The 57,671-nt window shown below is 43.9% G+C and carries 54 protein-coding genes and 1 pseudogene (2 of these 55 only partly in view); 10 read left to right on the top strand and 45 right to left on the bottom strand.

Annotated features, from left to right (window positions below):
* The 15 genes from sufB to IGJ26_RS02365 all read right to left on the bottom strand — a co-directional run.
* On the bottom strand, nucleotides 1–1,139 hold the 5' portion of the coding sequence (sufB, locus tag IGJ26_RS02435; protein WP_005232103.1) for a Fe-S cluster assembly protein SufB. The gene continues 253 nt to the left of window position 1, outside the view; only the first 1,139 of its 1,392 coding nucleotides appear in the window; it begins with the start codon at nucleotides 1,137–1,139; its stop codon lies beyond the left edge, outside the window.
* Nucleotides 1,140–1,168: 29 nt separating this feature from the next.
* Nucleotides 1,169–1,663, bottom strand: a complete 495-nt coding sequence (sufU, locus tag IGJ26_RS02430; protein WP_005232105.1) for a Fe-S cluster assembly sulfur transfer protein SufU — start codon at nucleotides 1,661–1,663, stop codon at nucleotides 1,169–1,171.
* A complete protein-coding gene (locus tag IGJ26_RS02425) occupies nucleotides 1,641–2,885 on the bottom strand; it encodes a cysteine desulfurase (RefSeq protein ID WP_413153819.1) in 1,245 nt (414 codons plus the stop codon). The genes sufU and IGJ26_RS02425 overlap by 23 nt, the downstream gene beginning before the upstream one ends.
* Nucleotides 2,882–4,222: a Fe-S cluster assembly protein SufD gene (gene sufD / locus IGJ26_RS02420; protein ID WP_015508910.1), complete on the bottom strand. Its 1,341-nt coding sequence runs from the start codon at nucleotides 4,220–4,222 to the stop codon at nucleotides 2,882–2,884. The genes IGJ26_RS02425 and sufD overlap by 4 nt, the downstream gene beginning before the upstream one ends.
* Nucleotides 4,223–4,235: 13 nt before the next feature.
* Nucleotides 4,236–5,009 carry a Fe-S cluster assembly ATPase SufC gene (gene sufC, locus IGJ26_RS02415; protein ID WP_005232112.1) on the bottom strand — a complete coding sequence of 258 codons (774 nt, stop codon included), beginning with the start codon at nucleotides 5,007–5,009 and terminating at the stop codon, nucleotides 4,236–4,238.
* A gap of 305 nt (nucleotides 5,010–5,314) precedes the next feature.
* Complete coding sequence (locus tag IGJ26_RS02410) at nucleotides 5,315–5,665, bottom strand: type II toxin-antitoxin system PemK/MazF family toxin (protein ID WP_081117112.1); 351 nt, start codon at nucleotides 5,663–5,665, stop codon at nucleotides 5,315–5,317.
* The gene (gene mazE, locus IGJ26_RS02405) at nucleotides 5,658–5,882 is read right to left on the bottom strand and encodes a type II toxin-antitoxin system PemI/MazE family antitoxin (protein ID WP_371860490.1); all 225 of its coding nucleotides are present in this window, start codon (nucleotides 5,880–5,882) and stop codon (nucleotides 5,658–5,660) included. Before mazE ends, IGJ26_RS02410 begins: the two co-directional genes overlap by 8 nt.
* 187 nt (nucleotides 5,883–6,069) lie before the next feature.
* Nucleotides 6,070–6,612, bottom strand: coding sequence for a GNAT family N-acetyltransferase (locus IGJ26_RS02400; RefSeq protein ID WP_010748768.1), 543 nt, complete (start codon nucleotides 6,610–6,612; stop codon nucleotides 6,070–6,072).
* A gap of 60 nt (nucleotides 6,613–6,672) precedes the next feature.
* The gene (locus IGJ26_RS02395) at nucleotides 6,673–7,329 is read right to left on the bottom strand and encodes a hypothetical protein (protein ID WP_010748767.1); all 657 of its coding nucleotides are present in this window, start codon (nucleotides 7,327–7,329) and stop codon (nucleotides 6,673–6,675) included.
* 11 nt (nucleotides 7,330–7,340) lie between these two features.
* On the bottom strand, nucleotides 7,341–8,213 hold the full coding sequence (locus IGJ26_RS02390; RefSeq protein WP_005232123.1) for a carbohydrate ABC transporter permease: 873 nt from the start codon (nucleotides 8,211–8,213) through the stop codon (nucleotides 7,341–7,343).
* A 13-nt stretch (nucleotides 8,214–8,226) separates the two neighbouring features.
* The gene (locus IGJ26_RS02385; RefSeq protein WP_430599828.1) at nucleotides 8,227–9,129 is read right to left on the bottom strand and encodes a carbohydrate ABC transporter permease; all 903 of its coding nucleotides are present in this window, start codon (nucleotides 9,127–9,129) and stop codon (nucleotides 8,227–8,229) included.
* An 86-nt stretch (nucleotides 9,130–9,215) separates the two neighbouring features.
* Nucleotides 9,216–10,487 carry an ABC transporter substrate-binding protein gene (locus IGJ26_RS02380; RefSeq protein WP_034857867.1) on the bottom strand — a complete coding sequence of 424 codons (1,272 nt, stop codon included), beginning with the start codon at nucleotides 10,485–10,487 and terminating at the stop codon, nucleotides 9,216–9,218.
* 46 nt (nucleotides 10,488–10,533) lie between these two features.
* Nucleotides 10,534–11,685, bottom strand: a complete 1,152-nt coding sequence (locus IGJ26_RS02375) for a glycoside hydrolase family 88 protein (protein ID WP_016609652.1) — start codon at nucleotides 11,683–11,685, stop codon at nucleotides 10,534–10,536.
* Nucleotides 11,669–13,510: a DUF2264 domain-containing protein gene (locus IGJ26_RS02370; protein WP_430599827.1), complete on the bottom strand. Its 1,842-nt coding sequence runs from the start codon at nucleotides 13,508–13,510 to the stop codon at nucleotides 11,669–11,671. Before IGJ26_RS02370 ends, IGJ26_RS02375 begins: the two co-directional genes overlap by 17 nt.
* Nucleotides 13,473–13,895 (bottom strand): hypothetical protein, encoded by a 423-nt coding sequence (locus IGJ26_RS02365; RefSeq protein ID WP_074535302.1) that lies wholly within the window; start codon nucleotides 13,893–13,895, stop codon nucleotides 13,473–13,475. Before IGJ26_RS02365 ends, IGJ26_RS02370 begins: the two co-directional genes overlap by 38 nt.
* 177 nt (nucleotides 13,896–14,072) lie before the next feature.
* On the opposite strand from IGJ26_RS02365, the gene IGJ26_RS02360 reads away from it, so the two are divergent.
* Entirely contained in the window at nucleotides 14,073–15,116 is a 1,044-nt protein-coding gene (locus IGJ26_RS02360; protein ID WP_005232137.1) for a LacI family DNA-binding transcriptional regulator, read from the top strand.
* Between the two features lie 59 nt (nucleotides 15,117–15,175).
* Here IGJ26_RS02360 and IGJ26_RS02355 read toward each other — a convergent pair whose 3' ends face one another.
* Together IGJ26_RS02355 and IGJ26_RS02350 are read right to left on the bottom strand one after the other, a co-directional pair.
* Nucleotides 15,176–16,843 carry a hypothetical protein gene (locus IGJ26_RS02355; protein WP_430599826.1) on the bottom strand — a complete coding sequence of 556 codons (1,668 nt, stop codon included), beginning with the start codon at nucleotides 16,841–16,843 and terminating at the stop codon, nucleotides 15,176–15,178.
* Nucleotides 16,840–17,688, bottom strand: a complete 849-nt coding sequence (locus IGJ26_RS02350; protein WP_430599825.1) for a hypothetical protein — start codon at nucleotides 17,686–17,688, stop codon at nucleotides 16,840–16,842. The genes IGJ26_RS02355 and IGJ26_RS02350 overlap by 4 nt, the downstream gene beginning before the upstream one ends.
* A gap of 169 nt (nucleotides 17,689–17,857) precedes the next feature.
* Here IGJ26_RS02350 and IGJ26_RS02345 point away from each other — a divergent pair, with 169 nt between their 5' ends.
* Nucleotides 17,858–19,693, top strand: coding sequence for a DUF2264 domain-containing protein (locus IGJ26_RS02345; RefSeq protein WP_430599824.1), 1,836 nt, complete (start codon nucleotides 17,858–17,860; stop codon nucleotides 19,691–19,693).
* A 244-nt stretch (nucleotides 19,694–19,937) separates the two neighbouring features.
* On the opposite strand, the gene IGJ26_RS02340 is transcribed toward IGJ26_RS02345, so the two are convergent.
* Nucleotides 19,938–20,423, bottom strand: a complete 486-nt coding sequence (locus tag IGJ26_RS02340; RefSeq protein WP_194187902.1) for a hypothetical protein — start codon at nucleotides 20,421–20,423, stop codon at nucleotides 19,938–19,940.
* Nucleotides 20,424–20,514: 91 nt separating this feature from the next.
* Complete coding sequence (locus tag IGJ26_RS02335; protein ID WP_430599823.1) at nucleotides 20,515–21,282, bottom strand: helix-turn-helix domain-containing protein; 768 nt, start codon at nucleotides 21,280–21,282, stop codon at nucleotides 20,515–20,517.
* 101 nt (nucleotides 21,283–21,383) lie between these two features.
* Between IGJ26_RS02335 and IGJ26_RS02330 the strand changes: the two genes are divergently transcribed.
* Nucleotides 21,384–22,916, top strand: coding sequence for an alpha-N-arabinofuranosidase (locus IGJ26_RS02330; RefSeq protein WP_421758060.1), 1,533 nt, complete (start codon nucleotides 21,384–21,386; stop codon nucleotides 22,914–22,916).
* Between the two features lie 245 nt (nucleotides 22,917–23,161).
* On the opposite strand, the gene adhE is transcribed toward IGJ26_RS02330, so the two are convergent.
* The 9 genes from adhE to IGJ26_RS02285 all read right to left on the bottom strand — a co-directional run bounded on the left by adhE (nucleotide 23,162) and on the right by IGJ26_RS02285 (nucleotide 33,022).
* On the bottom strand, nucleotides 23,162–25,753 hold the full coding sequence (adhE, locus tag IGJ26_RS02325) for a bifunctional acetaldehyde-CoA/alcohol dehydrogenase (RefSeq protein ID WP_008376050.1): 2,592 nt from the start codon (nucleotides 25,751–25,753) through the stop codon (nucleotides 23,162–23,164).
* Nucleotides 25,754–26,061: 308 nt separating this feature from the next.
* Entirely contained in the window at nucleotides 26,062–26,553 is a 492-nt protein-coding gene (locus tag IGJ26_RS02320; RefSeq protein ID WP_005232154.1) for an NUDIX hydrolase, read from the bottom strand.
* Between the two features lie 139 nt (nucleotides 26,554–26,692).
* On the bottom strand, nucleotides 26,693–27,211 hold the full coding sequence (locus IGJ26_RS02315) for a GrdB-related putative oxidoreductase (RefSeq protein ID WP_005232156.1): 519 nt from the start codon (nucleotides 27,209–27,211) through the stop codon (nucleotides 26,693–26,695).
* A 17-nt stretch (nucleotides 27,212–27,228) separates the two neighbouring features.
* Nucleotides 27,229–28,584, bottom strand: coding sequence for a PTS cellobiose transporter subunit IIC (gene celB / locus IGJ26_RS02310; protein WP_034872054.1), 1,356 nt, complete (start codon nucleotides 28,582–28,584; stop codon nucleotides 27,229–27,231).
* Between the two features lie 68 nt (nucleotides 28,585–28,652).
* A complete protein-coding gene (locus IGJ26_RS02305; protein ID WP_005227348.1) occupies nucleotides 28,653–28,985 on the bottom strand; it encodes a PTS sugar transporter subunit IIB in 333 nt (110 codons plus the stop codon).
* 40 nt (nucleotides 28,986–29,025) lie between these two features.
* On the bottom strand, nucleotides 29,026–29,973 hold the full coding sequence (locus tag IGJ26_RS02300; RefSeq protein WP_429974883.1) for a N(4)-(beta-N-acetylglucosaminyl)-L-asparaginase: 948 nt from the start codon (nucleotides 29,971–29,973) through the stop codon (nucleotides 29,026–29,028).
* Nucleotides 29,974–30,097: 124 nt separating this feature from the next.
* The gene (locus tag IGJ26_RS02295) at nucleotides 30,098–31,399 is read right to left on the bottom strand and encodes a Sapep family Mn(2+)-dependent dipeptidase (protein ID WP_429974884.1); all 1,302 of its coding nucleotides are present in this window, start codon (nucleotides 31,397–31,399) and stop codon (nucleotides 30,098–30,100) included.
* 25 nt (nucleotides 31,400–31,424) lie between these two features.
* Entirely contained in the window at nucleotides 31,425–32,153 is a 729-nt protein-coding gene (locus tag IGJ26_RS02290; RefSeq protein ID WP_087664848.1) for a GntR family transcriptional regulator, LSA1692 subfamily, read from the bottom strand.
* Nucleotides 32,154–32,179: 26 nt separating this feature from the next.
* Nucleotides 32,180–33,022, bottom strand: a complete 843-nt coding sequence (locus IGJ26_RS02285) for a YitT family protein (protein ID WP_142437208.1) — start codon at nucleotides 33,020–33,022, stop codon at nucleotides 32,180–32,182.
* Between the two features lie 247 nt (nucleotides 33,023–33,269).
* On the opposite strand from IGJ26_RS02285, the gene IGJ26_RS02280 reads away from it, so the two are divergent.
* Complete coding sequence (locus IGJ26_RS02280) at nucleotides 33,270–33,701, top strand: Hsp20/alpha crystallin family protein (protein WP_008376072.1); 432 nt, start codon at nucleotides 33,270–33,272, stop codon at nucleotides 33,699–33,701.
* A gap of 131 nt (nucleotides 33,702–33,832) precedes the next feature.
* Here the strand turns inward: IGJ26_RS02280 and yajC are convergent, their stop codons facing one another.
* Entirely contained in the window at nucleotides 33,833–34,174 is a 342-nt protein-coding gene (gene yajC / locus IGJ26_RS02275) for a preprotein translocase subunit YajC (RefSeq protein WP_005232170.1), read from the bottom strand.
* An 83-nt stretch (nucleotides 34,175–34,257) separates the two neighbouring features.
* Nucleotides 34,258–35,403 carry a tRNA guanosine(34) transglycosylase Tgt gene (gene tgt / locus IGJ26_RS02270; RefSeq protein ID WP_005227333.1) on the bottom strand — a complete coding sequence of 382 codons (1,146 nt, stop codon included), beginning with the start codon at nucleotides 35,401–35,403 and terminating at the stop codon, nucleotides 34,258–34,260.
* Between the two features lie 198 nt (nucleotides 35,404–35,601).
* Here tgt and IGJ26_RS02265 point away from each other — a divergent pair, with 198 nt between their 5' ends.
* Nucleotides 35,602–36,312, top strand: a complete 711-nt coding sequence (locus IGJ26_RS02265; RefSeq protein WP_008376075.1) for a DUF975 family protein — start codon at nucleotides 35,602–35,604, stop codon at nucleotides 36,310–36,312.
* A gap of 451 nt (nucleotides 36,313–36,763) precedes the next feature.
* Here the strand turns inward: IGJ26_RS02265 and queA are convergent, their stop codons facing one another.
* Nucleotides 36,764–37,795 carry a tRNA preQ1(34) S-adenosylmethionine ribosyltransferase-isomerase QueA gene (gene queA / locus IGJ26_RS02260; protein ID WP_016611381.1) on the bottom strand — a complete coding sequence of 344 codons (1,032 nt, stop codon included), beginning with the start codon at nucleotides 37,793–37,795 and terminating at the stop codon, nucleotides 36,764–36,766.
* A 352-nt stretch (nucleotides 37,796–38,147) separates the two neighbouring features.
* On the opposite strand from queA, the gene IGJ26_RS02255 reads away from it, so the two are divergent.
* Genes IGJ26_RS02255 through IGJ26_RS02240 form a run of 4 tightly spaced genes read left to right on the top strand, consistent with a single transcriptional unit; the run spans nucleotide 38,148 to nucleotide 41,549 of the window.
* A complete protein-coding gene (locus tag IGJ26_RS02255; RefSeq protein WP_008376079.1) occupies nucleotides 38,148–39,323 on the top strand; it encodes a betaine/proline/choline family ABC transporter ATP-binding protein in 1,176 nt (391 codons plus the stop codon).
* A 3-nt stretch (nucleotides 39,324–39,326) separates the two neighbouring features.
* On the top strand, nucleotides 39,327–39,962 hold the full coding sequence (locus IGJ26_RS02250; protein ID WP_005227319.1) for an ABC transporter permease: 636 nt from the start codon (nucleotides 39,327–39,329) through the stop codon (nucleotides 39,960–39,962).
* Nucleotides 39,962–40,882, top strand: coding sequence for an osmoprotectant ABC transporter substrate-binding protein (locus tag IGJ26_RS02245; RefSeq protein WP_016611382.1), 921 nt, complete (start codon nucleotides 39,962–39,964; stop codon nucleotides 40,880–40,882). The genes IGJ26_RS02250 and IGJ26_RS02245 overlap by 1 nt, the downstream gene beginning before the upstream one ends.
* 4 nt (nucleotides 40,883–40,886) lie before the next feature.
* Entirely contained in the window at nucleotides 40,887–41,549 is a 663-nt protein-coding gene (locus IGJ26_RS02240; protein WP_005227316.1) for an ABC transporter permease, read from the top strand.
* Between the two features lie 130 nt (nucleotides 41,550–41,679).
* Here IGJ26_RS02240 and IGJ26_RS02235 read toward each other — a convergent pair whose 3' ends face one another.
* From IGJ26_RS02235 to IGJ26_RS02215, 5 genes and pseudogenes are all read right to left on the bottom strand, one after another.
* Nucleotides 41,680–44,511 (bottom strand): endo-beta-N-acetylglucosaminidase, encoded by a 2,832-nt coding sequence (locus IGJ26_RS02235; protein WP_016611384.1) that lies wholly within the window; start codon nucleotides 44,509–44,511, stop codon nucleotides 41,680–41,682.
* Nucleotides 44,512–44,703: 192 nt separating this feature from the next.
* Nucleotides 44,704–44,971 (bottom strand): annotated as a pseudogene (locus IGJ26_RS02230) (Txe/YoeB family addiction module toxin).
* A gap of 11 nt (nucleotides 44,972–44,982) precedes the next feature.
* A complete protein-coding gene (locus tag IGJ26_RS02225; protein WP_034872056.1) occupies nucleotides 44,983–45,234 on the bottom strand; it encodes a type II toxin-antitoxin system Phd/YefM family antitoxin in 252 nt (83 codons plus the stop codon).
* A gap of 154 nt (nucleotides 45,235–45,388) precedes the next feature.
* Nucleotides 45,389–47,329 (bottom strand): glycoside hydrolase family 127 protein, encoded by a 1,941-nt coding sequence (locus IGJ26_RS02220; protein WP_034872057.1) that lies wholly within the window; start codon nucleotides 47,327–47,329, stop codon nucleotides 45,389–45,391.
* Between the two features lie 50 nt (nucleotides 47,330–47,379).
* Nucleotides 47,380–48,279 (bottom strand): helix-turn-helix domain-containing protein, encoded by a 900-nt coding sequence (locus tag IGJ26_RS02215; protein ID WP_061053701.1) that lies wholly within the window; start codon nucleotides 48,277–48,279, stop codon nucleotides 47,380–47,382.
* Between the two features lie 120 nt (nucleotides 48,280–48,399).
* Here IGJ26_RS02215 and IGJ26_RS02210 point away from each other — a divergent pair, with 120 nt between their 5' ends.
* Nucleotides 48,400–49,662, top strand: a complete 1,263-nt coding sequence (locus IGJ26_RS02210) for a glycoside hydrolase family 27 protein (RefSeq protein WP_016611390.1) — start codon at nucleotides 48,400–48,402, stop codon at nucleotides 49,660–49,662.
* Between the two features lie 66 nt (nucleotides 49,663–49,728).
* Here IGJ26_RS02210 and IGJ26_RS02205 read toward each other — a convergent pair whose 3' ends face one another.
* The 9 genes in view from IGJ26_RS02205 to IGJ26_RS02165 are tightly spaced (at most 56 nt apart) and all read right to left on the bottom strand, a layout consistent with a single transcriptional unit that may run on beyond the window.
* Complete coding sequence (locus IGJ26_RS02205; protein WP_034872059.1) at nucleotides 49,729–50,919, bottom strand: arabinan endo-1,5-alpha-L-arabinosidase; 1,191 nt, start codon at nucleotides 50,917–50,919, stop codon at nucleotides 49,729–49,731.
* 51 nt (nucleotides 50,920–50,970) lie between these two features.
* The gene (locus IGJ26_RS02200; protein WP_005232191.1) at nucleotides 50,971–51,237 is read right to left on the bottom strand and encodes a DUF6171 family protein; all 267 of its coding nucleotides are present in this window, start codon (nucleotides 51,235–51,237) and stop codon (nucleotides 50,971–50,973) included.
* Between the two features lie 4 nt (nucleotides 51,238–51,241).
* A complete protein-coding gene (locus tag IGJ26_RS02195; RefSeq protein WP_430599822.1) occupies nucleotides 51,242–52,687 on the bottom strand; it encodes an alpha-N-arabinofuranosidase in 1,446 nt (481 codons plus the stop codon).
* On the bottom strand, nucleotides 52,688–53,671 hold the full coding sequence (locus IGJ26_RS02190; protein ID WP_016619669.1) for a glycoside hydrolase family 43 protein: 984 nt from the start codon (nucleotides 53,669–53,671) through the stop codon (nucleotides 52,688–52,690).
* Nucleotides 53,672–53,674: 3 nt separating this feature from the next.
* Entirely contained in the window at nucleotides 53,675–55,102 is a 1,428-nt protein-coding gene (locus tag IGJ26_RS02185) for a glycoside hydrolase family 43 protein (protein ID WP_430599821.1), read from the bottom strand.
* Nucleotides 55,099–55,707, bottom strand: coding sequence for a DUF624 domain-containing protein (locus IGJ26_RS02180; RefSeq protein ID WP_005232198.1), 609 nt, complete (start codon nucleotides 55,705–55,707; stop codon nucleotides 55,099–55,101). Before IGJ26_RS02180 ends, IGJ26_RS02185 begins: the two co-directional genes overlap by 4 nt.
* A gap of 4 nt (nucleotides 55,708–55,711) precedes the next feature.
* Nucleotides 55,712–56,545, bottom strand: coding sequence for a carbohydrate ABC transporter permease (locus tag IGJ26_RS02175; protein WP_005232200.1), 834 nt, complete (start codon nucleotides 56,543–56,545; stop codon nucleotides 55,712–55,714).
* A gap of 11 nt (nucleotides 56,546–56,556) precedes the next feature.
* On the bottom strand, nucleotides 56,557–57,471 hold the full coding sequence (locus tag IGJ26_RS02170) for a carbohydrate ABC transporter permease (protein WP_034872060.1): 915 nt from the start codon (nucleotides 57,469–57,471) through the stop codon (nucleotides 56,557–56,559).
* Nucleotides 57,472–57,527: 56 nt separating this feature from the next.
* Nucleotides 57,528–57,671: the 3' portion of an ABC transporter substrate-binding protein gene (locus IGJ26_RS02165; RefSeq protein ID WP_015508887.1), read on the bottom strand. The gene runs 1,197 nt beyond the window's last position; the window shows 144 of its 1,341 coding nt (coding positions 1,198–1,341); its start codon lies beyond the right edge, outside the window; its stop codon occupies nucleotides 57,528–57,530.

Raw genomic sequence — 57,671 nt, 5'->3', positions numbered from 1 at the left:
TCATCCATGATGATGGTGTCACACTCGATATGGGAGATAGAGCCTGCGCTCTTCTTGCCGAAGGTGACTTGTCCACGGTAGTTTACTGCACCGCCGTCTTTAGAAATTGATTTTGAGACGATGGAGCTGGAGGTATTTGGTGCGTTATGGATCATTTTTGCACCAGTATCTTGGATTTGGTTGGCACCTGCAAAGGCAATGGAAAGCATCGTGCCCCGTGCGCCTTTGCCATCAAGATACACACTTGGGTATTTCATGGTTGTTTTTGCACCTAAGTTGCCATCGATCCATTCAACGGTAGCACCTTCTAAGGCTTTTGCCCGTTTGGTTACTAGGTTGTAGACGTTGTCTGACCAGTTTTGAATGGTGGTGTAGCGGCAGTAAGCGTCTTTTAGGGTAAAAATTTCAACGATGGCTGCGTGCAAACTATTGCTTGAATAGGTTGGGGCGGTACAACCTTCGACGTAATGGACGCTGGCGCCTTCGTCAACGATGATCAATGTGCGTTCGAACTGACCGGTATTTTCGGCATTGATTCGGAAATAGGTTTGTAATGGCACATCGACACGAACGCCTTTTGGTACATAGATAAAGGTACCACCTGACCAAACGGCTGAGTTTAAAGCAGCAAGCTTGTTATCGGTTGGTGGGACTAATTTTGAAAAGTATTGTTTGAACAGCTCAGGGTATTCCTTCAAGGCTGAATCGGTATCGGTAAAGACGATGCCAAGTTTTTCAAACTCTTCTTTCATGTTGTGGTAAACGACTTCTGATTCGTATTGGGCAGAAGCGCCGGCCAGGTATGCCCGCTCGGCTTCTGGAATACCAATGCGCTCAAAGGTCTCTTTGATTTTTTCTGGTACGTCATCCCAATCACGGGCAGGACGATCACTTGGTTTTTGGTAATATTTGATGGCATCAAAATCGATGTCAGACAGGTCTGGGCCCCAGTTTTGCATGGGCATCTTGTTGAAGGCTTCAAGAGACTTCAAGCGGAACTCAAGCATCCATTCTGGCTCTTGCTTGACCCGTGAGATTTCACGGACGATGTCTTCGGTCAATCCTTCGCCGGTACTAAAAACAGGCTGCACGTCATCGTGGAAGCCAAATTTATATTCTTCTAATTCGGGTACACCCATGGTTCTCACTCCTTTTGTAGTGCGGTTGTCTATTCGCTGGTTTCTTCAGTGTCAGATTCATTGGCGTGGCTGTGACTGACAGATGCTTGTGTACTGTCGGCAGCAATGGCTTTTTCTAATGCTTTCCAAGCTAAAGTCGCACACTTGATGCGTGCAGGAAACTTCGCCACACCTCCAAGCATGGAAGCATCGCCTAAGCGATCGCTTTGAGGAATGTCATTTCCTTGGACGAGTTCAGAAAACAAGCCTGATAGCTCACCAGCTTCTGCTAGTGTCTTACCGATAATCGCATCCCCCATCATGGATGCACTGGCGGTACTGATGGAACAGCCTTCGCCAGTAAACGCGATGTCTTTGATGGTGTCTCCTTCGACAGCGAGCTCCAAGTGGATCACGTCGCCACAGGTAGGGTTATTCAATTCGACTTTGTACGTTGAATCATCCAAGGTGCCCCGATGATGTGGGTGGCTGGAATGATCCAGAATGACTTGTCGATACAAATTATCTAATTTCGTTAGTGCCATGTTGGAAAAACTCCTTCGTCAGCTTGATGGCGTCAACCAGTCGATCGGCGTCCTCTCTTGTATTATACAGGTAAAAGCTGGCCCGTGCAGTCGCTGGGACTTGCAAATAGCTCAAGAGGGGTTGGGCACAATGATGACCTGCCCGTACCGCGATGCCTTCCATGTCTAAAGCGGTGGCAACATCATGAGGATGGATGCCAGCTAGATTAAATGCGATCACTCCCGTGCGTTTTGCTGCTTCTTGGGGGCCATAGATGGTCAAGCCTTCAATGGCTTGCAGTTTTGGCAAAACGTAAGCAGCTAAGTCTGCTTCATGGGCGTGGATGTTTTCTAAGCCGATTTCTGTTAAGTAATCCACCGCTGCACCTAAACCGATCGCACCGGCAATATTTGGTGTACCAGCTTCAAATTTCCACGGCAGTTCTTTCCACGTGCTTTCTTGCAGATGGACAAAATCGATCATTTCCCCGCCAAATTCGACGGGCTCCATCTGATCCAGCCATTGCCGCTTGCCGTATAAGACACCGATGCCAGTTGGTCCGCACATTTTATGGCCAGAAAAGGCATAGAAATCACAATCCAGTGCTTGGACATCAACTGTCATATGTGGAACAGCCTGAGCACCATCCACCACCATGACGGCTTGGTGCTGATGCGCCAATTTGGTTAGCTCCGCAATCGGATTGATCACGCCTAAAACATTGGAAACATGAGCGATCGAAACGATAGCGGTTTTTTCAGTGATCTGTTTCTTGGCATCTTCCATGTCCAAGGTGCCTTCTGGCGTCAGCTGGATATATTTCAAGGTAGCTTTTTTTCGGGCTGCTAATTGTTGCCAAGGGATGATATTGGAATGATGTTCCATATAGGAAATCACGATTTCATCGCCTTCATTGACAAAACGGTCGCCGTAGCTGCGGGAGACCCAATTTAAACCAGTGGTCGTCCCTCGAGTAAACAGCACTTCCGCCGTTTCATTCGCATGGATAAAGCTGCGCACTTTTTCCCGTGCGCCTTCATAGGAATGGGTCGCCCGTTCTGCGAGGGTATGGACCCCACGATGAACGTTGGCATTGTCTTGATGGTAATAATCGGCGATCGCCTGCAGCACCGCCTCTGGCTTTTGCGTAGTGGCGGCATTGTCGAGGTAGATCAATGGTTCGTCATTTACGAGCTGATCCAAGATGGGAAACGCTTGTTTCACTTTTTGGGCATCGATCATGCGAGCAACTTCCCTTCGATAACGGCAACCAATTCTTGTTGCACTTCTTTGACTGGAATCGCGGTCAAGACGGAGCCTAAGAAACCACGAATCACCAAACGTTCCGCTTCTGCTTTGCGCAGCCCACGACTCATCAAGTAGTACATTTCTTCTGGATCGACCCGTCCCACACTGGCTGCGTGTCCGGCGGTTACTTCGTGCTCGTCGATCAAAAGGATTGGGTTGGCATCCCCACGGGCTTGGTCAGAAAGCATCAAGACCCGACTTTCTTGTTGCGCGTCCGCCCCTTTGGCTCCTTTTAAAATGTGTCCGATACCGTTAAAGGTTAAGACGCCGCGTTCTCTAATGACGCCGTGTTGCAGGATATGGCCAATGGAATGCGGTGCTTTGTTGGTGACGCGAGTGTCGATTCCTTGTGTTTGACGCCCAGCACTGATGGCGACCGCTTTGACTTCCGAATGCGCGCCTTCGCCTACAAGATCAGAATCAAAGTCCGCCACGACGTCGCCGTCATTCATGACTCCAATTGCCCAATCTACCATCGCATCTCGTAATACGTAGCCGCGACGATTCATGTACGTAGTGATGTTGACACCTAACTGATCAATCGCAGAGAATTTGACCTTCGCACCTGCTTTGGCGATCACTTCCACTACGATATTGCCAGACAGTTTTTTCGCTTGGTCGCCTTTGGTTTGGAAACGTTCCAAGTAGCTGAACTCACTGTGCTCATCAGCAACGATCAAAATGTGTTTGAAGAAATGCGCTTGACTATTGCCATTGTGATAGAAAATCGCTTCAAGGGGTTCTTCGATCACCACGTTTTTTGGTACATACAAGAACATGCCGCTATTCATAAACGCCGCATGTGCTGCGGTCATTTTGTCTTCATCCATTGGTACTGCTTTGGTCATGTAGTATTGATTGACCAACTCTGGTACTTCTTTCATTGCTGTAAACAAGTCGGTGAAGATCACGCCTTTGTCAATCAGCTCTTGCGGTAATTGCTCAAAGATGGTGGTGTCATCAAACTGAACGAGAGTCGGATGGTTATCCATCGCGTCAAAGGCGGGAACCAAGCCAGCACCTGTCTCCTTAGATTCACTTGCAGGTAAGGTTGGATCGATGAAGCCTGCAAATTCTTTTTCACCAGCAAGTGCTTGTTCGTCGATATTGAACAATGGCCAACGCTCGTAACGCACCCGCTCGATTTTTGGAAACGCAAGTTCATCCACTTTCGCAAGGGCTGCTTGGCGTAATTCCAACATCCATTCAGGCTCTTCTTTTAACGCTGAAAAAACGTTGACTTGTTCAAGATAATCCTGTAATTTTGCCATTTACCTTGCCTCCTTACGCTTCTTCTTCTTTGTAGTCGATCCCTAACTCTTTACTGATCCCAGCATAGCCTTCTGCTTCTAGGCGTTTGGCTAAATCTGCCGAACCGGTCATCACGACACGGCCTTCCATCATGATATGAACCACGTCTGGTGTGATGTAGTTTAACAGACGTTGGTAATGGGTGATGATCAAAGCGCCAAAGCCTTCGCCGCGCATTTCATTGACGCCTTTTGCTACGACTTTCAAGGCATCAATATCTAGACCAGAGTCGATCTCATCCAAAATCGCAAAGGTTGGATCTAGCATCAACAATTGTAAGATTTCATTTCGTTTCTTTTCTCCACCAGAGAAGCCTTCATTCAAATAGCGTTCCGCCATTTCTTCTGGCATATTCAATAAATCCATTTTTTCATCTAATTTTTTCAAGAAATCCATGACAGAGATTTTGTCGTCTTCGTCACGTTTGGCATTGATCGCTGCCCGCATGAATTCCGCATTGGTGATGCCTGGAATTTCACTTGGGTATTGCATCGCCAAGAACAGACCTAAACGAGCTCGCTCATCCACTTCCATTTCCAAGACGTTTTCGCCGTCGAACAAAATTTCCCCTTCTGTCACTTCATAATTCGGGTTACCCATGATGGCAGCGGACAAGGTTGATTTCCCTGTACCGTTTGGTCCCATGATGGCATGGATCTCTCCAGTTTTTAACACTAAGTCAACGCCTTTTAAGATCTTTTTATCTTCGATTTGGACGTGTAGATTTTTGATTTCTAAAACTGACATTTCTTTCCCTCCAGTATCTTTTCTTTCTCACTATTTTAGACTAATTGAGAATGAACTTCAAACGCTATTCCCGACTTTTTTAAAATATTTCTAATCTGTACATTGGAATTATTATAAAGTATTACATAGAGATAGTACATGGTTATTGTTCAGAAAGTCGACTATTTTTGAAATTTTACTTTTATCTTTCCACTATCTTCTTTTCTCTATTGTTGAAACCTTGTATTCTTAGGAAAACAAAGTGAAGGACCCTCACTCGTTTTTTGTGAGGGTCCTTCACTTTTTCCATCCTGCTGTTTTTTTAACTATAATGGAAAATTAAAGTTCATCATAAAATGCTGTGCAACATTAATCAGTTCTTTTTTTGATAGTTTCCCTAATATTTCAATCTTTCTACCGTCACGCTCGGAATAATCTAGCGTATAAACTTGCTTTGTATTTACTTTACTCCCAGGTTTCAATTTATCGTGTTGAATATCGACAAAGTAAGGACGCTTCCTATCTGTACTCGTTATTGGACAAACAATGATCAAATTTGAGGTGTAACTGTACTCATCCCTGCTGATGACTAAAGCAGGCCTGCGCTTTTTGATTTCACTCCTTTTCGAGGGATCAAAATCAATAAATACAAGAGTCCCTTGTTCGAGCCTATTCATCAAGCTGCCTGCCTTCAACAATAAAATCAGCAGCTAGCATATCTTCTTCATCAACAAATTCTTTCTCTTTCGCAGCTAAAAAATAATCATCGATCTTAGGAATCAAGGAAATCGTACCATCGTTTTCTTTGCTGATAAAGTAGGTCTTACCAGCAGGAATCTCAAACTTACTTGCTAGCGTGACCATTACCGCATTTCCTTGCTTTCTTGTTTTCACTGTATCCAAAACAATCACCTTTCCTTCATAAAATATATAGTCTATTTCACCACGTAATTACTGTAATTACAAAATACAGCTAGGAGATCAGCCCCCTTTTTTACTAGGTACTTTACTATACGCAAAATGCATCTGATAAATCATCAACAACAAAAGAGGACACGAAAAAATCTCGCATCCCCTACCTTCACTTCTGCTGTGCCCATTCTTCTCGCAAGATGCCATACTTGATGGAATCATAATAGGTGCCTTCCCAGAAACGGACTTTGCGGATCTGGGCTTCTTTGGTCATCCCTAGCTTTTCTCCTAGTTTCATCATGCGGTGATTGCCCGACCACGTGGTATAACCGACACGCTGGATATGAGGCTGTGATTCAAACAACTCATTGATCCACTGGCGAATTGCTTGGCTGCCAATGCCTTGATTCCAAAGGGAAGCATCATAGATGGCTATCCCGAATTCCAACCACTGCTGCAAGGTATTGTCTTCCCAGTAAGCGGTCGCGATCCCCACGATTCTTCCTTGATAGCTGATCGCTTTACGTAACGGGTTGTCGATGCAGCTAGCACCAAACCCCGTTCGAAATTCTTCCCACGTCAACACGGGGTCTTGGAAATACGGTCCGTCCCATTTTTTCCATTCTAAATCTGCCTTAGGCCCATAGCTGATCGACCAAAGTTCAGCAATCATTTCTTCCGTAATCGGTTGAAGTGTGACTGTTTCTGCCATCTTCAAGCCCCCCTTTCTCCTAAAAAAAGTCGTCTCCTTTATTCGTAGACGACTTTCTTTCTATTTTATCTGAAATTTCCGTAAGTTTAAATAAAGGAGTCCGAAAAAAAGGACTGGAAAAAGAGTAAAGCCAAATTGCGGCTTCAAAATCAAGGCGACAAAAACGGCAACAAACAAAAAGGTTGCTAACAAACTAACAGGCCATTTTTTCAAAGTGAAGAAAAGTGCGGTACGCAGGACATCTTTCTTAGCGGCTTTTGGATTACGCACTTGGAAGTACCAAGCGTTGATACTTAGAGCTATGGAAAGCATCCCTAACAAAAGAAAGAAAGGAACGAGCCATTTGCCACTTTCAAATTGAACCGCAAACAGAATATCCACGATCGCAATGACACTTCCCAGCCAGCCGATGAGCCAATAGAGAAAACCGCGCACGGCAAAGGTTCGTAAAAAGTAGCAGAAATCTTTTACTGGATCGATGTCTTTGTGTTCTGCAAAGCGATCGATCGCAGCCAGGAGGCTGATCATGCTTGGACCAATCAGCAAGAGTGCCAATGCAAACCAAAGGAGGTTTCTAGGATCGACTGCCAAGAACATTGCCGTGAGGGTGTAGGGTGTATTCACGACCCAAAAACTGATATTCAGGGCAAAGCCAATATATAGCCAGCGGAAAATCCGCATGTAAAGATTGTTTTCAAAGGTAGGTTTGGTAAACATGATTGATCACCTCAATTTTTCATTCCCGAAGTAGCGATTCCTTCTACGAAGTATTTTTGCATTGCTAAAAAGACGATCGCTACTGGCAAAATGGAGACCACAGATGCTGCCATGATCAGGGCGTACTCGGCATCATATAAGCCGACAAACATTTTCAACCCTAACTGAATGGTTTTGTTTTCGGTTGAGGAGAGGTAGATAAATGGTCCCATATAATCGTTCCATGTATTGACGAAGGTGATGATGGTCAGACTCGCTAAAGCGGGCTTCGTCAGTGGTAGAATGATTTTTCGATAGATCCCCCACTCACTCAGGCCGTCGATCCGCGCACTTTCACACAATGAGTCAGGAATACTACTATAGTATTGTTTCAACAAAAAGACGCCAAAGGCACTGAAGGCTTGTAAGAGGACCAAAGACCAAAGCGTGTCTGTCAGCCCGAACTGGCGCATCATGATGAACTGAGGAATCATATAGGATTGCCAAGGAATCGCAATCGTACCGATGTATGTCAGAAACAACAGGTCGCGTCCTTTGAAATGCATCTTCGAAAACCCATAAGCCGCAAAGCTAGAGGTAAACAGTTGAATCAAGGTAATGATGACGCTCAAAAATGCTGTGTTCTTGAAAAAAGTCAGCAAAGGAATGCGATCCCAGATCACCGTATAGTTTTCTGGGTGCCAACTTTTTGGAATCCATTGGATCGGTACGCTAAAAACATCGTTATTGGTCTTAAAAGAAGCAGAAATCATCCAGAGAAACGGGATCAGTGTCACTAACGCGAGAAATGTTAATAAAAGAATCAAGGAGACACTGCCGACCGACAGCTTGGCTTTTTGTTTTGGTTTGGCTTGAACATTCTTTTTACTCAGTGTATTTTCCATCTGTACTCCCTCCTTACACCCGTTCTTGTCTTTGGTTCCACTTAAACTGGATCACCGTGATGCCCAAAACGATCACAAACAAGACCATGGCGATCGCAGATGCGTAACCAAAATTAAATTTCACAAACGCTTCGTTGTAAATTTGATACACCAAGACATTGGTGGCTCGACCGGGTCCGCCGGCAGTCATGACTTGGACCAAATCGAAGATCTTGAAACAGTTGATGACCAGCATGATCGAAACAAAGAAGGTCGTTGGTCGTAAGGACGGCAACGTCACGTTGCGAAACTGCTGCCACTTGTTGGCGCCATCGATCGAAGCCGCTTCATACAATTCCTTTGGCACACTTTGTAACCCTGCCAAGTATAAGATCATGTAATACCCCATGCCACGCCAGACGCTGACTATGATGATCGCCGTCAAAGCCCAATCAGAGCTGGAGGTCCAACCAGGAGGATTTTCAATAAAAAATTTCAAAAACTGATTGATTGGTCCCATCGTTGGGTGAAACAACATGTTCCACACGACAGCGATCGCAACTAACGAGGTGACATAAGGAAAGAAGAAGGCAGTACGGAAAAACTTCATTCCACGTACTTTTTTATTCAATAAAATCGCTAAGCCTAAGGAACATACTAACGTCAATGGAACGACGCCAATCGTATAGAGAAAGGTGTTCTTTAACGAGATCCAAAAGGTGTCGTCCTCTAGCATTTTGCTGAAATTTTTCATTCCCACAAATTCAGGCGAACTAAAGGAATCCCATTCCATGAAAGCCAGAATCAATGAGAACACAACGGGCACTAAGGTAAATAAGAAAAAGCCGATAAAGTTTGGTGCAATAAAAGACAGCGCGGTTAGCGTATTTTTGCGTTTCAACTTATTGGCTGCTTTTGATTTTGAGGTTATTTCCATATTTGTCTCCTGCTGCTTGCCAGCAGGCCCCCTTTCATTAATAAAGAGAAGGAACTTTTTTGCCCAAGTCCCTTCTCTCGTTAGGACTATTCTGTTTCAGATTTCACCCTTTTTTCCATATTCGCAATGCCTTCTTTTGGTGTTTCGTCCCCTACAAGAATCAAGTCATGTTCTTCTTGCAAGATTTTGTCGATCGCTGGTCCATTTTCATCGACAGGAAACTCGATCGCGACGGTTTCTGGATTGAAGGCTTTTTTCGATACTTCATCGGCGGGCATGCCTTCACGGGAGAAGTAAAGTTCATCAATGGCGTCAGTCTTATACGAAGGAACGACACCGACTTCTGCTAATACTTTGGCGCCTTCTTCACCAGAACAAAAGTCTAAGAATTTTTGTGCAGCTTCTTGATGTTTTGAATTTTTATTGATGGCAAAAGCAGTTGGAGAACCAAATGTCGTTACTTCCCCTTTTTCATTTTGCGGCATTTCCGCAATGCCCCACTCAACATCTGTCTTGCCATCGTCGATATTGGTCATCAACGCTCCCATATACCAAGTTCCCATGTACATCATGGCTGCTTTTTCATTTTCAAATTGTGATTGATACGTAACTTTCGTTGATTTTGCTGTCCCAAAGTCCATTTGCGCTTTTTCGTCTTGCATCCGCAATGCACGATCATAGTACGCTTCCAAGTAGTCGTATTGAGGATCGATCAAGTTGGCGCCATTTTGGGCAGCTGCAATCGCTTGGGTAGTGGAACGCCACGTGTGTTGATACGCACCATAAATTTGTTCGTCTGGTTTTGTTAGCTGCTTGGCAAGCTCCTCATATTCGTCCCAGGTGATGTTTGATGGGTAGTCTAAGCCTGCCTCATCGAACATTTTTTTGTTATAATACAAGACCCAAAAATCCGTCCGATACGGTTGTGCATAGGTTTTGCCTTCTACGTCATACATGTCATAGCTTTCTTGCGCTGGGGCAATATCCAATGATCCGATATGGTCGGTGAGATCCACCAATTGGTCCCGCAACGCATAATTAGAGTAAGAAAGTAAATTTTTCATGGTCAAAATATCTGTCGTATCTCCTGAAGAGAGCATCGTCGTTAGCTTGGTATCATAATCATCTGAAGCAATATCGACAGGTTCAACGGTAATGCCTGGATTCGCTTCTTCAAAGGCACGGAATAGTTTTTCGAATTCAGGTGTCGTATCGTAATTCCAAGTGGTTACGGTCAATTTGATGTCGCCATCTTCAGAAGCAGCGGAATCATCTGTCGCTCCGCCTCCACACGCTGCCAAGGCTGCGATCGTCCCAAACATCGTTGCTGCTAATAAACCTTTTTTCAAAAAGTGCATGTTCATTCCTCCATTAAACATTTTTTTAAAGGGTCGCCCCTAAAAACTACCAATAGGAATACCAACTTTGTGACACCCGCATCAGCGCTTCCATATAATAATAATCGCCCCAGATCATGCATTCATCGACCCCTTTGAGGGAATTCTTGTCATAAACCCCATGCATCAAAAGTCCGTTTGATTCGGGATGGTCGATCGTTGTATAGTTTTGGGCTAACGACGCCAAGATCGCCAAGGCGTTTTCCTGATAGGCGGCTTGGTTTGGCTGCGTGATCGGTAAATGTTTCGCCAGTTCTAGCAAGCCACAGACTGCGATGGCGGCGGCCGAACTATCCCTTTCTTCCTGACTACCATCGTTAAACACTAAATCCCAATAACTGACCTTGTCCGCCGGTAATTCCGCAATAAAGTAATCCGCAAGGTCTTGAGCAGTCTTCAAGAAACTGGTATCACCGGTGTAAAGGTAACTCAGCGTAAATCCGTAGATTCCCCACGCTTGCCCTCTCGCCCAGCAGGAATCATCGGCATAGCCTTGTTGGGTATTGCCGCCGATCGCCGCTCCAGTTTCAACGTCGAAGTAATAGGTGTGATACGTCGTGGCGTTGTCTCGCACGATGTATTTCTGGGTCTGCTTGGCATGAGCATAGGCTGCTTGTTTGTAGGATTCATCCCCCGTCATTTGGGAAGCAAAATACAATAGCGGCAAATTCATCAAGCAATCAATAATGATGCGCCCCCGTTGTTGCGGATCATCGAGATTGCCCCACGCTTGAATGATCTGGGCTTTGGGTGAGTAACGGGCCATCAATAGATCGGCGGCGGCAATCGCGAGTTTTTTCGAAGATTCCCGTCCGTTCACTCGATAGTCGGCAATCGCAGTCAAACTATACAAAAACCCGATATCATGGGTTTCTAGTCCAATTCTTTGGTCCAATCGTTCTTGGAAAGAGTGCAGTTGTTTTTCGATGGTTTCATCAAATTCTGTTGATCCCGTCAGTTCTTTACTCAAAAACAACATGCCAGTCCAAAAACTCGCCGTCCAATCATGGTTGGCTTCTGGTCGATAGACAAGCTGTTCACTTGCTGCAGGTGGGACCAACGTGTCAAAGGTCTTAGTATTCTTTCTTACTTGATTAACGGTGAAGTCGATTTGCTCGGCTACCCATTGTGATAGCTGTACGTCATAGCTGGTTTCCATTTTTTCCTCCTATTCGCTCAACCTGGATCATATGTCCGGATTGATTGATCGTAATGTTGTTTGTTGTCACTTCGACGGTCACTGCTTGTTCTTGTTCTTGTGGAAGCAAGCCGGTGACGAGGGAAACGAACAGGTGCTTTCCTGCTTGTCGTTGAGCAGTTAGATACGGCAGCCACGTTGCAGGATACAAGAGGTTCGTATTTGGCTCCGTTCGTAAGACATCGCTCGTTTCATAGCCAGCGATTGCCTCGATTTTCGAATAGCCGATCGATGTTCGTACCGCAGCGCTGCTTGCGGTTTTTTCAGTGATGGCAGTTGCCTCTTTCGGTGATGAAAACCCACCCTCATAGAAAGAAAGGGCGCGCTGAGAATTGATCTCGTGAATGCGAAGGTGACTGCCTATCAGTGGAATGATTGTTGTTTTTATCTGGACGTCTTCCCATGGATTCCATTCATGAATGATCCGATCAGGTAAAAGCTGATACTGGCGATCCAATCCTTTGGTGCGAAAGTAATGGTCATCTTCTGACAAAGCCAATGTGTTGTCATAATTTCCTTCATAAAACCAATAATTGCTCTTGGGCACGCTATTGCCAAACGTCGTTGAGTAGACAAATTTGCTATACTTGCTGCTGGCATGACTTTGATAGTTGATACATTGTCCTGCAGGAAACATCAAGGCATGCATCAAGTCTTGATTGTGTTGATAAAAGTTCTTACTGATGGGATGAGCCAGTGTTCTTTCAGTGATCACTAATGGCGTCGGGGTGGCTTGCCAATAGGGATGCTCCTTTGGTACCGCTAACAAAAGAAAGGTTTTTAACGCCCAATAAGGTGAACCTGGTGCATTGTAGCCTTCGGCAAAGATCAGATTCTGGTACGAATAGCCGACCGTCAGTATCCCTTCGGAAGTAAAAATGTCTTGCTGCATCCACTGATGCAGGTGACGACTGATCAACCCTTTGATCTCTCCCCATGGCAATGCTTCAACATCCGCAAAAACCAATGCGCTGAAGAAAGAAACTTGCGCAAAGCGATACGTCAAACTTCGACCAAAAGGAACGGCAGCTCCACCTGCTGCAAACCAATGCTTGAAGGTTTGAGCAAACTCGGTGGCTCGTTGTTTGAACTTCCTTCCCCTTTCAAGATCCTCAGGGACAAATCGACAGTACAGAAGACTATAGTAGTGGATCGCAAAAGATACATAGTAATCGATTTGAGTGGCTACTCCGTCACAGTACCATCCTTCCCCTAAATAAAAGGTCTCGATCAATGCCAAGTCAGCATCGATCTTTTCTTGGGAAAAGCTGCTGCCACAACGCTTCATGGCTACATTGACGAGAACCCGAAAGAAATGCCAATTGTTTGCGGGAATTTCTCGTTGATTGACTTGGATCAACCACGCATGGAGATTATCTTTTTGGCGTTGGGATAAAACATCCCACGTTTTTTCCTTGTTTAATAGTAAAAAGGTACTTAGCGAAGCCATTTCCACGATTCGTTGGTCGAAGTCTTCCACAACACCCCAATAATCGGGACTCTCTGGATCTGTACCCGCAATAATTCCTGAGAGATAGGTTTCCATGAATGAATCTTCTTGCTGGGTTAGATAAGGCGCGAGTCCCCAAAGCGGTCGCAAGAACGCTTCAAGTTCCTGTACCTCTTTCTCATAGACAGTCCCATGGCTGCCTAAAGCCAAATGACCAGGACGACTGCTTGCAAAAGCGGGTTTGAGTTGATCCATGATCGTTTTGAAGCCGGCTGCTACATCTTCATAACTTTCAAATTTATTCTTTTTCAATTGCTGCAGCTTCTGTGATTGCATCCGCATCCTTCCTTTCAATCAATGTCGCTTTAATAAAACCATAATATTCTCCGTAGACCGTCACCACATCTTGCAGTTTCAGTTGTTGACTTTGTTCATTGAATACTTGGTACTGTCCAGCCGCTGTTTCTAGAATAAATCGATCCCCTTTCTCAATGTCTGCTGTTTTCGCATCACTCTTTACGATGGTGCCAGATAGCTTCACGAATTCATGCAACGGGACGACACCTTGCGAAAAATCTTCGTCAGAATAACAAAGCGCTCGTTCTTTTAATTGCTTTTCGCTGCTTTGGGAAAATGCTTGCGTCTGCGTTGCTTCATTTGGAGAACAAGCAGTCAACCCCATAAGTAGACCCAGGATAAATAACGAATTAATCCACTTCATTCATGCCACCCTCATTTTTAAAACGCTTTCTTCATTTCAAATCATACTTTTTTTTAGGAAAATAATCAATAGTTTTTCCTAAAAAAAGTAAAATTTTTACTTGAGGGCAATTTCTCTCTTGGTTTTTTTACTAAAAAGAAATATACTGAAGAGGAGAAGCATTGGAGGAGGGATTCTATGGCTACGATTACCGACATAGCGACCATAGCTGAGGTATCAATATCAACCGTATCACGGGTTCTGAACTACGATCCTAGTCTTTCAGTGACCGAAGAAACCAAACGAAAGATTTTCGAGGCAGCTGAAAAACTAAATTATACGAAATACAAAAACAAGCAAAAGCAGCGTGAACTACCAGTGGATGTACCAAAAAAACACAACAAATCGATCGGGATCGTTCAGTGGCGGATGGATGATGAAGAATTGGAAGACATTTACTATATGTCGATTCGTTTGGGTGTGGAAAAACGCGCCGCCGAACTGGGTTGTGATCTGTTAAAAATCTCCAACCTTGACGAGTCAGTGATCCAGTCCGTCGACGGCTTACTGGCAATCGGCAAGTTTACAGAAGAGCGGGTCAAGAAACTCCATGAGCTACACCCCAACCTCTGTGTGATTGGCAGTAACTTTCCCCTGGATGACTACGATTCTGTCAATACCGATTTTACGCAAGCAACCGAGTTGGCTCTTTCTCACTTGATGGGACTTGGTCATCAAAAAATCGCCTTTATCGGCGCCGAGGAAAGTCAAAATATGTATGGGTATCGGCGGTACAAAACGCCAACGGTCAACACCTATGTCGATATGATGCAGCATTATCAGCTGTTTGATGAGGATTATTTCATCGTGAAAGAAAATAGTCGGTTGGATGTCCAAACGGGGGAAGAATTAACGGAGCAGGCTTTGGCTTTGTGGCAAGACCGCTTGCCGACTGCGATTTTGGCAGCCAATGATGCCTTTGCGATCGGGGTCATTCATACGCTAACGGCTCATGGAATCAAGATTCCTGAAGATATCAGTGTTATGGGCATCAACGATATTTCGGTGTCCCGCTATGTCTCCCCACCCCTTTCTTCAGTCCAAGCATTTACTGAAGAGATGGGTGAAACGGGGTTAGAGCTACTCTATAACCGCATCGAAAATCCTGGGATCGCCAGACGCATCTTTTTAAGTACACAGCTGGTGATTCGTCAATCTACCGCAAAACCAAAAGAAGGCTGAGAAGCTGCGGTGTCTTCTTGCATTGATCAACGTCATTGCAAGGAAGCACCGCATCCTTCTCACCCTTTTTTTATTTTAATGGTCGTTTTGATTTCCCCTGTCTGCTCAAGCGCGTATTCGGCTTGGATCAAATACGCTTGTGCCTGTACACCATGGTGGTCTTGATAAGTGACTGGCTGTATTTGGATCTTATCACTGGTAAAACGAAGAACACAGCGTGCTTTTTTTGTCATTAGTTGAACGGTCTTATCTTGCACCATTGGTGGTATGTTCGTAATAAAGTTTTCCACCACCAGATTCTTTGGTTGGTGCTCGTCAAAGACAAAATGGTCTTCGATCGTTACTTGTTGCTGCGAGACAACGAAGCGCCGCTGGTATTCAGTGACCGCTGCTTTCGGATAGAACGCACTGAGGTCTAAGTCAAATTGCTGGTCATTAACCTGTAGCACCGTTGCTTCCTCGGCTGTTGGGCGTTGGGTGTGCTGGTTGATGATTGGCAGCGAATGACTGATTGCGGCTGCGGGAAAGTAGTGATAGCGCGTGTTCTCGTCAAAATACTCTTTGGTGTACTCCCCTGCACCAAGGTCCGTCAGAAACAACTCCTCTGTCGTTCCTAATACAAAATGACCGACATCGAGATGATTGTGGCTTTCTTGATTGCTCCCCCCTTTGGCAGCAAAAAAAAGATCCTGTTGCACATCTTTTGCCATGAACCACTGTGCTTGTTCAAAATAGTGATGATACGAGGCATTCGTTTCTCGTGTGATCGCTTCGTTATGCCAATACAAATTTCGATAGCTGTGGGCAAACCGGTAGCAAGGATCAAAATCTAACGGACTGACCCCCGATAATTGGGGAACCGTCACGCCTAAATGCTCGTAGCAATAACTGACCAAGCCGCTAGGCAGTTCGATCGCCGAATAATCAGAAAAAGGAATATAATGCCCCGGAGAAATCATCGTGTAATAAGGAAAAGCGGCGATTTTTCTGGTTTTAGGCTGTTTTAGGTAGGTATCTTCTTGCAATACTTCTGCCAACAATTGCGCATAATACAGAAAATAACCAAACCCATACGCCCAGTATCCGACACCTTCCACACAAGCCCCATCTTCGCCAAAGCTGTTGAGATAGCTTTGCATTGCAGTATCCAATCGTTTGATCATCCGCAATTGTCGCTCGCTTTTTTTCGGCAATACATAGAGCGCCGTCATTCCAAGACAGCCACCAATGACTGCGGACCAATTGTTCTTTTTTGTCTCCCACTCCCAGGTTTGATCCTCGAAGGGTAAAAAAAGCCGTTGATCGATCTCATACAACACTCGTTCTGTGATGACTGGTGAAAGGTCTCCCCCAATCAACATCAACAACTCTGCTAAGGATTGCCCAGTTTCAGCTGCAAAAAGATCGACTGTGTGGCGCGCTTGCGAAGAAAACTGGCCATCGACAATCGGCAGATGCGCTGGCAGACACCATGTATATTCATTGCAGATTTCCCAAATCACTTGCTCCAGCAGCACTTTGATCGCTGCCTTACGCTCCATTTCATAAGCAAGTCCTAAAACCACCAACATCCGTCGGCGGGCAAAATAATGGGATTCGAAGACAACACGATTCCCCGATTCGAGATACTCTTGATAGCCTTGATAAGGCAAATAGGGAATCTCACCAGTGTCAAGATAAGCCTGTGCCGCCTGTAAAATTTCTTCTTTTACCTCTGCTGGATTCACGCGTTTTCCTCCTGAATAGAGCGTCCTAAGACTTCGATTTGGGTCAACGCTGGAAATGGTGAGGGATCGTCATTTTGGATCAGTTCATGCAATTTTACCCAAGTGACCGTTCGCGGCTGGAAAGAAAACCGTTGAGGCTGGCTGCTTTTGACCGTATGCAAGATTTCTTGACTCCCATCGGAAAACGCCAACGTGACTTGTTGCCAATAGCTATCATGGGGAAAATCCGCCCGTAACGTAAGCGCACATTGGTCGATGCTGACCTCATGACCAAAGTCGATCGTCAAAGCGGCATCTGCTTGTTGATTGATCCCCCATGAGCCATAGGGATAATTGCCATGAGACGTATTGGCAAAAATGCCATCAATAGCGTTACAAGCGAAAAACGTCGCATCATCTCTTGTTTCAACATTGGCATGGGCATGCGGATAGGCACCCAAGAATTCTTTTTGATCATGAGGGTTTAAGGCGACATTGCGGTAAGCCGCTAGTTCTTCTTTTGTTGCTACCCGCACACTCAAATAATGGCTTTTCCCAGCAAAACGGCCTTCTGGCGCGGCTTCTTTGGCATTTTCACTAAGGTGTACGGGGTAGATCCACTCGTTGCCTTTGATGTACACCAAAGTAGTCGCCAGCGTTTCATCGAGTGTGACCCACACAAATTGTCCACTGCGTGAGAGCGAGACAACGATTTTATCTCCGTCCTCATAACAATACTCTTGGGATGCCAACGTGACAAAGTCTTCCGCCGTCGCTTGAAGAAGGGTAGGTTCACTTTCAGGTGTTCGTTTGCCTTTTTTTACTTGATGCTTTTGGTCATAAATCGTTAAGGAAATCTGGGTCATTGCATGTAGCTCCTCTCGTATTTTCTCCATTATAGCGATGTCGACAAAAAAATGTAACTGGTTCCAGCGATTTTTTACTATTTTTTTACTTAAAATCGAGAAATGTAACAGTTTCCATTTCTTTATTTTACTAAATAAAGTAAAATAACAACTAAAAGGAGCTGTTTACATGAGAAACTTCCAAGAAGCATTAAGTAAGAACCCTCTTCGAACCAAAACCGATCTAGAAGAGGCCCTTGTTGATCTGGTCACTCCCGTATATGAATGTATGGCACAACAAGGAACTCCCGGGAGGGTCCACCTAGGAAATTCAGGAGCGGTGTATACTCAGGAAAAGAGTGACATCGAAGGCTTTTTACGGACACTCTGGGGATTGGGCCCATTGTTCAGCCAAGAAGAAGCGTGTCTTCGTTACCCAAAACTTTTTCAACAAGCCAATGCCGGGATCGTTGCAGGCACCACCCCGACCTCTCAGGAGTACTGGGGAAAACTGCATGACTACGACCAATTGTTTGTGGAAATGGGTGCCCTTGCTAGCTATTTGATTTTTACCAAACCCGTCTTTTGGGATCTCCTCACACCAAGAGAGCAAACAAATCTCTTTGATTGGCTCAATCAGATCAATCAGCACACGATCCCTAAAACCAATTGGCTCTTCTTTCGGATTTTAGTTAATACCTTCTTTGAAATGGCAGCGTTGCCTTTTGTTGAAACCACCCTTTTGGCTGATCAAGAAGAGATCGAGAGGTATTACTTAGCAGACGGCTGGTATTTTGATGGCTATGAAAACCAAATCGACTATTATATTCCTTTTGGGATGCAATACTACGGACTCCTTTACAGTGTTCTTACTTGTCGTTCCCAATGCCCGTATCAGTTTAGCTACCGTCAAAGAGCCGCTACGTTTGCGCAATCCTTTAAACAGTGGTTCACGAAAACCGGTGCGGCATTGCCTTTTGGTCGTAGTCTAACGTATCGGTTTGCGCAATCAAGTTTCTTTGCTGTCGGTGCTTTCGCCGATATAGAATATGAAGGCTTCACAAAAAATGAAGGAAAATATTTACTGTTACAAAACATGCGTTACTGGTTTCGCCAACCAATCTTTACGCAAGAAGGCTTTTTAAGTATTGGCTATGCCTACCCCAACCTAAATATGGCTGAAGGCTATAACGCACCAGGATCGCCTTATTGGGCTTTCAAAAATTTCTGTGTATTGGCCATCCCAGCGGATGCTGAATTTTGGACGCTTGAGGAGCAGGTGCCAACCTTTGCCACACCGGTGCGCAATCCGCATAGTCGGATGCTTTTGGTGCATAACCAAGAAGGCACAGAATTGCAAGCTTTCACTGCGGGGCAACATTCCCACGAACATGCTCACGGCAATGCCAAATACGAAAAGTTTGTCTATTCGACAACGTTTGGGTTTAGCGTACCGAAAGCAACCGTTTTATTGAAACAAGGTGCCTATGATAATACATTGGCGATCTCAGAGGGGCAGACGGATTTTAAAACAGCTTTTGGTTACGAAGCCTTTGCGATTGCAGATGACTACGTCTATAGTCGCTGGCGCCCCTACGAGCAGGTCGTCATCGAAACCTTTGTGATTCCGATGTATCCTTGGCATCTGCGTTACCATCGGATTCAAACGGATCGAAGGTTGCAACTGGTCAATGGCAGCTTTGCAGCACCAGCTGATGGTGCTACGCTTTCTAGCAAAGAAGGCACCTTTTATCAAAGCTCGGTTGGCTGTGTCGGTATCAAAAGCTTCCCGACGCATCAAGAAGGTACCCTCTTGATGCCAGAACCCAACACGAATCTACTTTATAGTCGAACAGTCATCCCTCAAATAAGCAAAACCGTTCTCGGCGGACAACAGGAATGGCTCGTTGCGTGTTTAGGCAATGCCTTTTCTGATCAGATTCCATCTTTTGATGTCACTATCACAGCGGACAAAGTAGCAATGAGCCAAGGAGATCAGAGAAAAACCATTCAGCTTAGCTACTAGCAAAAAATTACTGGCAAATGCTAGTAGAAAAGCTACCGTAAACACCTTTCTGATTTACGGGATTGAAGAATGTCCCCCCAGAAGTTCGATTTCGATCTAACGTTTCAGCATCGGTACCTTCTGATCCCTCTGTCTCTATTGGCAAAAAGCAAAAAAATACTTGTACCACAAAACGGTGCTTCACGTATTGTGAAGTGCCGTTTTTTGGGTACAAGTGATTCATGTTTTGATCGACGATCAGTGCTTATTTCCCAAAAAGCTTTTGGAGAAACCCTTTTTTCTCAGGGACTTCCTTTGTTTCAGTCACCTGAAGCGGTCCAGTTTCCTTCACGACTTGCTGAAAGCCACGATTGTCTTGCAGCAACAGACCGTTTAGTTCCAGGATCCCAGACAGACTGCCAATCATCCGCCGCACTTCTCCCGCACTTTTGCCGAAAAAGCGCTGGTCGTCATTTGCTTCGGCTTCTTCCAAAATAACCAGCAGCTGCTGGATGCTTTGATTTTGTTCACCTAAGACGTACGACAACTGGTCAACTTCCACTGTTGTAGTTGCCGCTGACGGTACTAAATCTGTTACGAGCTTTAAGCTATCTAAATAATCCTTTAAGTCAAAAATGAACGTTTGTGCCGCTTCATTATTCATTAATTGACTTTGACTCAATTTTCTTTGTAGCGCTTCCAATTCGCTTGAACGTTTAGAAAGTTCGCTTACGATCGTTTCTGTATCCATATGCCACCTCCTAATGACATTGTCCCGTTTTCTCTTTCATCCGTCAAGAATTCGTCGGACTTTTTTCAGCGTTTTTACCGATCAGACCTGCCTATTGCTCCTGTTGGTACTTTGTCGGTGCGCAGCCATAGCGCTTCGCAAAGAGCCGATTAAAATGGTTGATGTTTTGGAACCCTGATTGAAACGCCGCCTCTCGAATCGTCAGCGTTTCGTTGCTGCGTAAATAAAAAAACTTTTGAAACCGAGCTTGCAATAAATCTTCTTTGGGCGTGGTATGAAAAAACTGTTGATAGAGCTTATAGAATTGGCTTTTACCGATGGAAAGCTCTCGGCTAAACTGGTAAAAATCCCATTGCTGTTCGCAATTGACTAACATTTTCAACCGCATCGCTTGAAACAGTTGATAGTGTTCGTTTTGTGGTTGCGGGATGCTTTCTTCAAAATTGCGTTCAAGTAAGACCAATAGATTTGTCATATACGCCGCGATCAATTCTTCCGTGTGCCGTTGTGGCAACAAGGATTCATGATTGATCTTTTGGATCAATTTGTTGATTTGTTGAATATTTTTCGGCTGGAACAGTTGGTTACAAGGGATCGCATAGGTTTCTTCGATCACCTGATCCGTTTGAAACTCAACAAAGCTATTAAAAAAATCTTCTTTGCCATGATAATCTTGATAGACGGTTGGAGGAAAAAGAATGCAGCTACCTTTTTCACTAGTTTCTTGATGACCATCTTCAAAAGTGAAAACCATTGGAGACAACGTCAACACGAAAAGATAATGCTTTAAGCCAGAGGGTCGATAAATATGATCGGAAACAGCATTGTGCATTTGAAATCCTGAATAGGTTACGTTCAACTTCTCACTCCTTCCTACTTGCCTTTAGTATAAAGAAAACGGACAAAACGTCAATAGAATAAGACAGAATGTAGTGTTTATTTTCATGGACTATCGCTACAATGAAAGAAAAGAAAGGGGTTGCAAAATTGAAGAAAACTACGATGTATTTAGACAAACACTTTATTTTGGCACCAGTCGACGAACGGATCTACGGCTCTTTTGTGGAGCACTTAGGGCGCTGTGTGTACGAAGGGATCTATCAACCAGAAAGTCCTTTTGCCGATGAGCAAGGCTTTCGTCAAGATGTCGCTGCCTTGATCAAGCAGTTGAATGTGCCGATCGTCCGTTACCCAGGAGGCAATTTCGTCTCTGGGTATAAATGGGAAGATAGCGTCGGCCCTAAAGAGCAACGGCCAGCAAAAATCGATTTGGCCTGGCGGGTAATCGAAAGCAATCAGTTCGGCTTAAACGAATTTATGGATTGGACCAAGCAAGTCAATACGGCACCGATGATGGCGATCAATCTTGGGACACGAGGAATCGAAGCAGCGAAAAACTTGATCGAATATACCAATTTAAAAGGCGGCAGCTATTATAGTGACCTCCGTCGTGCCCATGGGGTGGCCGATCCTCATGACATCAAACTTTGGTGTCTAGGCAATGAAATGGACGGTCCTTGGCAAGAAGGACATAAGACAGCCGATGAATACGGCCGTCTCGCAGAAGAAGCTGGCAAAGCGATGCGTCTGGTGGACCCAACGATCGAAACCGTCGCTTGTGGTAGTTCTTCTCTCACGATGCCGACCTTTGGCATGTGGGAAGATACAGTATTAAGTCATTGTTACGATCAAGTCGACTACATTTCCATGCACCAATATTATGGCAACCGTAACGGCGATAGCCAAGATTATCTAGCAAGCAATGTCGCAATGGATCAGTTCATCAGTCAAGTCGCAGCAATCTGTGATGCAGTGAAAGCCAAACGCCGAAGCAAGAAGACGATCAATATTTCCTTCGACGAATGGAACGTCTGGTATCACTCAAATGAACAGGATCAAAAAATTGAACCTTGGAGTCAACACCCACCACAATTAGAAGACGTCTATCACTTTGAAGATGCGTTACTCGTCGCAAGCATGATGATCACGATGCTTCATCACGCAGATCGCGTTAAAATCGCCTGCATGGCACAGCTGGTCAACGTGATCGCACCGATCATGACTTCCGATACTGCCGCTTGGAAACAAACGATTTTTTATCCCTATGAAATGATCAGCAACTATGGTCGCGGTCACGTGTTGCATAGCATTCTTCGAGGGGCTGATTTCGATAGCAGTCACGGAAAAGCTTCTTATGTGGATGCCATTGCGATCGAAAACGAAGATGACTATTTAACCTTTTTCTTAGTAAATAAGGATTTGCAGGATGCCAATGAATTCACTTGCGACTTGCGTCAATATGATTCATTGCAAATCGCTACCCATCAAGTCTTGCACCACCCAGACTTGCATGCCGTCAATACCGAAGCAACCCCGAACAACGTTGTGCCCGTCAATGGAAAAACAGCGGAATTGAATGACGGCATTTTGCGTGTCGTCTTGGAAAAACAAAGCTTCCAGATGCTACGCTTGAAGAAAAACGATAGCAAGTAACGAGCGTATCTGTTTGAGCAAGAAAGCAGCAGCCTTGGTGACATCCTGAAAAAACGAGACTTTTACGGAGTGGAGACATCCACTCCTTTTTTTATGATCCCCCCTGTTCAATTGTTATTTTTCGCATTATTAACTGATCTGGGCAAAAAGGCGGCAACTGCCAGCTTGCTTTCTCAAAAAAAATGAGACGACAAAAGAACACCCTGCGGCAGCTAAGATACCGCAGGGTGTTCTTGATTCATTGTTTAGCCGTTATAGGCATCAACGATGATTTGTTTCAATTCAGAGATTAGTGGTTCTTTTGGATTTGCTGTTGTACATTGGTCTTCGTAAGCCAATTCAGCCATGCGATCAACTGTTGTATCTAGTGTTTGTTGAGTGACGCCTTGCGCTTTCAAGCTCATGTCGATACCCACAGATTGTCCTAATTCGTAAACAGCTGTTGCCAATGCTTCAACCAATTCAGCCGTTGTTTTGCCTTTAAGGCCTAAGAATTTCGCAATGTCTGCGTAATCTGTATCGGCACGGAAGAAGTCATATTTAGGGAACATTGCATGTTTTTGTGGGTCTTTGGCATTGTAACGGATGATGTGCGGTAAAAGAATCGCATTTGTACGTCCGTGAGGAATACCATATTCACCACCGATTTTGTGGGCTACTGAGTGACAAATACCTAGGAATGCATTGGCGAAGGCCATACCTGCCATTGTTGAGGCATTATGCATTTTTTCGCGAGATTCCATATCAGGTGTTTTCACTGATTTTTCTAAGTAGTCAAAGACTAACTTGATTGCTTGTAAGCTCAATCCACGAGTGTAATCAGATGCCATTACTGACACATAAGATTCGATCGCATGAGTCAAAACGTCCATTCCAGTGTCTGCTGTAACAGAAGCAGGTACTGACATTACGAATTGAGGGTCAACGATTGCAACATCTGGTGTCAATGCGTAATCAGCTAATGGGTACTTCACGTGTGTTTCACTGTCAGTGATAACCGCAAATGGTGTTACTTCAGAACCAGTACCAGACGTTGTTGGGATACAAACGAATTGCGTTTTTTCTGGTTTGTCGATCTTGTATGTCCGTTTACGGATATCTAAGAATTTTTGTTTTGCGCCGAAGAATGAAGTATCTGGGTGCTCATAGAACATCCACATGCCTTTGGCAGCATCCATTGCTGATCCACCACCAAGGGCGATCACTGTATCTGGTTTGAAATCAACCATCATTTTTGTTCCAGCGTAAACGGTGTTTGTTGATGGGTTTGGTTCTACGTCAGAGAAGACTTCGATTTTCACGTCATTTTTACGACGAGCAAGTACTTCACGAACCGTATCGCAATAGCCGAATTGAACCATACCAGGGTCACAAACGATCATGACACGTTCAACGTTTTCCATTTTCTCCAAGTACATTAGAGAGTTCTTTTCAAAGAAGATTTTTGGTGGCAATTTAAACCATTGCATATTATTTCTCCGTTTCGCTACAGTTTTCACGTTGATCAAGTTCACAGCAGAAACATTTCGTGATACAGAGTTTTTCCCGTATGAACCACAACCAAGTGTCAATGATGGAATCATTTCGTTGTAGATATTTCCGATACCACCTTCTGCAGATGGTGTGTTAACTAAGATACGGCAAGCTTTCATGCGTAGGCCGAAGGCTAATTGCAAGTCTTCGTTTTCAGTGTGGATCACCGCTGTATGGCCTAATCCGCCTAAATCAAGCATTGCTTCACATTTTTCGAACGCGTCTTCTGTGTTGTTTGCTTTGATCATTGCTAAAACTGGAGAAAGTTTTTCTCTTGATAGTGGGTAATCAGCACCGACACCGTCAAGTTCAGCGATCAATAATTTTGTTCCTTCTGGTACGTTGATGCCTGCTAATTTCGCGATATCCATTGCTGAATGACCAACGATTGCTGGATTTACGGCATATTTTCCTTCATTCATCACGGCATCTTCAAGTTTTTGTAATTCTTTTGCTTTTACAACATATACTTGATGTGCTTCAAATTCTGCTTTCACAGAGGCATAGACTTCTTTATCAACGATCACTGCTTGTTCAGAGGCACAGATCATTCCGTTATCAAAAGTTTTTGATACGATCAAGTCATTGACTGCTCGTTTCACTTTCGCTGTTTTTTCGATATAGGCAGGTACGTTCCCTGGTCCAACACCTAATGCAGGTTTACCAGTTGAGTATGCTGCTTTGACCATGCCAGCCCCACCAGTTGCTAATACGATCGCAATTCCTGGGTGGTTCATCAATAAGCCAGTCGCTTCGATTGATGGATGTTCGATCCATTGCACACAGTTTTCAGGTGCCCCAGCAGCGATGGCTGCATCACGAACGATACGTGCAGCTTCTGCTGAACATTTTTGTGCAGATGGGTGGAAAGCAAAAACGATCGGGTTACGTGTTTTCAAAGCGATCATTGCTTTAAAGATCGTTGTAGATGTTGGGTTGGTTGTTGGTGTTACCCCACAAACGACACCAACTGGTTCAGCGATTTCGATCAAGCCTTTTTGTTTGTCTTCATTGATCACGCCGACTGTTTTGTCATGTTTGATACTGTTCCAAATATATTCTGAAGCGTACATGTTTTTGATCGCTTTATCTTCATAGATACCACGGCCAGTTTCTTCTACTGCCATTTTAGCTAAAGGCATGTGTTTGTCTAATGCTGCCATTGCCATTTCATGAACAATGTGGTCCACTTTTTCTTGATCAAAGCTTTCCATTTCTTTTAACGCCACATTTGCCTTCGTTGCTAAATCGTCGATCATTGCTTGTACGTCGATTGTCACTTCTTTTTCCAATGTCTTAGCCATTGTTTGTCCTCCTAGTTTTTAAACATGTTTTGTTTGTTAACTACTTCACATACAGATCATACAACATCTTTTTTTGTTTGTAAATAGTTTTTGTGATTTTTTTCACAGTTTTATTAAACTCCCTTTAAATTAAGCGTTTTCAAGAGGTTTTAAGAAAAAGAAGTGGACAAAAGTTTCGGTTTTTATTAAGAAAAATGTCATGTGCTAAGTTGAACAATGGAGGGATTTACGAAAACACCTTATCCCTACTAAATATGATCATCTGCTCTTTTCACTTTTTCTGTCAAACGTCATATGATCTGAAAGGATTATTCATAAGAAGGGTCCTCTAATACATCCCATTTCATTAGGCGTTGGCTTCTTGCCGTAAATGCCTTCTGTTTAAACACCTCACAAGCTTTTATTACAAGAGGTGATGCATTTTGTTCATTTAGCTGCTCGATGGGGAAAAAAACTGCTCCCAATGAATCTTGGCCTGTAAATTGAGGAACATTCTTCTCAAGACTTCCAACGGTTGTTTGAATCTCATAAAAGACACAGATGTGATTATTCATAGATGTTCCTTGATAGTGCCAGGGGTAAAGAAAATTAATTGCCCCTAATTGATGATAGCTAGTGACGGTCATGCCGGTTTCTTCTTTAAATTCTCGGCACAGCGTGTCTTCCAGCAATTCACCTGCCTCCATGCTGCCGCCTGGCAAATCATAGCGGTTTTGATAAGGTCCCGCCTTCTTTTTGATGACGGCTAAGCAGTTGCCTTGAAACAAAATTCCATATACTCCAAATGCGGTATGGTACAACCGAATCCCTCCTAACTTGTATCTATTCTACGTAAATCAAAACAAATCATCAACAGGCTTAGTCGATTTATGTCTTACATCGAACATGCTTGGCTTGATTCATAAAAAAACGACCAGCCAGCGCTGATCGTCTTTCTCTTTAAAACAAATCTTCTTGGTCTGCTTCTGTTAGAGGCTTCCCGTGGGCAAGCTGGGAAACAACGTGCGCCATCTTTTTGTAGGAATCATTCAATCCGATTCCGCCTTTTTTCGGCATCTTCAAGATATAGATATCTTTGGCATAGATTGCCACTGCTGGGTTTTCCTCTGACATCGCTGCAGCCCCTGGAATTCCTTGTGCATTGAATACTTTCGTCAATCCTGCTGCCATTTCGCCAAAATTAGGATAATGCATCGCAGGTCCGCAAAGAACGGCATCGGCGTCAAATTTTTTAGCAAACCCCACAAATTTTTTATTCACTTCTTCTTGATGCTCGTGATAATATTGGTCACCACAATAAAGCGTTGCAACGATTTGTGCGTCTTGCTCTTGAAAAAGTGGATTCAAGGTTCGACCTGGACCAAGGGCAGCTTTTTTGCCGCTTGGCGGCAACTGAGCATTTTCATCACTTCCCATCCCTGCAGTGACATGATTGAGAATCAAAATTATTTTTTTCATGAGCGGTGCCTCTTTTCTTACAGATCATCAAAATCGAAATCATCAAAATTGATTTCCTCTTCTTCTTGTTCAACGGCATCCGCTTCTTCTTTTAGATATTGATTATCTAAGACTTTGATAAACGGGTAATAAATAGCCATTCCTAAGAGGATCAACAAGACTTGTAACACGGCCGCTTGCCAACCACTGACTAAGAAACCAGAAATAATCGGTGGCGTGGTCCATGGCAGCTGAATTCCATTGGTATAGTTGACTAACCCAAGATCCATACAGAAGTAAGAGATAATAATATTGATCGTTGGCACTAAAGCAAAAGGAATCAGCAGAACTGGATTCAAGACGATTGGTAACCCAAAGATGATTGGTTCATTGATCCCGAAAATACCTGGAATCAACGATAACTGTGATAGTTTTTTGACCCGTTGGCTTTTACAGACTAAGATCATGACTAAAATCAAAGATAATGTCGAACCGCCCCCGCCAAAGGTCGCGAACATGTCTTGAAATTGACCGGTGATGATGTTAGGAATTTCTGCGCCATTCTTGAAAGCATCTAAGTTTTCAATAGATAATGCCCGTAAGATAGGGTTGAAGACGGCACCGACCACACTGGAACCATTGATCCCAAAGAACCAGAAAAAATGCAAAAATAGGTAAGCTATGATCATGGCACCTAAAGTATTTCCTAAACTTAACAACGGTGTCTGTAAGAACTTAAAGAGGATCTCTTGGAGATTGCCATAAGACGTCAAGTTGGCTAACCAGTTGGCGATCATAAAAACCGTCACGATCACAAAACTAGGAATCAATGCCTCAAAGGATTTCACCACGGTTGGGGGAACACCGTCAGGCATTTTGATTGTCCACCCTTTGCGTAATAACGCAACGAACATTCTGGTGGAAATCAAGGCAACGACCATCCCTAAGAACAAACCGCTGGAACCCATCCACCGTAATGGCAGGCTGCCAACTTCATACACTTCCGTAGAGCCTTCTGGTGTGAAAACGGTCGTAAATGGTGTCACGATAAAAAAAGAAACGAGTGAAATAATGGCTGCTTGCATGGCATCAACTTTAAACTGTTTTGCCAAACTATACCCGATCCCACCAACGGCTAAAATCGTCATAATGTCAAAGCTGGCTGTTGCTGGCATATTCAACATCGTTGCCCAGTTGTCTCCCAGCAAACTGCTCATCATCTCGTTCCAATTTGGAATCGGAAAATTGGTCAAGACTAAAAAGAGTGAACCCACGATCAACAACGGTGTGGATAATAAGAAACCATCACGAATCGCAATCAAATATTTGTTTTCACCGATCGTCTTTGCCATCGGTGTTAACACTTTTTCTAACCAGTTTAAAAATTTCTGCATTTTTCTTCCTCCCATCTGCGTGCTATCTGGCAGATAACACGTAGTCCCCTGTTACTCCAACACTTTTATTACTTTGCTTTGGCTTTTTTGATCAAGCTTAAGGCATCTTTCAATGCTCGTTCGCCATCCATCATGCCGTATGCTTCTGTTGCGATCGTGCCGACTGGAATCCCCATTGGCTCGAAAGTTGCTTTCATTTTGCTATCTAAGTGTCGTACTTGTGGACCTAACAAAATAGCAACTGGTTTTTCTTGTTCGACTTTTTCTTCTGCATGGATTGCAGGGAATGCTTCGATCGTCAAAGGCATGTTGTGCTTTTTGACGACTTCCATCATTTTATTGACCATGATACTCGTTGACATTCCAGCTTCACAAAACAAATAGATTTTTTTCGTTGCCATATCCATTCCTCCAATGTTTGTTTTTTCTCAATCGCGGTTGTTAGACCGGCGCTTTGATTCGTTTTTCATAAGCCTCCAACCATTCTTGCGTGATGGGTTCGATCACGGTTGTCTGCTCAGGTCCTGGCGTTGCCATAAAAATAGCTGGCGCTTGACTGGTGGTTGCGACACTAAAGGTAAATTCTACATTGGTTGCCACGCCCCAGCGCCCCTGTTTATCTAAGGCGATCAGCGAGAAGGCGCCGGCTTTGCCGTAGCGCTTCTTCAATCGCGCTTCAAAGTCGTAAACGGCTTGATCACATGCTTCTTGCGGTGCTAGTCCTTCTCCCATCAAACGGACGATTTCGTAGGAAAGGCAGCCTTTCATCAAGTCTTCCCCTAACCCTGTGGCAGCGGCACCGCCGATTTCACTATCCACATAAAAACCAGAACCAGATAAAGGTGAATCGCCGACACGACCGCTTTTTTTCATAAATAAACCAGAGCTCGAGGTTCCTGCTGCCATGCTTTGGTGTTCATCCAGCGCAACTACTCCCACTGTATCGTGGCCATCATAGGGATCGAGGTTGTTGGCAGCGATCTCTGCTTTGCGCTTTTCCCAAATGGTTTTGGCTCGCGGTGTCAGCATCGCTTTGGGCTGGAATCCTTCGGCAAGCGCATAAGCGACCGCTCCTTGGCCGATCCGAAAACTATTGAATTTTTCCTCACTTAGGCGGCGTGCCACGGAAATAGGATTTTCCACATCGACGATCCCAGCGACGGCACCAATTTTGAAGGTATCACCATCCATGAAGGCAGCGTCCATTTCCAACACGCCTTCTTCGTTGGGCAGCCCGCCATACCCCACCGATTTATAAAATGGATAATCTTCCACTGCTTTAATGGCTGTTTCTACTGCATCTTGGCAGGAGCCTTGTTGTTCTAATAGTGATTTAGCAGCGAGCACGCCATCGTGTGCCATCCGCCATGTAGCAATCATTCCCCACATAAATATCCCTCCATATTTCATAGCGCTTTCAAGTATATTCTATACGGTATATACTACTATGTCTATACTAAAAAAAGAGTTTCTCAAAAAAAATGGAAAAACTCTTCTTCGTTCGTGTCTTCGCTTATTTTGTCAGTGCTTGTAAACTGCGCAAATAAATTTCAAGATTCATCCGCAGATCGGCAACCGCCATGTACTCATCTTGGTTATGAGCGATCCCTTTTTGCCCTGGAAAAGACGGACCAAAAGCAAGGATGTTTGGCATTTTGCGGGCGTAGGTTGCTCCTGTAGTGGTCACGGGGGTTGGATCATTGCCCGTTACTTGGTGATAGATCGTCGATAGCGTTTGGATTTCGGGGGTATCTTTTGATCGGCAGAACCCCGGAATGCTGCGAAGGATCGTAAGGCTTGCCCCTTCTGGCAATGCCTCTTGCACCCCAGCAAGCACTTGTTCCTCCGTTACGGATACCGGATAGCGAAAGGCCACTTCTAACGCTAGTCCACTGGCAGACTTTTGGAGAACCACAGGGGTCAAGATCAATTTTCCTGAGTCGGCATCTTCTAGTATCAAATCAATGCCTTCGCCATAGTGCTGCTGGTGAAAACTTTGGGTGATCCACTGCAAAGCTGCTTGCACGGACGGTGTCGCCGCTAGTTGCGGTGCTGCTTGCTGCGCAAGTTTTGTAATGGCGTTGTCCCCTAGCTCAGGGGCATTGCTAGGGGAGCGTTTGCCTAGTGCTTCAAAGGACTGGCTGCCTATGGTTACCGATAGGTGGTCTGGCACATGATCGCGGAATTGATCGCCAGAAAACGCCGCTAACAGCTGCTGTTCTTGGGCGGGCAATGGAAAATCAAGTTGCACATTGACGACACCTCGTTCGCCGTAAACTACTGGATACTTGCAGTCTGGCGTAAAACCAAAACGCGGTGGCTGCTCAACCGCTAGATAATGCGGGATATCCGACATGCCGCTTTCTTCATCTGTACCGAAAATGATCCGCAGCGGTAATTGCGGTTGATGCCCAAGGTCTTTCAATAATTTCATGGCAAACAAACAGCTGATGATCGGACCTTTGTTATCTAAGATCCCTCGGCCATAAAAGTTGCCGTCTTTTTCAGTTAGTGCAAACGGTGGGTAGCTCCAGCCAGAACCTGCCGAGACGACATCCAAGTGTCCTAACACACCGATATAGTCGGTATCCGTTGGTCCCCAATGGGCATAGCCGATCGCATCATCGATGACCGTTGTTTGAAACCCGTATGCTGCGCTTTTTTCCATGATGTATGCTAACACTTCTCGTGGTCCGGTGCCATAAGGCGCATGAGGCGCCGACTCACCTTTGACGCTTGCGATCTGCATCACCTCGCTCAAAAGCGTGAGAAATTCTGACCAATTGGCTTCAATACTTGCTGTGAGTGGATCCATTGTCTTCACCTCTAAAGGATTGATTTTATTTTTGACGCACTAATGTATTTTTGAAGGTATATTTGTCTGCTCGGTAATAGGATGTATCGTATAAGATCGGTTTGGCTGATGCGGAATAGGTCATCGAATGGACCAAAAGCATCGGTTCCTCTTGAGGCACCTGTAAAAGTTTCGCAATATCGGCAGGACTTTTCACAGCTTCCACCTCTTGATGGGAATAACCAATCTCGATGTTGGCTTCAATGACTTGATATAAAGACGACTCTAATTGAGCTTTCGTGAGTTCTGCGGTGCCTTCTTGCAGATAGCGTTTCAGTACGTAAAGATTTTCCACCGTCATCGGCTCATCATCAAAGTAACGCAAGCGCACCAAATAAACGATCGGTTCCTTGGCGTAATCACCAAACAACTGACCAATCTCTATCGGGAGCTCTTTGACGGTTTCGATATGCAAAACTTCCGTACGGGTCTTTTTCCCTTGGATCTTGGCGGTCTCGGTAAAACTTTGGAGGCCGCCAGAGCCGCTTTGGATCTTGGGCTGTTTCATGACATAGGTTCCTTTGCCTTTTTCTTTCACTAACAAATTCTGGGCAATCAATAAATCGATGGCTTTGCGCACCGTTAAACGGCTGCACTGAAATTCCTCTGCTAAATCATAATCGGAAGGAAGTTTTTGGCTCGTCACGTACGTACCTTCATGAACCCGTTGCGCAATCTGCTGGGCAACTTCTTGAAATACTGCTTGTTTTTTCAACGTCTCTCCTACTTTCTTTCACTTTGCTACCATTCATAAAACGATCGATTGGCACTGACGCCAGAAGAAACACTGACAAACGCTTGTTCATCGATTCCTTGGATCATGCCTTCGACGGTCTTGAGTTCTCTATGGGAAATGACAAGTAATAATAGTTTTTTCTGTTGATGATCAAATCCACCTTCGACATCGTTGATGACCGTGATGCCTCGCTGCAAGGCACATTGCAGCGTCGTAATGACGGGTTCTGCTTTTTCTGTAACGACCAGCAGCTGCACACGCCGCTGCTTCAGGTTGACGTAGTCGACCATCCGCCCACTGATGAAGAAGGAAATGGCACTATAAAAAGCATAGGGCCAGCCAAAGATCAGCCCGGCTGCTAGCTGCAAACTGACATTGAAGCCGATAAAGAAACTGCCGATACTTCTACCAGTGGCTTTTTTCACTAAAATCCCTAAAATATCAAGCCCACCCGTTGAAAAATCGTCGTTCAATGTCAAGCCCACCGACACCCCGTGCAGCAATCCGCCGAACACGGCACAGATCACCGGATCGGTCGTTAAAGCAATGACCGGTACCACCTTCATCATAACAGAAGACAGGACGACGGTACAAACCGTCATGATGGTAAATTCTCGATCGATTTTGACCCAAGCAACCGCTAACAATGGCGCATTAAAAAAAAGCACCAAAAGCGGGATCGAAAGCTGCAGATTCAACTGCTCGTCTAAAAGCTGCGACAACAATTGCGACAAACCAGTGATCCCACTCGCATAAATATTTCCCGGCAGCCAAAAGAGATTTAAAGCAATCGACGACAACAATGCATAGATCAAAGCAACAAGCATTCGTTTTCTGTAACATGCCATGTTTTCCCTCCTCCACTTCACTTTTAGTATATATCATTAAGTATATACTGTCACGCGAAAAAAGCAGGCGAAATGAGGGGGGGAACGGAAACGAAGCAATGTAAAAACACGCTAAAATTAAGGAGTAAAATGTTGGTATCAAAGGTTTTTAAAGATTTTTTTAAAGTGAGTAAATCACTTGAGATTCTCTGAAAAATGAATAAAATAAAAAGTGTAAAAACAAAAGAACAAAGAAAGGATGATTCTTATGACACATGAGATTGTGCCACGCCGCTCAGATTCATACAGTATGACACCTTTTGATTTCTTTGAAGATTTTGGCCGCAGTTTTTTTGATGGGTTTCCATCGAACCTGATCAAAACCGATATTCACGAGAATGACAATGAATTTCTCGTTGAAGCAGAACTGCCTGGCATCCCTAAGGAAAATATTCAAGTAACCTATGAGAATGGGGTTTTAACGATTACGGGACAACACCAGACGGATCATGCGACCGAAGATGAAAAAGGACGTCTGGTTCGCAGCGAGCGCAGCTTGACAAGCGTTCGACGGCAATACCTGTTAGAAAACGTCAAAGAGGATGAAATCAAGGCCTCTTACGCTGAAGGAATTTTGAAATTGACGTTGCCAAAAGATCAAGGCAAACAAGCGTCAAAGAAACTGATTCCGATCGAGTAGCGAAGGCAATCAAAACACTGCAGCAAAACGAGCGATCTCTGTTTTGCTGCGGTGCTTGTTTTATTTTAGAAACTGTCCGACTACTAAAAAAACGCACCATCGCTTCTGAGAAAGCGACGGTGCGTTTGTGCTTATTCTTTGGTTTCGTCTTGGATGCTCGTTGCGTCTTCGACATCAGCTGGTTCGATTTGTGTCTCAACGGATGCAACAGTTCCAGGTTTCACTGTGCGGATCGCTGAACGATCAAACTCTAAGAAAATTCCTTCACAGTCGATGATCACGGTGCTTTTTTCTGTGTTGACTTCAGAAAGAACACCGTGGAGTCCGCCGATGGTTACGACTTCATCGCCAGCTTTCATATTTTCTAAAAGATTTTTACGCTCTTGCTGTTGTTTCTTTTGTGAACGACTCATAAAGAACCACATTGCCACTAAAGCAACCAGCATAAAGAGCATTGGTAAAGATTGTGCCATTTTTTTCACCTCGATTTATTTTCTTTCCTATAAGATACTTTATCAGAATTCCTCTATTATTCCCACCATTTTAGTAGAGAATGTTAGAAATTCCTCGCATTTTCCTTGTTGAACCCATACTCTTCAATAAAATGCTCACGGAACTCCAACAAGTTGTCATCCATGATGGCTTGACGGACATTTTTCATCAGATTCAATAAGAAGTAGACATTGTGGTAAGACGTCAAACGCATACCAAAGGTTTCATCACATTTGATCAAGTGGCGGATGTACGCACGAGAATAGTTTTTACATGTATAGCAATCACACTTCTCGTCAATTGGTCGAAAGTCACGGGCATATTGCGCATTTTTCACGACTAAACGACCTTTTGAAGTCATACAGGTACCGTTTCTTGCGATCCGTGTTGGTAAAACGCAGTCGAACATATCGACACCGCGAATCACGCCATCGATCAAGGAGTCAGCTGCCCCAACGCCCATCAGGTAACGTGGTTTGTTTTCTGGAATCCAAGGAGTCGTAAATTCCAACACGCGATTCATTTCCGCTTTTGGTTCGCCAACTGACAGGCCGCCGATAGAATAACCTGGGAAGTCCATACTAATCAAGTCTTGGGCACTCTGCTTGCGCAAGTCTTCAAAGCCTGCACCTTGAATGATCCCAAACAAGCCTTGACGATCTGGATTGGCATGAGCTTTCAAGCCACGTTCTGCCCAGCGAGACGTCCGTTCCACCGATTTTTTGACGTAGTCATAGCTTTCATCAAATGGCGGACACTCATCAAAACTCATCATGATATCTGATCCTAATTTGTTTTGGATATCAATCGCTTTTTCAGGAGATAAAAACATTTTCGACCCATTCAAATGGTTTTTGAAATGGACACCTTCTTCGACGATGTTGCGCATTTCGGCTAATGAAAAGACTTGGAAACCACCTGAATCTGTTAAGATCGGTTGATCCCAATTCATAAATTTATGTAAGCCGCCTGCTTCTGCAACAATGTCTTCTCCTGGACGCAACCACAAGTGATAGGTATTGCTTAAAATGACGCCTGCACCCATTTCTTTCAACTCTTCAGGGGCAAGGGTTTTAACCGTTGCTAATGTGCCGACTGGCATGAACATTGGCGTTGGAAAGGTTCCGTGAGGCGTGATCAGTTCGCCTAAACGGGCACCGGTATGCTTTTCTTTCTTTATCAGACGATAACGAATGGCTGGTTCCGTCATTCATTTCCCTACTTTCTCTCTAAACTCAATTAACTGTGCAACGCTATCTATGATAAGGGTTGCCCTTACATTTTGCAAGGAAGTTTAAAGAAACTAAGAGTATTTTCTCCTAGTTATGCGAAACATCTATTACTTTTTTTTGAAGATTTAGCGAAAGTTTGCTATCATGTTATTTATATTGAAGGGAGGTTTTTTGAAATGAAATCAAATAGAGAACTAAAAGCAGAAGCAAAAGCAATCCTGAGAGGCCGCTGGAAAGACAGTGTTTTGATGTGTATTGTACCGACTTTGATCTCGATCGCTATCGCACTCGTCATTATCGTTCTTGCTGTTATTCCATTGTATCAAAGCGGTATGTTTAATGATCTTGGTTCCACTGACGCAGTCAATTCCGCAGGAGGAAGTGGCGGCGGCAGTGGTGGCGGTTTGATCAGCGGTCTATTTTCTGCCTTATTCGGTGCTGGGATCTCTTGGACTTTCCTTGACATTTTACGCGGTAAGAAGCAATCGATCCAGCCTTTTTCTGATGTCTTTCGCGGCTTCAGTGGCGCTTTCGTGTTAGGGATCATCGTCATCTATATTCTGTCGACTATTTTCACGACGTTGTGGACGTTCCTGTTTATCATTCCTGGGATCATTAAAGCTTATTCTTATTCTCAAGCATATTTTGTCTTTTATGATACCTATGAAGAAACGGGCATGCGGCCAGATTTTCTCAGCTGCATCACAGGTAGCCGTCATTTAATGAAAGGCTACAAAGGTCAACTGTTCATCCTTGATCTGAGCTTCATCGGCTGGCACATTTTGGCCATCATGACAGCAGGAATTGGCTACTTATGGTTGACGCCATACATCAGTGCAACCAAAGCAGCATTCTATGACAATCTGCCTAAACGAGCACTTGCTTAAAAGATCGGTTCGCCGGTCTTTTTTTTTGAAGAAAAGAATCGTTTTCTTTTGCAAACGCTTCCGTTTCGTGTTATAGTATACGTGTAAGGAAGGTAGCAACTCTGTTGGTGGTTTTCGTAAATATCGCAAACTCAATCTACTAAAAGTTGTTGAACGTACAAGTTTCACCTAGTACCAAACGTGTAAAGTAACAAGAAGAAAAACGTAACAAGGATCGAACATTTCCATATCGAAAAATGATACGTCTCATTTTGTATCGGAATACACGAAACATGTGTAAGTTTGTAAATGAAAACAAATTTTCGAGAAACATTGCTTTGCATGGACCACAAAAAGCGACCACCACTTATACCTTCCTCTAGTAGTAAGCTGGGCGACAAAAAAAAGCAGTTCTAAAAGTTGAGAAATTGATTCAACTTAAAGAGCCGCTTACGTCGCTCAGTTTTTTTGTTTATTTTAAGAACATCGCATCGCCAAAGCTAAAGAAGCGATATCGCTCATCGATGGCATGCTGGTAGGCAGAAAGTGTTAGGTCGCGTCCTGCAAAGGCACTGACTAACATCACTAAGGTTGATTTTGGTAGGTGGAAGTTAGTAGAGAAAGCTTCCACGATTTTAAACTGATAGCCTGGCGTGATAAAAATACTCGTCCACCCACTATCGGCTTTGATTTGCCCATCAAACTTGGTCCCAATGGTTTCTAATGTACGGATCGAAGTCGTTCCGACTGCAACGATCTTGCCACCATTTGCCCGAACCTCGTTCAATTGCGCAGCAGCTTCTTCTGTCAAACGGTAAAATTCGCTGTGCATCTCATGATCAGCGATATTATCGACACTGACTGGACGAAACGTTCCTAAACCAACGTGCAAAGTCAGATAAACCAGCTTGACGCCTTTTGCGGCGATCTGCTCCAGCAATTCTGGGGTAAAATGCAAGCCGGCAGTTGGTGCGGCAGCTGAGCCGTTTTCTTTGGCATAAACCGTTTGATAGCGGTCTGGGTCTTCTAGCCGTTCTTTGATGTAAGGCGGTAACGGCATTTCGCCAAGTGATTCCAGAATCTCTAAAAAGATTCCTTTGTATTGAAAACGAATAATCCGGCCGCCGTGATCGAGCTCTTCTTCCACCACTGCCTCTAATCGTCCGTCGCCGAAGGTGATCTTCGTGCCGGCTTTGGCTCTTTTGGCTGGCTTGATCAAGGTTTCCCACGTATCCCCTTCAATATTATTCAGTAAAAGGATTTCCAGATGGGCACCGGTTTCTTGTTTTTCGCCATAGATACGAGCTGGTAATACCCGCGTATCATTCATCACCAAGGCATCCCCTGGTTCCAATTCATCAATGATGTTATAGAAGTGCTTGTCCTCAAATTTGCCAGTCTCGCGGTCAACCACTAATAAACGGGAACTTGAGCGATCACTTAATGGCGTTTGAGCGATCAGTTCTTCCGGTAATTCAAAATCAAAATCTTCAGTTGTAAGCATGTTGTTCCTCTCTTTCCCTAAATTCTTCTCTATTCTAGCATGTTTTTATAAAAATTGAAAAAACAGCTTTTAATTCTGCCCTTTCTTAGAAAAAAATAAAGAGACTGCTGCTAAGGCCTTCAGCAAAAAAGTCTCCTTTTTCCCAATGAAAAATAACGACATATTTCCGCTGCTTCTTTTCTCTATGCATCGCTCCTTAATTTGGACTTGCTTATGGCGCTATTTTCAGTTTTGTCTATACAATTATGAAAAAAATGGGCAGATTATTTGAATAACACGTGACTTTTCGGCATACTTAGTACAGATTCTAAGCCATTATTCAGATTGCTTAAATAAAAATAGAGGTGACATCATGATTGAGTTTCAGCAGGTATCCAAAATTTACAAAGGTGGTAAAGTCGCTGTTGAAGATGTGAATCTTTCCTTTGAAAAAGGCGAATTCATTTGCTTCATCGGGACAAGTGGTAGTGGAAAGACGACTTGTATGCGGATGATCAACCGTATGACGGATCCTTCTAAAGGAAAAATCTTGATCAATGGAAAAAGCGTTACAGAGATCAACCCAGTGGAGTTACGCCGTCAAATCGGCTATGTGATCCAAAGCATCGGTTTGATGCCTCACATGACGATTCGGGAAAACATCACATTGGTTCAAAAATTGTTAAAAGTCAGCCAAGAAGAACGCAACAAAACTGCCGAGCGTATGATCGACTTAGTGGAATTGCCACGAGAAATGCTCGACCGTTACCCCAACGAATTGTCTGGAGGGCAACAGCAACGGATCGGTGTTGTCCGTGCCTTGGCAGCTGACCAAGATGTCATTTTAATGGATGAGCCTTTTGGCGCACTAGACCCAATCACTCGTGACTCCTTACAAGATTTGGTTAAAGACTTGCAAGAACGGCTTGGAAAAACCGTCGTCTTCGTTACCCATGATATGGACGAAGCATTGAAGCTTGCTAGCCGTATCGTGATCATGAGTGAAGGAAAAGTCATTCAATTTGATACACCAGAAAATATTCTGCAACACCCAGCAACACCGTTTGTGGAAGAATTGATCGGTGAAGACCGCTTGTTACAAGCAAAACCTGACACGACGCCAGTCAAAGACGTAATGTTAAATACCCCGATCGCTATCACACCAGAAAAATCCATACAAGAAGCGATTCACTTGATGCGGGAAAAACGGGTCGATACCTTGCTTGTTACCGACAATAGCAACGTGCTAAAAGGCTACATCGATGTCGAATCCATCGACCGCAACCGTGGCAAAGTTACTAGTGTCGGCGATATCTTGAACAAAGATGTCTTTTTCGTTCGCGAAACCGCCTTGTTGCGGGATACCTTGCAACGCATCTTAAAACGCGGCTTAAAATATGTCCCAGTAGTAGATGCCGACAAACATTTAGTTGGGATTTTGACCCGTGCTTCCTTAGTTGATATCGTTTATGACGTGATTTGGGGCGATGAGCCATCGATCATGGAAGCCATTGAGTCGGCGAAACCTGAAGAAACTGAGGAGGTCTAGCGCATGCAAAGCTTCTTTAATGAATATGGCGGCCAATTGGTCACCAAAAGTCTTGAACATTTGTATATTTCCTTTGCGGCTTTGCTCTTAGGGATTCTTGTTGCCGTACCGATCGGTGTGATCTTGACCCGTTTCCCCAAAGCAGCAACGATCGTGATCGGCATCACCAGTGCGTTGCAAACCGTGCCTTCTTTGGCACTATTGGCATTGATGATCCCGATTTTAGGTGTCGGAAAAGTCCCTGCTATCGTCGCTCTTTTCATTTATTCCTTGTTGCCGATTTTGCGAAATACCTACATTGGAATGAAAAAAGTCGATTGGAATTACCGCGATGTTGCCAAAGGGATGGGGATGACCAACTTGCAGTCGATCATCAGTGTGGAATTACCTCTAGCGATCCCAACGATCATGGCAGGGATCCGCTTATCGGCCGTGTATGTTTTAGCCTGGGCTACCTTGGCTTCTTACATCGGTGCCGGTGGACTTGGTGATTTGATCTTTAGCGGACTAAACAACTACCAACCGCCTTTGATTTTTGCTGGGACGATTCCAGTGACGATCTTTGCTTTATTAGCTGACTGGTTACTGGGTTTGTTAGAAAACAAACTGACACCAGCTGCCTTAAGGGGGGATGCGTAATGAAAAAAACTTCAAAATTAGCGCTGTTGTTTTCCTTAAGTGTCGCTTTACTGTCCGGCTGTTCCTTTCCCGGTTTAGCATCGACTTCTGATGAGAATACCGTGGCGATCACAGGCGGGATCACTTCCGAAGCCCAAATTCTTGGCGCGGTGGTTGCCGGTATGGTCGAACACTATACGGATAAAAACACAACCGTCATTAACAACTTAGCAACAACGACCATCAATCACCAAGCGATGATGAATGGCGATGCGTCGATCTCAGCTGCCCGCTACACAGGAACTGACTTGACCACTACGTTAGGGTTGGAACCAGAATCTGATCCGCAAGCCGCCTTTGACAAAGTCAAATCAGAATTTGAGCAACGATACCAACAGACTTGGTTCCCATCTTACGGCTTTGATAACACATATGTCTTTCTTGTCAGGAAAGACACTGCTGAAAAATACGGATTGGAAAAAGTCAGTGACTTGAAAGATGTCGCAGATCAATTGGTCGCAGGGGTCGATACCGCGTGGATCACACGGGTCGGCGATGGGTACGATGGCTTCCAGGAAGCCTATGGATTCTCTTTCCAAAATATCCTACCGATGCAGATCGGTCTCGTCTATGATGCTGTTGATAACGGAAAAATGGATATCGTTTTAGGGTACTCAACCGACGGCCGGATCGGCAGTTACGATCTCGTGATGCTAGAAGATGATCTAAACTTCTTCCCGCCTTATGATGCCGCACCGATCGTCGATGACAAATTATTGAAAGAAACACCTGAAATCGGCGATGCCCTGAACAAATTAGCAGGCAAAATTGATACCGAAAAAATGCAAGAATTGAATTACCAAGTGGATAATGACCTTCTAGAACCAACGGTAGTTGCCGAACGTTTCTTAGAAGAAAATAATTACTTCGAAGGAGAGTGACGAAATGGCAGACATGAATTTATTCCAACAATTTCTTTTCTATTTTCAAGAAAATGGCGGCTATGTTTTTGCCCAGTTCATTCGTCACTTCTTGATTTCAATCTACGGGGTACTTTTTGCCTCAATCGTCGGGATTCCAATCGGGATCTTGATTTCTAAAAAAATGCGTTTGGCAGATTGGGTGATTCGTTTCGCCAATATCATCCAGACGATTCCATCTTTAGCGATGATCTCGATTTTAATGATCGGCATGGGCTTAGGTGTGAATGTCGTGATTTTAACGATTTTCCTTTATTCTTTGTTACCGATCATCAAAAATACCTATACCGGCATGCGCCAAGTCGACCGCAATACGTTAGATGTCGGCAAAGGGATGGGGATGACTAGCTGGCAACGATTGTATATGATCGAATTGCCATTGTCTGTTTCGGTGATCATGGCAGGGATTCGAAACGCCTTAGTCGTGGCGATCGGTATCACCGCTATTGGGGCTTTCGTTGGTGCTGGTGGACTGGGGGACATCATCATCCGTGGAACCAATGCGACGGATGGTGCATCGATCATCTTAGCCGGTGCTTTACCAACTGCCTTGATGGCGATCATTACGGATCTTGGATTGAGCTTTATTGAACGCCGCTTAGATCCAGCCAGCCGTACGTCACGCTAAACTTATTTGCAAAAAGCAAAAGCCGTTGTGACCATTTATTGGTCGCAACGGCTTTTTGGGTTTGGTCATTTTTCAGAAAAGCATGCTTCAGACGCTTCCCTTCTTAGGTTTAACGCCCTGCTCTTTTTCGCTATTTATCCATTCCGTATACTTCGACTTCATAGATTCGGGCTGCCGAATCTGCTCCTTGTGTTGGTTTATCGATACTGATTTTTACATATTGCACCTTCTGGACGGCAAACGTATTGGTGCTATTGCCGGCTTCATTTTTCAACGTTCGTGAAACTGGCTCATAGTCTTTGCCATCTTCACTGACGAGCACCGTATACGCCCGCGTATTCATGTCTGGACCTTCTCCACCAGCCTCCGCATGAGCGAGGCGTACTTCACTGACCGTTTGTGGCCGACCGAGATCGATCATCAACTCATGAGGCGCATTGCCTGTCGCACACCACTTCGTACTCAAATCACCATCGAGGGCAAAAGCCGGTGCTTCGGCATCATTGACAAACGATGAAGCAGTTGCTTCGGCATCTTTTGAAAGCAGCAGCAACTCTTTCGGCGCATCAGCAGAAATCGTGATCAATCCCGCCATTTCCAGAGGGGTCTCTCCTGCTTCGTTTTTGGCAACAAGCGTGACTTTGTAGGTACCTGGTTCCGAATAGGTCACTTGGGGATTTTCTTCTGTACTGCTCGTGATATCGCCGCCTTCAAACGTCCATTCGAATGCTTCAGCATTCGCAGATGAGGTATTCGTGAAGGTGATCGTTTCCCCCGGTGCTGCCAAGGTTCTAGAGGCTGTAAAGGCCGCTTTTGGCAGCTGATTGTTCGGCCAAGTGATCTCCACCGTATCTGATAGCTTGCCACGATTGCCATAGCGATCCACTGCCACCACCGCGAACTTGGTTTTCGTCCCTTTTGGACGTTCAACGGCATTCAAATAGTGGTTGGTTGCTGGCGTAGCTGCTAAGAAAGAGCGTGAGCCGTCATCGTTCAATTGGTAGATCTCATAAACCGCAGCTGTCTTGTCCTTGGCAGCTTCCCACGTTAAACGGACACCCGCATAGTTGCCCTCTTCCTCATCAAAGAGCACATCCTCAACCGTCAATGCTTCGGCAGCGAATTTCTCCGCTTTCTGATCTCCGATCGTTAATTGCCCTAAATTCAATTCATAGACATCACTGGTTTCTTTCGTGGTTATGTCATAACCGATCGCTGTCACTTCTCCTTTGATGTCTTTCAATGAGTAGGTGATCGTCGTCCAGTCTGTTGCGACCTCTTTGTCTCCTTTGATTGTTTGTGTCGAACCATCGGCTAAGGTCACGACCAAATCAAGAGTTGTCGGTACCGTTGCTTTGACAGTCGTTGTTAGCTTCGTCTTTTTCGTCACAGGAAATGCTGTCTGATACAATGCCATGTGACTGGTACTGCCTTTTGTCATCTGTCCACGTAGTTTCAGTGCATTTCCGCCATTGTAGGCATCCGCATAATTGATTGATACAGCCAAATCATTATCTTTTCCATGATCAAAGACCCAACGATAGGTCGGCAAAACAGCTTGCAAGCTTCGGTTGTTCCAATTGCGGCTGGACACTTTTTCTCCGTCGATAAAATAGTTGTAGCCATTACCCAGACTAAAATTCGTCACAAAAGGCAGCTCTGTGATAGCGGTCTGTTCCAGGGCATACGTGGAGATTCCAGGCCACTCTGTCGCTTCTGGCAGCTGGCTTTCCCGAGGATCGCCCGTGTTATTGACCCAAAAAGCATTCTCTTTGCTTTGGAAATCATCCGGCGTACTAGCAGAAGAATAGGTCCAGCTAGGCACATACAGGCCCAATGAGGTATAAGGAACGCCTTTTTCATCCGTAAACAGATCCCAGCGCACAGGCGTTGAATAGCCATTTTCTTGCACATCGATCCCAGCAAAAAGATCGTAAGGATCGACGCCGATTTCACGGGCTTTTTCATTGGAGGTCTTCAGCAACTCTTTGTCCGCCAGTTTGTCAGTAGTCCACCAGAAATTCAAGAACATACTATCTGCCAATGGGTTCATCTCTGCATCCACCAAATAGGCTTTGTTCTTATCCGTCAACGCGTTTTGCCAATCCATTTTCCCATCACTCGTCATAGAATCATACCACATGATCTCTAAATGCTCGTCGGCTTGTTCTTTGAATTGGGCGATCAATTCTTGCATCGCTTTGGCGTGGCTTTCATTTAGTCCTTTACCATCAGTCCCCGATTGTTCGACACCTTCCGCTGCATCATCAAAACTAGTGACCGCCGTATCGGTTTCTTGATTGATGAACCAGCCATCAAAGCCATACGTATTGGCAACTTCGATCATCTTTTCTACGATCGGAAAATTGCCATCCTCATCTTTAGCTAAAAACGTATCTAGCCATTCCAGCTTCCCACCATGGGCAGTTTGCGGAAAGAAGATCGTTCCTAAAACAGGCACGCCATTCCTATGAGCAGCATCCGTTACATCAGGACTTGGTGGTACGATGATCCCTTCGCCAGAAGAGCCGCCCCAATAAACCAATTGATCGATGTATTGCCAATAAGAAAAGACATTGGCATCAAAGGTATTGATCCCTCGTGGTGCATTGCCGCTCGTACTGCTATTCATGATCGAAAGCGCCACGACTTTGGTTTCTGCCGTTTGCGTGTCATTCATCTTCGGCAACGTCTCTTTAGCTGCCCGCTGCGCTAATGGAACGACGCTGGTATTGTATTTCGCATCTGGATCTTTTTCAAAAGACCATGCCAACAAATCCTCTGGGAACCAATAAGACGACTCCGGTTGATTGTCCATCGCTTTTTCCAACGTACTTTTGGCTGTTTCTTGGTAAACGACTTTTCCAGTTGTCTTCGCCTCACTTTGGGTGCAGCCGCCGATTGCCGTTGCCGCTGCCAATACCAACAAAGATACGCCAACTTTACTGATTTTCCTTGTCACACTTCTTCCTCCTTGTTTTACATAAACCCGCCAACATTCCTACACTAAAACGATAACGCTTTCAAAGGTAGGAATATAGGAACAAATTAAAGAAATCATGCAACAAATCCAAGAAGGTTGAGTTTAGAAAAAAAAGAGCCTCCTTTTTGGGAAGCTCTTGGTCAACTAGCTAAAAAATCAGCTCTTCACACTTCATTCATAATGTGTCCATGCAGAATAAATTTCCACAACTTTATTTTCCTCATCAACTTTGTAAACCACTCGATGTTGCCTATTCAGCCTACGTGAATATCTGCCTTCATGTGTAGGTCTCAGCTTTTCAAAAGACTGCGTGGGCATATATTGATCTTCCTTCAAGGCCTGAATCACTTCTTCAAACTGTTTTTTTTAAATTCGATTGTTTGATTTTCCTTAGATCCACTTTCGCAGAGTTTTTGATTGTGACTGTATCGCTCCTCATCAAAGAGCTTGTCAATCAATATCATCGATATCCGTAAAGCCACTGTCGTCTTTTTCGCGGTCTCGTACCTTTTCTAGAGTACCTGTTTGCTCAAGAAAAAGGGTTTCTTGAATCGCTCTCCAGTCTTCTAGCGCAATCAACACCGCATTGTTTCCACTACGATCACTAATAATCTCAATTTCAGTATGGTTTTCATTTACATCTTTCAATAACTGATAAAAATTTTTACGAGCAGTGCTAGGATTCATCGTTGTATTAGCCATTGCCACTCCTCCTTTTCTTGATATAATTATAGCGTACCTGATTGAGTACATCAAAAATACAATAACGTACTCATATACAGCGAACTTTTCCCGTTATTTTTACATAGAAAAAAAGAGCCTCCTTTTAGGGAAGCTCTTTGGCCCTGCTTACTTCTTACTCCTTTCCAACGAGCGGCAGCCAAACGCGCATTTCGCCTATGCCCCGGTTGCCCCATAAATGGTATGGGATCAGTTGCCACGTACGAGGTATGACCGTTTCCGCTCGTTCTTCGTAAAGGGGTGTTCCCGACCATTCTTCGCTTTGGTAGCCTTTGATCGCCAAACATAAAGTAGTTGGCAACAACGTATCCTCTTTCGAAAAGGTCGCCTCCAGCGCCTGTGGGTCGATGCGGCAACGCCAGAGTGCTTGACCATTGTCGGCTTCTTCTATGCAATACACGAAGGGTCCTCGTTGCAATGCGACTTGATTGATAGCTTGAATAACCTGAGGATTCGCACGCAAGATTTGCAATGGTTGTTCAAAACGGATATTGGCCGTCACGTTTTCGACTGCCTCAAAGATGATTGCCTCGTTCGTCTCCTGCCATTCGTGTTCACTATCGATTTGAAACTTACTTAGTCCGTTAGGTTTGTGGATGATGAGCGTCTTTGGAATACCTTGATAGCGAATCGTGAGGTCCTCTGTAAAAGGAAACCCGCCTGTTTGTTCAAACGTAAATTGGTCAGGTTCTTCTAAACGGCTTGCCACAAATAAATTCACGTAAAGCTTTTCTTGATCGCAAGTGTAAACCAAGCGCTGCAGCGAAGCGACCATCCGCGCAAAATTCGGCGGACAACACGCACAACCGAGCCAATCAGGTCGTTGGGCTTTGACGTGGCCTTTGTCAGGATTTTCTTGATCTCGTTGGGGATTGACCTCCAAAGGATTCACGTAGAAAAAGTGTTTGCCGTCAATTGCCGCACCAGAAAGGACGCTATTATACAACGCTCGTTCCATCGTCGCTAAATATTTTGGTTCCTTGGTTAGTTTGAACAGCTCAAAAGAAAATTGCACCAATGCAATAGCTGCACAAGTTTCACAATACATCGTATCATTCGGCAAATCATAGGGACCGACAAAGGCTTCCCCGTGAACGGTTGAGCCGACGCCACCGGTCACATACATTTTCTTACAGGCGATGTCTTCCCAAATCGCTTCGCAAGCGTCGATTAATGCTTGATCTTGGGTATGCTGGGCGACTTTTGCCATCCCGCTTGCCATATACAGCATTCGTACCGCATGACCTTTGGCTTCATGCTGCTTTTTAGGTTGATCGTAGGCTTGTAAATAGGTGAGGTCTACCCTTGGTGTTTCATCTGATAAGCCATCCGCTTGGTTTTTCAAGATTTCTTTTTCGTAAAAGGCAGGATCTTCCCCACGTACTTCAAGAAAGAAATCAGCTAATGTCAAATAGGTTTGTTTACCAGTGTATTCATACAAACGCACCAGTGCCAATTCGATCTCTTGATGGCCATCAGCACCTTGAATTTTTCCAGGCTCCCGCCCAAAATACGTGCAAATATTGGCGATATTTTTCTCTGCCACGGTCAGTAATTTATCCTTGCCTGTTGCTTGATCATAAGCGATAGCCGCTTCGACTAGATGCCCGGCACAATAAAGTTCATGACTGAAATACAGCTGACGGTATTTTAACTTCGGTCGGGTCAATTGAAAGAAGGTATTTAAGTAGCCATCCGCTTCTTGCGCAGCAGCAACTAAGTCAATCACTTCATCTACTGTCTTTTCCAATTGCGGATCGCTAGTATTCAACAAGCTATACCCAGCCGACTCGATCCATTTGTAGACATCGCTATCTTGGAAAAACCAGCCAAAATGTTCCCCTTCCATTTGCCCTGCAGCGATGCGGAAATTCGCCAAGGCATGGCTTTTCCCAGCTGGCAAATTGGGATCTTCCCGTTCTGCTTGAACATCTACATCGATTTCATCATTTAGGACTTGGTATTGGTAAGGAATCGTTTCTTTGCGAACAAGCTCTTGGTATCCTTGCCAAAACTCGTCCGTGAGCTGTACCTTTTTTAATGCGAATTCTTTCATTACGTTCTCCTGTTCTTTTACTTTTTTATGCTTGATCATTCAATTCATATTTACTTCATTAATAAAAAGTTCGGATCATCTCCTGTGATATGTTGCCCTGCCTCCTCTTTGATCGTTTGCTTATATAAGAGCTGGTAGGCTTTAGGACTCATGCCTTTTTTCTGTTTAAAGGTATTGGTAAAGTGCTGCCTGCTGTTGAATCCTGCTTGAGCGGCAATTTCGACGATTGGCAGCTGACTATTGCTTAGTAAAAATGCTGCCTGTTTCAGACGCTCACTGGTGAGAAAATGGTTGACCGTCACTCCCAGTTGCTCATGAAAGAGTTTATGCAAGTAAGCTTTCGTAATCCCCACCGCCGCTGCGATTTGGGAGACTTGAATATCTTCATCAAAATGCTGTTGAATATAGTTGATCGCAGCGTTCACATAGCAATTGCCCCGTTTGGTTTCTTTCGTACGTAATGAAAAGGCTAATTCCATCAGCATCCGCTTAAACAAGAGCTCGATCGTAAATTGCCGTTCAGCAGACGGTTGCTCTTGAGTATCATCGATCATTAGCAGCTGCAGCAATGACTTGATCGCTTGTCCAAATTGGCGGACATCGCGACTTTTCGCGTAAGGCTCATTCCATTGTACATTTCCTTTGATGTATGCAAAAACATCACGAACACAAAGGGCGGACGGTGTCTCACTCAGAAGAAATTCAATATTCAGTAATGTGCAGGAATCTCCTTCAACGAGTAAGGCGTGTTCCACAAACGCATTTATGAAAACGAAATCATTTCTTTCCAGAACAATTACTTGATCTTGCACCTTTATCTTACACTTCCCTTTGGTCACAAACATGATCTCACACGCTGGGTGTTGATGTGGATTCATGGAAAAACGCTCAAGGGCAACACTATAGTATGCTGTAATCTTCGCATAGTTTGTTTCTTGTGGAAACACTATTGATCAACTCCTTTTTCATTCGTTGACGATTTCTTTCTTTTTTATTTCTAGTAGACAAAACTTTCCCTCTCTTTTTTATTGCTTACTATACTATAAGAAAAACGTACTAGGAGGAAATCGATGTCTTTTTTACATTTTGCACAAACACCCCCAATGGGATGGAATTCTTGGGACTGCTATGGCGCTTCTGTGACCGAAGCAGAAGTGATCGCCCATGCCGATTTTATGGCAGAGCATTTGAAAGCTTATGGTTGGGAGTATGTCGTCGTGGATATTCAATGGAGCGAACCAGAAGCAAAGTCTACAAGGTACAATGATTTTTATCCGTTGTGTATGGACGACTATTCTCGCTTGATTCCTGCTGAAAATCGTTTCCCTTCAGCAAAAGATGGCGCTGGTTTCAAAAAACTTGGTGACTATCTGCATCAAAAAGGGCTGAAGTTTGGTATCCATATCATGCGCGGCATTCCACGACAAGCAGTTCATCAAAATACGCCGATCAAAGGAACGGATAAACGGGCACGGGACATTGCTATGAATTCAATCTGCCCTTGGAATTCCGATATGTATGGGGTCGATGTTTCATTGCCTGAAGGACAGCTTTATTATGATTCTTTGCTCGAATTATATGCTTCTTGGGGTGTTGACTTTATAAAGGTGGATGATATCGGCGATTCGAAAATTTACGGTGATGCCCATAAAGCAGAAATCAAAGCGATTCGCCGTGCAATCGATCGATCCGGTCGAGAGATCGTCCTTTCTTTGTCTCCCGGACCAGCTGCCCTCAAAAATGGTAGTTTCTTTCAAAATCATGCCAATATGTGGCGCTTGACGGATGACTTTTGGGATCATTGGGATGCCCTTTACGCCATGTTTGACCGAGCAGCAGAGTGGGCACCTTTCGTCCGTCCAGGTAACTGGCCTGACTGTGATATGTTGCCGTTGGGTCATATCGGCATTCGGGCAGTTGATGGTGGCGGTGGTGACAGCTGGACACGTTTTACGGAAGACGAGCAATACTTATTGATGAGTTTATGGACGATCTTCCAATCTCCATTGATGTTTGGTGGTACTTTACCAGACATCGATCTCTTTACCTTACGTTTATTGACGAATACTGAAGTCTTAGAAATGTATCGAAAAATTTATACGAAAAAAGAGTTCTATCGTGATCAAGAGTGGATCATTTGGGAGGCGTTGAGCGACACAGCAGTCTACTATGCCATTTTCAATGTTTCTGATCAAACGCAAACCATCCCAAAATCGATCACTGATTTACTACCACTTAAAAACGGCACTGAGTTATGGCAACAAAAAGAACAAACAATTGCCAATGCTGAGGTTCCTACTCATGGTGTCCGATTATTCAAAGGCAGTATTTAGTAAAACCGGCAGCAGTATACGTTTATAAGCAGCACAATGCAACCTGCCCATTGTGCTGCTTATTTTTTATTCTTCGTACACTTTTCGACCAAGAAACGCAACGCCTTGATCATTGATTCCAGATAAAAACAACCTTTCTTTTTGGTCGATGTACTCATAATATGGGACAAATTCATTTTCTCCCCACAAGTAACTTCGTCCTTCTTTTTTTAATGCTGTTATTTCTTGCTGTTGAGAAGATATAACTTGAGACTCGTGATCAAATTGGATGATTTCCCACTTTCCTAACAGAGTTTCCTGCTCTGGCATTCGTGAAACACTTCCCTGATAGATTGAAGCAGAGATTACTGGCCAACCTGATTCTAGCCAATAGAGTTTACGTATTTGTAAATAGAATTGGTCACTGAAGGGTTTTCTCCGTGCATGATGCACAACGAAGCTTTCTTTATTGGTTTGCGTAAAGATCGAATTATGACCAGGAGCATATACAACTGGTTCTTCTGAGAACTGATAACTGCCCAACAGTTTAGTCCCTACTTCGGTTGGCGTCTTCTCTTGATCCGTCATGGCCGTACCATGCCAGTCCAGATATGGCCCTGTAATTTCTTTTGCTCGGGCGACACGGATATTATACGAATCGTTAAGGGAGTCGAAAGAAACAAACAAATAATAATAATCGGTTTCAGGATGATAATAGACAAATGGGCCTTCAATAGCAGTATCAACTGTTTTCGGACGAAAAGCAATCCGTTGGCCATAGCTCTTTTCTTGAAGTTTTCCAGTTTCTTTGTTCAATGGAGCAATATAGATTCCGCCAAAGAAAGAACCATAGACAAACCACTGTTCACCCGAGCGGTCAAAAGCAATATTGGCATCGATCGCGTTATGCTGTGCAAGAGTAGCATTGGTTTTAATAACCTCTCCTTGATCTTCCCAAGGGCCCAAAGGATCTGTTGCTGTAGCTAAGCCAATAAAAGAAGTGGTACTGCCGAATGTCGAAGCAGAATAATACATACGGAATTCGTCCTTATAGCGAATAACTTCCGGTGCCCATAGTCCTTGAGCCTTGCTCCATTTTACTGCTGGTTCAGGCATTTCTGACAATGCCTGTTTCTCAAATTGCCAATGGATCAAATCTTTTGAACGACGAATTGGTACACCAGCCGTTTTGGGCTGTTGGGTGTCCGTTGAATATAAATAAAAGGTGCCTTCATGTTCAATAATCGTAGGATCATGAACCCCATTGATCGCTGTCATGTCTTCCCTCATCTCCTAATTGATTTATTCTATTTTATAAAAACAGGACAGCTACTTGACGAGCTGCCCTGTTTGTTCCCACATTCCTGCAGGACAGTTTTTCTTAGCTAAATTTGCGCGAAACCGATAAAAGCAGCCGCATTTGGTACAGGTATGATTCAATCGCAATGGACAAGTCTCACAAACAACGATTCTCCTACTGACGATCTCCGGCGAAGCCAAGTCGCTTTCTAAAGAAAGTTGTTCTGCAATCAAGGATTCAATGTCTTCCTGTGCTGCTGCCGCAGCATCTTTCACTTCGCATCCTTTACAAGTCATGGGATCAGACTGTCAATGAGATCGTTAGAACACTCATTGCGGGCACCCGCAAGCTGACTTTGTTCTCTTCAACATTGTAAGCGGTGAAGTCTTGGATCACCACATCTTCAGGATGATCAAAATCATTGTGTGCGTTCATTTTGTTTCCCACGATATAACGAGCTTCTTTCACTTCATTGATCGCTGTTTCAAGGGAGAAGGATAATTCTTCCGTGCCTTGGGTAGCAAAATTACAAACCGATAGATGGATCGTATCTTCTTTTTTCGAAATCGTATACGTAATGGTATCGCTGCTGGTTCCATGGCTATCAATGGTTTCAGCATCTTGATGGACTTTGTACAAATCAAAGACATGATAGCTTGGGGTTTTCACCATTTGTTCGCCATCTGTCAAAATCATCGCCTGCAGGACGTTGACGGTTTGTGCGATATTTGCCATATGCACTCGCTTGGCATGTTTATGGAAAATATTCAAGGTGATCGCTGCGACCATGGCATCACGGATCGTATTTTGTTGGTATAAGAAGCCTGGATTCGTACCAGGTTCTGCTGAGAACCAAGTGCCCCATTCATCAACAATGATTCCCACACGCTGTTCTGGGTCATACTGGTCCATAATCGCGCTGTGGCGGGTCAATAATTCATCCATGTAGGCTGCTTTTTCACAGGTCACTTGCCACTCTGCCTCATCAAATTCCAAGGCGCTACCTTTTTCTTCCCAGCCTTGCGGATGAACGTAGTAGTGCAAGCTTAGGCCGTCCATCAACCAATGGGCGTTTTTCATCAGCGTTTCTGTCCAATGATAGTCTGCGACATTCGCTCCGCCGGCGACTTTGTAGATTTTTTTGTCGCCGTATTGGCGGACATAGGTTTGATAACGGCGATACAGATCCGCATAATACTCTGGCCGCATATTGCCGCCGCAGCCCCAGTTTTCGTTTCCTACGCCAAAAAATTTCATTTCCCACGCTTCTTCATGGCCATTTTCTCTGCGAAGATCAGCCATCGGAGAAATGCCATCCATCGTGATGTATTCCACCCATTCCGACATTTCTTGCACCGTTCCGCTGCCGACATTGCCGTTGACATACGCATCACATTCCAACTGCTTGATCAATTCAAAAAATTCATGGGTCCCGAAATGATTGTTTTCAGTCACGCCGCCCCAGTGGGTGTTGACCATCGTTTTGCGGTTTTCTTTAGGACCAATCCCGTCTATCCAATGGTATTCATCGGCGAAGCAGCCGCCTGGCCAACGTAGCACAGGGATTTGAATGTTTTTCAGTGCTTCAACCACATCAATCCGCATCCCATTTTTATTTGGGATCGGCGAATCTTCTCCAACGTATAATCCTTCATAGATACAACGGCCTAGATGCTCTGCAAAATGACCGTAGATATATTTACTGATCGTTGTTCCTGATTTTGTGTTTTGAATGTTAATCGTCAATCAGTTCACCTTCATCTCTAATTTATTGTTTGCGACCGGCTCACCAAAGACTGGGAATCCTTTTTCATCCCAAGTGAATGGTTGTGCAACTGCATGTCGATTCGGGTTTGCCAGAGGATCGCCTGCCTGATTTTTTTCTGGTCTTGCATGATAAACTAAAATGTCCTCACCATCTGCCCCTTTTGTAAAAGAGTTATGCCCCGGTCCATATTGAGAATTCCGTTCTGACGTTTGAAAGACTGGATCTTGGGATTTTTGCCAAGAAAACCCATTTAATAAATCACTATTTTCGTCTGTCCACAATAATCCCATAGTGTAATTTTCATCTGTAGCACTGCCCGAATAAGTGATAAAAATCTTACCATTTCGTTTAAGCACGGCCGGTCCCTCATTCACCATGAAACCAATCTGTTCCCAAGGATATTCAGGGATCGATAGTAAAAGCTGCTTCCCTTTTAGTGTCCATGGATTTTCCATTTCTGATAGATAAAGATTAGAGTTTCCTGGAATTCTTGGATCTTGTTGCGCCCAAACATAATAAAGTTTCTCCTGATGTTCAAACACGGTTGCATCTAAACTAAAACTTTCAAATTGCGTGATGACTTGTCCTTTTTCTTCCCATTCCCCTTCAAAAGGGTCACTTGAATTATTTTCGATCACGAACATTCGATGATGATGATTTTCATTTCTGATCTCTTCATTATCACTAGCGGCAAAATAGATATACCACTTATCAGCGATGAAATGAATTTCTGGTGCCCAAATCAATTCACTCATTGGTCCCGATTCATGTGCCTGCCAAACCGTCTTTCTCTCTGCATCTTCCAGTTCATTGAGGCTTTTCGCTCGTCTAAGTTCAATCGACTGATATCCAGGAACTGAACCTGTAAAATAATAGTAACCATCGGAATGTAAATATACCCAAGGGTCTGCTCGTTCATACACGATTGGATTTTGTATTGTCTCTGCATTTGCTTTTGCCATACCTTACTCCTCATTCCTAACAATAAATAATGGTACTCCTGCTTCTGAGGTACCTGTAAATGTCATTACTTGCTTTTGCTGATTTTCATCCCAGCCGGAAAGAAACTTCCCTTTATAAACAGTGCCATCTATAACCACACTTGAATCTTCTTGACTATTCTTTTCCGCTAGTTCCCATGTTCCAGTGCGATCACCATTGATCGTGCCATTTTTTTCAACTGTAATTTCCTGTGGTTCTTTCAAATCATCCGTTAAAAACTTGTCAAAGGAAATCAGCGTATAGGCACCCGTAACTTGATTCTTTGTATAATCAGCAATCGTTTCTTCGCTGTATCTCAATGGAGAAACAACCGGCCACCCTGCTTCTGTGAAAAACATTTGATGGACTCTCACAGAATGATATTCTCCGCTATTTGGAAAACGTGTATGGAAAATCAAGTAATATTGATTGGTTTCTTCATCATAATAGGTCGAGTTGTGACCTGGCGAAACATAGCCCACCCCTTCATTGCTCGTATTTTCGGTATATAGGAAGTTCCCCATAATTTTAGTTCCGAAGTCTTGAATACTTGCGTCATCAAAAACCGTTCCAAATTTCCCTTTGACCTCAGCCATTGGATTTCCTTGGCTGTCTTCATAAGGACCATCGGGCTTCTTTGACCGCGCGACTCGAAGGTTGTATCCACCGTCTGCATCTAGCCCACCAAATGAAGTGAACAAGTAATAGTAGCCATTTTCTTGATTATATTGAATGTATGGTGCTTCGATGCGACTGTGATTTCCGCCCATCAAATGTGTTCCGTAAGAATTGCGATCTTTAGGCAAACCCGTTTCATCATCCATTTCTAGGATAAAAATCCCGCCTGAGTATGATCCATAGACCATCCATAATTTCCCTTCATTGTCATAAAAAATATGAGGATCGATCGCATTTGGATGAATCGCTGCATTGTACGCTTCACCAAACTGCGGAGAGGTTCCTGAATAAAGAAAAGATTCGACTTTTTCATAAGGACCTTCAATAGAGTCAGATACCGCCACTCCCATTACGGATAGCGGTGAAGTTCCTTGACACAAACAATAGTACAAATAGTATTTTCCATTCTTAAACTGTTGGATATCACTAGCCCATAACGTATCTGTCTGTGCGTACTCAAATTCTTCCGCCAATTCTTCTCGAATATTCTCAAATAGAGTATCTTCAGATACTGAATTAGATATCTGCTCCCACTTCAACAAATCCTGAGACTTGGCAAATTGCATATGTGAACCAATAATATAAAACGTATCATCCGCTTTGATCACCGATGGGTCATGGACACTAACATCGGCAAACTCAGGAGGGGATAAGACTTCTTCAACTGCAGAAGCAGTACAGCCAGATAAAAGAATCATTAGAGGAACACACGAGAAAAGAAATTTTTTGATCATGATTTTAACAATCCTTTCTTGCTATAGCCTGACAACAAGCACTTGCTGGCACTGTACAAAAAGATTGAAATTGCGACAAAAAAGAACCAATGATACGCCATGCTAACAATTGAAAATGTAAGAACCATCAAAAGACAAAGAAAAGATTCTTTTGGTAACAAGAATGGACTCGTCAATGAAAAAACGGCTTTTTTCCGCCACTTATCTTTACTCAATCGAGTAACTAAGGATAAATTGATCAATACTAAAATCACATAACTGAACAAAAACAAAAGTGGCCATTGGAAAAATGCTCTCATTAGATCACTTTGCTGCACAATCAGCAATTCCAAATAGAGAATGCCTAGAATAAGTGGAAATATAAAGACCCGCCATTTGTATAAGCGAATAGCTGACACATAGTTTTTCCAAAATAAAGTCAATACTTCTATATAAGAGTAATAGCCTGTAAATAGATCCTCTTTATTTAGAATCGTTAAGACAGCAACAGTACTTGGAACAAAGCCGACCACAAAAAAACCAGCTAAAATACCTAGAAGCCACAAAATATTTAGTTCTATCAGAAGTACGAATGCATTTAGCCAGTTCATTGCTTTTAGAAACATCTACTCACCCTTTCATTCCAGAAAGTGCAACTGATTCGATAATTTGCTTTTGGAAAATAATAAATACGATCAAAACCGGAAGTAATGAAACAACGGAAGCTGCCATAATCAACGGATAATCCGTTTGAATAGCATAGGCGGCATTTAGGTTTGCGATCACTACTTGCAATGTTTGTTTTTCTGGACTATTCAAGTAGATCAATGGTGCTAAGTAGTCATTCCAAGCGCCCATAAACCATAAAATAAATTGAGCAGCAACTGCTGGACGAATCAACGGGAAAATCAATTGGATAAAGGTTTGTAAATAGCCCGCACCATCAATTTTTGCCGCCTCAACGATCGAATCAGGAATATTAGATAAATATTGTCGCAAAAAGAAAATCATAGTGATATTCCCAAACATTCCCGGAATGATCAATGGTAATAACGTATCAACCCAGCCAATTTGGGAGAACATCATAAATTGCGGGATCATCACCGCTGGATAGGGAATCATCAAAGCGGCTAAAAGGATTAGAAATAGCGCATCTTTATGCGGCATCCGTAATTTGGCAAATGAGAAGGCAGCTAAACTGGATGTCAGAGTACCTACAACAGTTACAGAAAGTGAAACGATCACTGTATTTTTAATCCCTGAGAACAAAGTGTCCAGCTCAGATAAACGTTTGTACGCATCAAATTGTACTGGGTCTGGAATCCATTGAGGTGGCAGCTGGAAGACGCCAGCTCGGTCTTTTAGCGATGTTGAGATCATCCAAAGTAACGGCCCCACCATAATAACTGCTCCAAGGGAGAGAATTAAAATAATGAGTACGTTGCTTATTTTCAGTTTTTTCATTCTTTTCCCTCCTAATCTAATTTATAGCTTGAACGATTGTTCATATAGAATTGGAATGCTGTTATCACAAAAACCAATACTGCTAGAATCAACGCCATACTGCTTGCATAACCCATTTGCCAATTTCTGAAAGCTTTTTGCCAGATATACCAAACGACCGTAGCACTGCTATATTGTGGTCCGCCAGTTGGTGTCATAATGTTTATTTCCGTAAAGATTTGTGAGCCGCCGATAATATTCGTAACGACTAAAAAGAAAGTGACTGGTCTAACCATCGGCCAAGTGATATTGCGAAACTTTTGAAAAGAAGAAGCACCATCTAATTCTGCTGCTTCATAAAAGGTTTTTGGTACACTTTGAATCGCTGCCAAGTACAAGAGCATAGAATAACCCAAGCCCTTCCAAACAGACATAATAATAATTGCCGGTTTGACTGTTGATGGGTTTTGCAACCAGTTAGGGCCGCTGATACCGAAGATATCCAAGACCTGATTGACTAAACCAAAATCACCATTGTAAGCCCATTGCCACAAAATCGAAATGGCTGCTAATGATGAGATGACTGGAATATAATAGATTGTTCGAAAAATCGTCGTTCCTTTAATTCCTCTGCTCAGTGCTGATGCTAGCATAAATGACAAAATCAAACCGATTGGAATCCCTAACATCAAAAAGACGGTATTAAACATCGTCTTATAGAAGTACTCATCTCTAAAAAGCTTCTGAAAGTTCTCAAGACCGATAAAATTCATTTGCCCTAGACCGTTCCAATCTGTAAAGGCAGCATAAACCGAATAGCCCAAAGGTATCAATGAAAACAAAATAAATCCTAAAACTGGAAGTAGAACGAACAAGAAAGCAACTTTGTGCTCTTTTGCATAAAGACTATTTTTATTTTTTGTTTTTTTTATTTCCACTTGTTCCATTACGCGTCCCTCCATAAAAATCTTTGGGGTCACATAGATATGTGACCCCAGTGAGTCTATCTTGCTGTTTCTTGTTGGCGAATCGCTGAGTCTAGTTTTTCTTGCATCTTAGGTTGAACTTCTTTTAAATAATCCGCTGCCGTTTGATCTCCATCTAACACAGGTTGGATATTGATAAAGAATTCATCGTACCATTCTGC

Origin of the sequence: Enterococcus sp. AZ095a, from assembly GCF_050546735.1 — a bacterium.
In the GTDB taxonomy this organism is placed as follows: domain Bacteria; phylum Bacillota; class Bacilli; order Lactobacillales; family Enterococcaceae; genus Enterococcus_D; species Enterococcus_D entomosocium.
The sequence above is the reverse complement of the archived record's forward strand: the minus strand, read 5'-3'. Positions and strand labels throughout refer to the sequence as shown.

What these genes read in the sequence shown, in the direction of transcription:
- sufU (WP_005232105.1), bottom strand. Translation starts at nt 1,663, where the DNA reads ATGGCACTAACGAAATTAGATAATTTGTATCGACAAGTCATTCTGGAT.
- IGJ26_RS02425 (WP_413153819.1), bottom strand. Translation starts at nt 2,885, where the DNA reads ATGATCGATGCCCAAAAAGTGAAACAAGCGTTTCCCATCTTGGATCAG.
- sufD (WP_015508910.1), bottom strand. Translation starts at nt 4,222, where the DNA reads ATGGCAAAATTACAGGATTATCTTGAACAAGTCAACGTTTTTTCAGCG.
- sufC (WP_005232112.1), bottom strand. Translation starts at nt 5,009, where the DNA reads ATGTCAGTTTTAGAAATCAAAAATCTACACGTCCAAATCGAAGATAAA.
- IGJ26_RS02410 (WP_081117112.1), bottom strand. Translation starts at nt 5,665, where the DNA reads ATGAATAGGCTCGAACAAGGGACTCTTGTATTTATTGATTTTGATCCC.
- IGJ26_RS02400 (WP_010748768.1), bottom strand. Translation starts at nt 6,612, where the DNA reads ATGGCAGAAACAGTCACACTTCAACCGATTACGGAAGAAATGATTGCT.
- IGJ26_RS02395 (WP_010748767.1), bottom strand. Translation starts at nt 7,329, where the DNA reads ATGTTTACCAAACCTACCTTTGAAAACAATCTTTACATGCGGATTTTC.
- IGJ26_RS02390 (WP_005232123.1), bottom strand. Translation starts at nt 8,213, where the DNA reads ATGGAAAATACACTGAGTAAAAAGAATGTTCAAGCCAAACCAAAACAA.
- IGJ26_RS02385 (WP_430599828.1), bottom strand. Translation starts at nt 9,129, where the DNA reads ATGGAAATAACCTCAAAATCAAAAGCAGCCAATAAGTTGAAACGCAAA.
- IGJ26_RS02380 (WP_034857867.1), bottom strand. Translation starts at nt 10,487, where the DNA reads ATGCACTTTTTGAAAAAAGGTTTATTAGCAGCAACGATGTTTGGGACG.
- IGJ26_RS02375 (WP_016609652.1), bottom strand. Translation starts at nt 11,685, where the DNA reads ATGGAAACCAGCTATGACGTACAGCTATCACAATGGGTAGCCGAGCAA.
- IGJ26_RS02370 (WP_430599827.1), bottom strand. Translation starts at nt 13,510, where the DNA reads ATGCAATCACAGAAGCTGCAGCAATTGAAAAAGAATAAATTTGAAAGT.
- IGJ26_RS02365 (WP_074535302.1), bottom strand. Translation starts at nt 13,895, where the DNA reads ATGAAGTGGATTAATTCGTTATTTATCCTGGGTCTACTTATGGGGTTG.
- IGJ26_RS02360 (WP_005232137.1), top strand. Translation starts at nt 14,073, where the DNA reads ATGGCTACGATTACCGACATAGCGACCATAGCTGAGGTATCAATATCA.
- IGJ26_RS02350 (WP_430599825.1), bottom strand. Translation starts at nt 17,688, where the DNA reads ATGACCCAGATTTCCTTAACGATTTATGACCAAAAGCATCAAGTAAAA.
- IGJ26_RS02345 (WP_430599824.1), top strand. Translation starts at nt 17,858, where the DNA reads ATGAGAAACTTCCAAGAAGCATTAAGTAAGAACCCTCTTCGAACCAAA.
- IGJ26_RS02340 (WP_194187902.1), bottom strand. Translation starts at nt 20,423, where the DNA reads ATGGATACAGAAACGATCGTAAGCGAACTTTCTAAACGTTCAAGCGAA.
- IGJ26_RS02330 (WP_421758060.1), top strand. Translation starts at nt 21,384, where the DNA reads ATGAAAGAAAAGAAAGGGGTTGCAAAATTGAAGAAAACTACGATGTAT.
- adhE (WP_008376050.1), bottom strand. Translation starts at nt 25,753, where the DNA reads ATGGCTAAGACATTGGAAAAAGAAGTGACAATCGACGTACAAGCAATG.
- IGJ26_RS02315 (WP_005232156.1), bottom strand. Translation starts at nt 27,211, where the DNA reads ATGAAAAAAATAATTTTGATTCTCAATCATGTCACTGCAGGGATGGGA.
- celB (WP_034872054.1), bottom strand. Translation starts at nt 28,584, where the DNA reads ATGCAGAAATTTTTAAACTGGTTAGAAAAAGTGTTAACACCGATGGCA.
- IGJ26_RS02305 (WP_005227348.1), bottom strand. Translation starts at nt 28,985, where the DNA reads ATGGCAACGAAAAAAATCTATTTGTTTTGTGAAGCTGGAATGTCAACG.
- IGJ26_RS02300 (WP_429974883.1), bottom strand. Translation starts at nt 29,973, where the DNA reads ATGTGGGGAATGATTGCTACATGGCGGATGGCACACGATGGCGTGCTC.
- IGJ26_RS02295 (WP_429974884.1), bottom strand. Translation starts at nt 31,399, where the DNA reads ATGGATCCACTCACAGCAAGTATTGAAGCCAATTGGTCAGAATTTCTC.
- IGJ26_RS02285 (WP_142437208.1), bottom strand. Translation starts at nt 33,022, where the DNA reads ATGGCATGTTACAGAAAACGAATGCTTGTTGCTTTGATCTATGCATTG.
- IGJ26_RS02280 (WP_008376072.1), top strand. Translation starts at nt 33,270, where the DNA reads ATGACACATGAGATTGTGCCACGCCGCTCAGATTCATACAGTATGACA.
- yajC (WP_005232170.1), bottom strand. Translation starts at nt 34,174, where the DNA reads ATGGCACAATCTTTACCAATGCTCTTTATGCTGGTTGCTTTAGTGGCA.
- tgt (WP_005227333.1), bottom strand. Translation starts at nt 35,403, where the DNA reads ATGACGGAACCAGCCATTCGTTATCGTCTGATAAAGAAAGAAAAGCAT.
- IGJ26_RS02265 (WP_008376075.1), top strand. Translation starts at nt 35,602, where the DNA reads ATGAAATCAAATAGAGAACTAAAAGCAGAAGCAAAAGCAATCCTGAGA.
- queA (WP_016611381.1), bottom strand. Translation starts at nt 37,795, where the DNA reads ATGCTTACAACTGAAGATTTTGATTTTGAATTACCGGAAGAACTGATC.
- IGJ26_RS02255 (WP_008376079.1), top strand. Translation starts at nt 38,148, where the DNA reads ATGATTGAGTTTCAGCAGGTATCCAAAATTTACAAAGGTGGTAAAGTC.
- IGJ26_RS02250 (WP_005227319.1), top strand. Translation starts at nt 39,327, where the DNA reads ATGCAAAGCTTCTTTAATGAATATGGCGGCCAATTGGTCACCAAAAGT.
- IGJ26_RS02245 (WP_016611382.1), top strand. Translation starts at nt 39,962, where the DNA reads ATGAAAAAAACTTCAAAATTAGCGCTGTTGTTTTCCTTAAGTGTCGCT.
- IGJ26_RS02240 (WP_005227316.1), top strand. Translation starts at nt 40,887, where the DNA reads ATGGCAGACATGAATTTATTCCAACAATTTCTTTTCTATTTTCAAGAA.
- IGJ26_RS02225 (WP_034872056.1), bottom strand. Translation starts at nt 45,234, where the DNA reads ATGGCTAATACAACGATGAATCCTAGCACTGCTCGTAAAAATTTTTAT.
- IGJ26_RS02220 (WP_034872057.1), bottom strand. Translation starts at nt 47,329, where the DNA reads ATGAAAGAATTCGCATTAAAAAAGGTACAGCTCACGGACGAGTTTTGG.
- IGJ26_RS02210 (WP_016611390.1), top strand. Translation starts at nt 48,400, where the DNA reads ATGTCTTTTTTACATTTTGCACAAACACCCCCAATGGGATGGAATTCT.
- IGJ26_RS02205 (WP_034872059.1), bottom strand. Translation starts at nt 50,919, where the DNA reads ATGACAGCGATCAATGGGGTTCATGATCCTACGATTATTGAACATGAA.
- IGJ26_RS02200 (WP_005232191.1), bottom strand. Translation starts at nt 51,237, where the DNA reads ATGACTTGTAAAGGATGCGAAGTGAAAGATGCTGCGGCAGCAGCACAG.
- IGJ26_RS02190 (WP_016619669.1), bottom strand. Translation starts at nt 53,671, where the DNA reads ATGGCAAAAGCAAATGCAGAGACAATACAAAATCCAATCGTGTATGAA.
- IGJ26_RS02185 (WP_430599821.1), bottom strand. Translation starts at nt 55,102, where the DNA reads ATGATCAAAAAATTTCTTTTCTCGTGTGTTCCTCTAATGATTCTTTTA.
- IGJ26_RS02180 (WP_005232198.1), bottom strand. Translation starts at nt 55,707, where the DNA reads ATGTTTCTAAAAGCAATGAACTGGCTAAATGCATTCGTACTTCTGATA.
- IGJ26_RS02175 (WP_005232200.1), bottom strand. Translation starts at nt 56,545, where the DNA reads ATGAAAAAACTGAAAATAAGCAACGTACTCATTATTTTAATTCTCTCC.
- IGJ26_RS02170 (WP_034872060.1), bottom strand. Translation starts at nt 57,471, where the DNA reads ATGGAACAAGTGGAAATAAAAAAAACAAAAAATAAAAATAGTCTTTAT.